Origin of the sequence: Streptomyces tardus (assembly GCF_018101125.2) — a bacterium.
GTDB lineage: Bacteria > Actinomycetota > Actinomycetes > Streptomycetales > Streptomycetaceae > Streptomyces > Streptomyces tardus.
The window spans coordinates 574527-632197 of record NZ_JAELVF020000004.1; the positions used below are offsets into that span (position 1 = coordinate 574527).

At 71.7% G+C, this 57671-nt stretch carries 41 protein-coding genes and 4 pseudogenes (1 of these 45 only partly in view); 23 read left to right on the forward strand and 22 right to left on the reverse strand.

Annotated features, from left to right (window positions below):
• Positions 1-171: 171 nt before the first annotated feature.
• Both JGS22_RS27225 and JGS22_RS25050 read right to left on the reverse strand, forming a co-directional pair.
• A pseudogene (locus JGS22_RS27225) lies at positions 172-276 on the reverse strand ((R)-mandelonitrile lyase); the annotation flags it as partial.
• Positions 277-447: 171 nt separating this feature from the next.
• A complete protein-coding gene (locus tag JGS22_RS25050) occupies positions 448-1464 on the reverse strand; it encodes a zinc-dependent alcohol dehydrogenase family protein (protein WP_211042159.1) in 1017 nt (338 codons plus the stop codon).
• Positions 1465-1687: 223 nt separating this feature from the next.
• Here JGS22_RS25050 and JGS22_RS25055 point away from each other — a divergent pair, with 223 nt between their 5' ends.
• Complete coding sequence (locus tag JGS22_RS25055; RefSeq protein ID WP_211042160.1) at positions 1688-2569, forward strand: helix-turn-helix transcriptional regulator; 882 nt, start codon at positions 1688-1690, stop codon at positions 2567-2569.
• A gap of 119 nt (positions 2570-2688) precedes the next feature.
• Here JGS22_RS25055 and JGS22_RS25060 read toward each other — a convergent pair whose 3' ends face one another.
• Positions 2689-3657 (reverse strand): SDR family NAD(P)-dependent oxidoreductase, encoded by a 969-nt coding sequence (locus JGS22_RS25060; RefSeq protein ID WP_211042161.1) that lies wholly within the window; start codon positions 3655-3657, stop codon positions 2689-2691.
• Positions 3658-4085: 428 nt separating this feature from the next.
• A complete protein-coding gene (locus JGS22_RS25065) occupies positions 4086-5195 on the reverse strand; it encodes an alpha/beta hydrolase (protein ID WP_211042162.1) in 1110 nt (369 codons plus the stop codon).
• A gap of 291 nt (positions 5196-5486) precedes the next feature.
• Between JGS22_RS25065 and JGS22_RS25070 the strand changes: the two genes are divergently transcribed.
• From JGS22_RS25070 to JGS22_RS25080, 3 genes are read left to right on the forward strand one after another with little or no spacing between them, the layout of a single operon-like run.
• Positions 5487-6197 (forward strand): DUF6152 family protein, encoded by a 711-nt coding sequence (locus tag JGS22_RS25070; RefSeq protein ID WP_211042163.1) that lies wholly within the window; start codon positions 5487-5489, stop codon positions 6195-6197.
• 11 nt (positions 6198-6208) lie between these two features.
• Complete coding sequence (locus JGS22_RS25075) at positions 6209-6691, forward strand: DUF6644 family protein (protein WP_211042164.1); 483 nt, start codon at positions 6209-6211, stop codon at positions 6689-6691.
• 58 nt (positions 6692-6749) lie between these two features.
• On the forward strand, positions 6750-6905 hold the full coding sequence (locus tag JGS22_RS25080; protein ID WP_211042167.1) for a 6-pyruvoyl trahydropterin synthase family protein: 156 nt from the start codon (positions 6750-6752) through the stop codon (positions 6903-6905).
• Positions 6906-7770: 865 nt separating this feature from the next.
• On the opposite strand, the gene JGS22_RS25085 is transcribed toward JGS22_RS25080, so the two are convergent.
• Complete coding sequence (locus JGS22_RS25085; protein WP_211042165.1) at positions 7771-8688, reverse strand: cupin domain-containing protein; 918 nt, start codon at positions 8686-8688, stop codon at positions 7771-7773.
• A 970-nt stretch (positions 8689-9658) separates the two neighbouring features.
• Here JGS22_RS25085 and JGS22_RS25090 point away from each other — a divergent pair.
• Together JGS22_RS25090 and JGS22_RS25095 are read left to right on the forward strand one after the other, a co-directional pair.
• Entirely contained in the window at positions 9659-10837 is a 1179-nt protein-coding gene (locus tag JGS22_RS25090) for a LacI family DNA-binding transcriptional regulator (RefSeq protein WP_216815160.1), read from the forward strand.
• Complete coding sequence (locus JGS22_RS25095; RefSeq protein WP_216815161.1) at positions 10834-12444, forward strand: FAD-dependent oxidoreductase; 1611 nt, start codon at positions 10834-10836, stop codon at positions 12442-12444. The genes JGS22_RS25090 and JGS22_RS25095 overlap by 4 nt, the downstream gene beginning before the upstream one ends.
• 64 nt (positions 12445-12508) lie before the next feature.
• Here the strand turns inward: JGS22_RS25095 and JGS22_RS25100 are convergent.
• Positions 12509-12682: pseudogene (locus JGS22_RS25100) on the reverse strand (FAD-dependent oxidoreductase); the annotation flags it as partial.
• 270 nt (positions 12683-12952) lie between these two features.
• Here JGS22_RS25100 and JGS22_RS25105 point away from each other — a divergent pair.
• The 4 genes from JGS22_RS25105 (at position 12953) to JGS22_RS25120 (ending at position 18058) form a co-directional block, all read left to right on the forward strand.
• The gene (locus JGS22_RS25105) at positions 12953-15091 is read left to right on the forward strand and encodes a hydantoinase/oxoprolinase family protein (protein ID WP_216815174.1); all 2139 of its coding nucleotides are present in this window, start codon (positions 12953-12955) and stop codon (positions 15089-15091) included.
• Positions 15088-15684: a hypothetical protein gene (locus JGS22_RS25110; RefSeq protein WP_308405887.1), complete on the forward strand. Its 597-nt coding sequence runs from the start codon at positions 15088-15090 to the stop codon at positions 15682-15684. The genes JGS22_RS25105 and JGS22_RS25110 overlap by 4 nt, the downstream gene beginning before the upstream one ends.
• A 4-nt stretch (positions 15685-15688) precedes the next feature.
• On the forward strand, positions 15689-16969 hold the full coding sequence (locus JGS22_RS25115; RefSeq protein ID WP_211042418.1) for a TRAP transporter large permease subunit: 1281 nt from the start codon (positions 15689-15691) through the stop codon (positions 16967-16969).
• A gap of 81 nt (positions 16970-17050) precedes the next feature.
• Positions 17051-18058, forward strand: a complete 1008-nt coding sequence (locus JGS22_RS25120; RefSeq protein WP_211042423.1) for a twin-arginine translocation signal domain-containing protein — start codon at positions 17051-17053, stop codon at positions 18056-18058.
• Between the two features lie 117 nt (positions 18059-18175).
• On the opposite strand, the gene JGS22_RS25125 is transcribed toward JGS22_RS25120, so the two are convergent.
• Complete coding sequence (locus tag JGS22_RS25125; protein ID WP_211042419.1) at positions 18176-20206, reverse strand: hypothetical protein; 2031 nt, start codon at positions 20204-20206, stop codon at positions 18176-18178.
• A gap of 42 nt (positions 20207-20248) precedes the next feature.
• Positions 20249-21490 carry an ATP-grasp domain-containing protein gene (locus JGS22_RS25130; RefSeq protein WP_211042420.1) on the reverse strand — a complete coding sequence of 414 codons (1242 nt, stop codon included), beginning with the start codon at positions 21488-21490 and terminating at the stop codon, positions 20249-20251.
• 210 nt (positions 21491-21700) lie between these two features.
• Here JGS22_RS25130 and JGS22_RS26660 point away from each other — a divergent pair.
• Positions 21701-21832, forward strand: a pseudogene (locus JGS22_RS26660) (carbohydrate ABC transporter permease); the annotation flags it as partial.
• A gap of 75 nt (positions 21833-21907) precedes the next feature.
• On the opposite strand, the gene JGS22_RS25135 reads toward JGS22_RS26660, so the two are convergent.
• Positions 21908-23065 carry a metallophosphoesterase gene (locus JGS22_RS25135; protein WP_216815162.1) on the reverse strand — a complete coding sequence of 386 codons (1158 nt, stop codon included), beginning with the start codon at positions 23063-23065 and terminating at the stop codon, positions 21908-21910.
• A gap of 420 nt (positions 23066-23485) precedes the next feature.
• Between JGS22_RS25135 and JGS22_RS25140 the strand changes: the two genes are divergently transcribed.
• Complete coding sequence (locus tag JGS22_RS25140) at positions 23486-23698, forward strand: DUF6243 family protein (protein ID WP_216815163.1); 213 nt, start codon at positions 23486-23488, stop codon at positions 23696-23698.
• 228 nt (positions 23699-23926) lie between these two features.
• The gene (locus tag JGS22_RS25145) at positions 23927-24982 is read left to right on the forward strand and encodes a LacI family DNA-binding transcriptional regulator (protein WP_211040423.1); all 1056 of its coding nucleotides are present in this window, start codon (positions 23927-23929) and stop codon (positions 24980-24982) included.
• 88 nt (positions 24983-25070) lie between these two features.
• Here JGS22_RS25145 and JGS22_RS25150 read toward each other — a convergent pair whose 3' ends face one another.
• Genes JGS22_RS25150 through JGS22_RS25160 form a run of 3 tightly spaced genes read right to left on the reverse strand, consistent with a single transcriptional unit; the run spans position 25071 to position 28548 of the window.
• The gene (locus JGS22_RS25150; RefSeq protein WP_236074337.1) at positions 25071-25772 is read right to left on the reverse strand and encodes a sulfite exporter TauE/SafE family protein; all 702 of its coding nucleotides are present in this window, start codon (positions 25770-25772) and stop codon (positions 25071-25073) included.
• 5 nt (positions 25773-25777) lie between these two features.
• Complete coding sequence (locus JGS22_RS25155) at positions 25778-27169, reverse strand: amidohydrolase family protein (RefSeq protein WP_211040421.1); 1392 nt, start codon at positions 27167-27169, stop codon at positions 25778-25780.
• Positions 27166-28548 (reverse strand): uracil-xanthine permease family protein, encoded by a 1383-nt coding sequence (locus JGS22_RS25160; protein ID WP_236074338.1) that lies wholly within the window; start codon positions 28546-28548, stop codon positions 27166-27168. Before JGS22_RS25160 ends, JGS22_RS25155 begins: the two co-directional genes overlap by 4 nt.
• A 964-nt stretch (positions 28549-29512) precedes the next feature.
• Between JGS22_RS25160 and JGS22_RS25165 the strand changes: the two genes are divergently transcribed.
• The 5 genes from JGS22_RS25165 to JGS22_RS25185 all read left to right on the forward strand — a co-directional run bounded on the left by JGS22_RS25165 (position 29513) and on the right by JGS22_RS25185 (position 34326).
• Positions 29513-30682, forward strand: coding sequence for a FecCD family ABC transporter permease (locus JGS22_RS25165; RefSeq protein WP_236074339.1), 1170 nt, complete (start codon positions 29513-29515; stop codon positions 30680-30682).
• 1 nt (position 30683) lies between these two features.
• Positions 30684-31457 carry an ABC transporter ATP-binding protein gene (locus JGS22_RS25170; RefSeq protein WP_211040420.1) on the forward strand — a complete coding sequence of 258 codons (774 nt, stop codon included), beginning with the start codon at positions 30684-30686 and terminating at the stop codon, positions 31455-31457.
• Positions 31458-31470: 13 nt separating this feature from the next.
• Positions 31471-32466, forward strand: coding sequence for an ABC transporter substrate-binding protein (locus JGS22_RS25175; protein ID WP_211040419.1), 996 nt, complete (start codon positions 31471-31473; stop codon positions 32464-32466).
• A gap of 94 nt (positions 32467-32560) precedes the next feature.
• Positions 32561-33598 carry a permease gene (locus JGS22_RS25180; RefSeq protein ID WP_211040418.1) on the forward strand — a complete coding sequence of 346 codons (1038 nt, stop codon included), beginning with the start codon at positions 32561-32563 and terminating at the stop codon, positions 33596-33598.
• Positions 33586-34326: a TIGR03943 family putative permease subunit gene (locus tag JGS22_RS25185; protein ID WP_211040417.1), complete on the forward strand. Its 741-nt coding sequence runs from the start codon at positions 33586-33588 to the stop codon at positions 34324-34326. Before JGS22_RS25180 ends, JGS22_RS25185 begins: the two co-directional genes overlap by 13 nt.
• A gap of 382 nt (positions 34327-34708) precedes the next feature.
• Here JGS22_RS25185 and JGS22_RS25190 read toward each other — a convergent pair whose 3' ends face one another.
• Both JGS22_RS25190 and JGS22_RS25195 read right to left on the reverse strand, forming a co-directional pair.
• Positions 34709-36202 (reverse strand): alpha/beta hydrolase, encoded by a 1494-nt coding sequence (locus JGS22_RS25190; protein ID WP_211040416.1) that lies wholly within the window; start codon positions 36200-36202, stop codon positions 34709-34711.
• A 62-nt stretch (positions 36203-36264) separates the two neighbouring features.
• Positions 36265-36981, reverse strand: coding sequence for a helix-turn-helix domain-containing protein (locus JGS22_RS25195; protein ID WP_211040415.1), 717 nt, complete (start codon positions 36979-36981; stop codon positions 36265-36267).
• A 364-nt stretch (positions 36982-37345) separates the two neighbouring features.
• On the opposite strand from JGS22_RS25195, the gene JGS22_RS25200 reads away from it, so the two are divergent.
• Entirely contained in the window at positions 37346-38362 is a 1017-nt protein-coding gene (locus tag JGS22_RS25200) for a fibronectin type III domain-containing protein (RefSeq protein ID WP_211040414.1), read from the forward strand.
• A 161-nt stretch (positions 38363-38523) separates the two neighbouring features.
• Here JGS22_RS25200 and JGS22_RS25205 read toward each other — a convergent pair whose 3' ends face one another.
• The 4 genes from JGS22_RS25205 to JGS22_RS25220 form a co-directional block, all read right to left on the reverse strand.
• Positions 38524-39411, reverse strand: a complete 888-nt coding sequence (locus JGS22_RS25205; protein WP_211040413.1) for a GntR family transcriptional regulator — start codon at positions 39409-39411, stop codon at positions 38524-38526.
• Between the two features lie 65 nt (positions 39412-39476).
• Positions 39477-40517, reverse strand: coding sequence for a 4-hydroxythreonine-4-phosphate dehydrogenase PdxA (pdxA, locus tag JGS22_RS25210; RefSeq protein WP_211040412.1), 1041 nt, complete (start codon positions 40515-40517; stop codon positions 39477-39479).
• Entirely contained in the window at positions 40514-41887 is a 1374-nt protein-coding gene (locus tag JGS22_RS25215) for a four-carbon acid sugar kinase family protein (protein ID WP_211040411.1), read from the reverse strand. The genes pdxA and JGS22_RS25215 overlap by 4 nt, the downstream gene beginning before the upstream one ends.
• Entirely contained in the window at positions 41884-43113 is a 1230-nt protein-coding gene (locus JGS22_RS25220) for a 2-keto-3-deoxygluconate permease (RefSeq protein WP_236074340.1), read from the reverse strand. The genes JGS22_RS25215 and JGS22_RS25220 overlap by 4 nt, the downstream gene beginning before the upstream one ends.
• 581 nt (positions 43114-43694) lie before the next feature.
• On the opposite strand from JGS22_RS25220, the gene lanKC reads away from it, so the two are divergent.
• Entirely contained in the window at positions 43695-46394 is a 2700-nt protein-coding gene (gene lanKC, locus JGS22_RS25225) for a class III lanthionine synthetase LanKC (protein WP_211040410.1), read from the forward strand.
• Between the two features lie 42 nt (positions 46395-46436).
• On the opposite strand, the gene JGS22_RS25230 is transcribed toward lanKC, so the two are convergent.
• Positions 46437-46997 (reverse strand): hypothetical protein, encoded by a 561-nt coding sequence (locus tag JGS22_RS25230; protein ID WP_216815164.1) that lies wholly within the window; start codon positions 46995-46997, stop codon positions 46437-46439.
• Positions 46998-47189: 192 nt separating this feature from the next.
• Between JGS22_RS25230 and JGS22_RS27520 the strand changes: the two are divergent.
• Positions 47190-47489: pseudogene (locus JGS22_RS27520) on the forward strand (hypothetical protein); the annotation flags it as partial.
• 115 nt (positions 47490-47604) lie between these two features.
• Positions 47605-47880 carry a hypothetical protein gene (locus JGS22_RS25240; RefSeq protein ID WP_211040409.1) on the forward strand — a complete coding sequence of 92 codons (276 nt, stop codon included), beginning with the start codon at positions 47605-47607 and terminating at the stop codon, positions 47878-47880.
• Positions 47881-48125: 245 nt separating this feature from the next.
• Here the strand turns inward: JGS22_RS25240 and JGS22_RS25245 are convergent, their stop codons facing one another.
• The 3 genes from JGS22_RS25245 to JGS22_RS25255 all read right to left on the reverse strand — a co-directional run bounded on the left by JGS22_RS25245 (position 48126) and on the right by JGS22_RS25255 (position 53269).
• Complete coding sequence (locus JGS22_RS25245) at positions 48126-51230, reverse strand: ATP-binding protein (RefSeq protein ID WP_211040408.1); 3105 nt, start codon at positions 51228-51230, stop codon at positions 48126-48128.
• Between the two features lie 306 nt (positions 51231-51536).
• Complete coding sequence (locus JGS22_RS25250; protein WP_211040407.1) at positions 51537-52190, reverse strand: response regulator; 654 nt, start codon at positions 52188-52190, stop codon at positions 51537-51539.
• A complete protein-coding gene (locus JGS22_RS25255) occupies positions 52178-53269 on the reverse strand; it encodes a sensor histidine kinase (RefSeq protein WP_211040406.1) in 1092 nt (363 codons plus the stop codon). Before JGS22_RS25255 ends, JGS22_RS25250 begins: the two co-directional genes overlap by 13 nt.
• Before the next feature lie 1733 nt (positions 53270-55002).
• On the opposite strand from JGS22_RS25255, the gene JGS22_RS25260 reads away from it, so the two are divergent.
• Positions 55003-57671 carry the 5' portion of a helix-turn-helix transcriptional regulator gene (locus tag JGS22_RS25260; protein ID WP_211040405.1) on the forward strand. It continues 313 nt past the right edge of the window, so 2669 of the gene's 2982 nt are visible here — the first part of the coding sequence; it begins with the start codon at positions 55003-55005; the stop codon falls past the right edge of the window.

The following is a 57671-nucleotide window of genomic DNA, read 5'->3' on the forward strand; positions in this document are numbered from 1 at the left end:
GGTGGCCGGGGCGATGGCGTACTCCTCGTCGGTGACGGGATTCAGCCAGTGCACGACGTCGTGGTCGTCGTCGCCCTCGTTGATGGCCAGGTGGACCATCAGCCGGTTCGGCGCGGCACCGTGCCAGTGCTCCTCGTCGACCTCGAACAGGACGCGGTCGCCGGGCCGGATGACCTCCACCGGCCCGCCCCGCCGCTGGCACAGGCCGATCCCTTCGGTGACGAAGACGGTCTGACCGAGCGGGTGGCGGTGCCAGTGGGTCCGGGCGCCCGGCATGAATGCACCAGGTTCGCGGTGACCCTCGACGGGGCAGGGGCTGCGGCGACGGCGTCGATGTAGACGTCGCCGGTGAACCAGTCGGCCGGCCCCTTGGCGGTGTCGATCGAGCTGCGGGTGATCTGCACGGAGAATCTCCTCGTACGAGAAGGGGATGGGGCGGGGCTGGGCTCAGGGGGTGAGGAGCGTCTTGATGGCGCGGCGTTCGTCCATGGCCTTGTAGCCCTCGGCGACCTGGTCCAGGGGGAGGGTGAGGTCGAAGACCTTGCCCGGGTCGATCGCACCCGCAAGGACGCGGTCGATGAGGTCGGGCAGGTAGCGGCGAACGGGGGCGGGGCCGCCGCGCAGGCCGATGTGGGAGAAGAACAGTTCCTGCCCGTCGACGGCGACCTCGTGCGGGACGCCGACGAAGCCGACGTTGCCGCCGGGGCGGGTGGAGTGCAGGGCCTGGCTCATCGACTCCTGGGTGCCGACGCACTCCAGGACGCTGTCCGCGCCGATCCCGCCGGTCAGCTCCTTGATCCGCGCCGCACCTTCCTCGCCGCGTTCGGTGACGATGTCGGTCGCGCCGAACTCGCGGGCGAGGTTCTGCCGGCTCTCGTGGCGGGACATGGCGATGATCCGCTCCGCCCCAAGTTCCTTCGCGGCGATGACCGCGCACAGGCCGACCGCGCCGTCACCGACGACCACGGCGGTGGAGCCGGGCTTGACCTCGGCGGCCTCGGCGGCCCACCAGCCGGTGCCCATCACATCGGAGACGGCCAGCAGCCCCGGCCAGAACTTCTCGTCCGGCACGCCGTCCGTGGCGACCAGGGTGCCCTGGGCGTTGGGGATGCGGACGTAGTCGGCCTGGCAGGTGGTCATGAACTCGACGTTCAGGCAGCTCGACTGGAACCCGTTGCGGCAGTTCGCACAGGTGTTGTCGGAGGTCGCGAACGAGCCGACGACCAGCTGGCCGGGCTTGACCGCCGTCACGTCGGAGCCGACTTCCTCGACGAAGCCGACGTACTCGTGGCCCATCGGGTGCGCGTGATCGGTGGGCTCCACGCCGCGGTAGGGCCACAGGTCCGACCCGCACACGCAGGTCACGGCCGTGCGGATGATCGCGTCGGTCGGCTTGAGGATCTTCGGATCCTGAAGGGTCTCGAAGCGGATGTCGCCGGGGGCGTGAATCACTGCGCCGCGCATGAGAGAGGTTCCTTTGCGTTACCGGGTACAGGGTGCGAACCCCGGAACACGGACGGCGGATCGCCCGGGGCCGGGTGCGGGCCCCTCCTCCGCCTGTCAGGGGCCGGAAGAGAAGCACCACGTATCCCAGGCAACCGCCCCTTCACGCGCGTAGCGAGTCACTGACGAAGGGTGTACCAGCAGTACATCCCTATGGCGGCGTGCGGGACGTACCGTCGATGGCATGGACAACCGTGAGGAGGTCCGCGAGTTCCTGACCTCGCGGCGCGCCAAGATCACCCCCGACCAGGTCGGACTGCCAGGAGGTTCCCGTCGCCGTGTGCCGGGCCTGCGCCGCAGCGAGGTCGCCGCCCTGGCGGACATGAGCGTGGAGTACTACTCGAAACTGGAGCGCGGCGACCTCGCCGGAGTCTCCCCGGGGGTTCTCGAAGCCCTCGCCCGCGCGCTGCGGCTCGATGACGCCGAGCGCTCCCACCTGGTGAACCTCGCCCAGGCCGCCGACGGCTCCGACGCCCTCAGCCGCCCCCGCCGGCGCACCGCGACCCAGCAGTGGACACCGCACCGCAGTTTGCAGTGGACGCTGGACGCGGTCACCGCCGGACCGGCGTTCGTCCGCAACGGCCGGATGGACGTCCTCGCCGCCAACCAGCTCTTCCGCGCGTTCTACACCGACCTCTACGCCACCCCGGGCAACCAGGAGAACCTGGCCCGCTTCACCTTCCTGGACTCCGCCGCCCGCCGCTTCTACCCCGACTGGGACTCCTTCGCCGACATCACCGTCGCCATCGTGCGGACGGAAGCCGGACGCAACCCCCACGACAAGGACCTCCACGACCTCGTCGGAGAACTGTCCACCCGCAGCGACGAATTCCGCACCCGGTGGGGTGCGCACAACGTCCGCCACCACAGCACCGGCACCAAGCACTTCCACCATCACGCCGTCGGCGACCTCTCCCTCGCCTTCGAGGGCCTGGACATGGCCTCCGCCCCCGGCCTGAACCTCACCATCTATACCGCCGAACCCGGCTCACCCTCGGAAGAGGGACTGCGGCTCCTTGCCACCTGGGCCGCCACCCAGGACACCGAGCGGTCGGCAGCCAGCTGAACTGCGGCTACCCAAAAGGGGGCGCCGAACCGCGATCGGTTCGGCGCCCCTCTGGCTGGACATCTCGTTCCCAGCGTCACCGAACCTGGCGGCCGGCTCCCGGGCACCGTGCACCGGGCCTATCGCAGGGTGACTCCGGTGCGCTGTGCGTAGGCGTCGAGCAGGTCGCCCTGCGCGCGGGTGTCGCCCGCCGAGGCGTGGACGTCGTTCTCCGGCTCTTGGTGGAAGAAGAACCCGGCGGTTCCCCGGCTCGCCCGCTCGGTGGCCTCGGCCAGCCAGACCTGGGTCTGGTAGCCGGCACGGAGGTCGTCGGGGGCGTAGGGGCCGTTGGCGAACCCCATCATGGTCGGCACCCAGCCCGGTGCGACGGCGTTGACACGGGTACCGGGCCGGTGCCGGGCGACGGCCATGGCGAGGGTGAGGAACTGGAGCTTGCTGTCCTCGTAGGTGACGTCCGTGCCGCCCTCACGCAGCTCGTCGAGCTTGAGGTCGCCGCCCAGGTGCAGGTCGGAGGTCAGGTAGACCGACTGCCGGGGAGGATCGACCAGGCTCGTCAACAGGTACGGGGAGAGTGAGTTGACGTTCAGGATCTCCTCGTTGCTCACGCCGTACTCGCCGGCGTTGTGGACGATGACGTCGAACGACCCCAGCTCGTTGATCCGGGCGGCGAGCCTGCGCGTCTCGTCCAGGTTCTTCAAGTCCCCGGTGACCACGGCCTCCAGCCCTGGCAGGTCCCGCCGTACGTCCGCCGCGCGCTGGTCGTTGCGGGCGTGCGCGACGACGCGGTGCCCGCGGGCCAGAAGGTGGGCGGCAGTGAGCTGGCCCAGGCCGCCGGTGGAACCGGTCACCAGGATGCGCTGGGTGTCCTTCCCGGGGAGCGGGCGGACTTTCTCCTGGATGTGGCCCAGCTCGTCGGCGACTTCCTGCGTGTTGTAGTCCCCTATCCCGAACCTGCCCCCGTGGCCCGATGCCAGGTCGCTGGCGACCGGTCTGCCATCGGGCTTCTGAGCCGTGGAGCAGGCGGCCAGGGCTCCCACGCCAAGCGCGGCAGCGGAGAACAGGAGGGTACGGCGGGTCATATCGGCCATGACGGAGTGCTGCTTTCTCTTCCAGGGGCGGCGCTGATGCGCCGGGGCCAGTGCGGAAATGCGGCGTACGGGAGCCGCGGCACCAGAGCAGCCGTCCCGGCCGCCCGCGCTTGCGCGTGGGAAAGCCAACCGGCCGGGGGCAGGGTGAGGAAGACCCGGTCGATGGGTGTACTGGCAGGCTCTCCCTCCCGTGCTGACTGGCCGCGGAGCGCGGCATCACGCCGCTGACCGCCGTTATCAGCACCGGTGCGAGACCCGGTCAGGCAGTCGTGCGGAACCCGGCTCCCCGGCTTGTGGCCGTGGTCCCGCAGAAGCAGAGCGCCCTTGACCGACTCGGAGGCGGCGACCTGCAGCGTGCTGCGCTGTGTCGCCGCCTCCGAGTCACATCCCGCTGTCCGTGCAGGGACGGACTGGTCTGTCCTGCCGGGTCAGAGGTGCTTGTCGAAGAAGCCGGTGAGCTTCTTCCACGGGATCAGGTCGACCTTGTCGTAGAGGTCGACGTGCCCGGCACCGGGGACTATATGGAGCTCCCTCGGCTCGGGGGCCTGGGCGTAGGCGTCCTCGCTGTAGTACCTGGAGTGCGCCCTCTCGCCCGCGATGAACAGCAGCGGGCGCGGGGCGGTCAGCTCGATCTGGGCGAGCGGCATGAAGTTCGCGATCGCGCCGAGGCTGGTCAAGGTCAGCGGGTGGGAGCGAGGGTGCTGGCCACGCGGTGTCGCGTAGTACTCGGCGAACTCGTCGGCCGCTGCCTGCTGGGACGGCTTCAACGGCACCGCGCTCCCGCCGCCGTAGCGCACCTCGCCGCCGTCGAACTCGGCCCACCGCTGCTCGGCCGCCTCGGCCAGAGCCCGCTTGCGCTCCCCGACCGTGTTCTTCTCGCTGGGGGCCGGGGCGTAGCCCTGGCCGTCTCGGTAGGCGCGGCCCATGTCGTACATGCTCACCGTCGCCACCGCCTTCAGGCGCGGGTCGATCTGCGCGGCGCTGAGGGAGAAGCCGCCGCTGGCGCACACCCCGATCACGCCGATCCTCTCCCGCGCCACGAAGCGGCGGGTGCCGAGGTAGTCCACGGCGGCGCTGAAGTCCTCGACGAACGTCTCCAGGGAGGCGATGTGCCGGGGCCGTCCGCCGCTCTCGCCGTTGTAGGAGGCGTCGAACGCCAGCGTCACGAAGCCGCGCTCGGCCATGGTCTGCGCGTACAGCCCCGAGGTCTGTTCCTTCACACCACCGAACGGATGGCCCACGATCAACGCGCGGGCACGGCCGCGCAGCCGCTTGGGGCTGTACAGGTCGGCCACCAGCTCGATCCCGAGCCGGTTACGGAAGGACACCTTCGTGTGGTCGACCTTGCGGCTGCGGGGAAAGGTCTTGTCCCACGTCGATCCTCGCCGAGCCGTCTGCGCGTAAGCCGTCGTGCTGCCGCCAACAGCCAGCGACCCGGCCGCGACGGCAGCACCGCCCATCATCAGGAGCTGACGCCGCTGCGGACCGCGCCCGCTCCCCGGCGCGGTCATCGATTCACGTGACTCGTCGGAAGTCATCTACTGGCCTTTCCGGATTTCATGCATCTGGACGGATTGGGTGCCACTGATACTTCCGACCCTGACCAGGGCAACTCGCAACGAAAGAGCAGGGGTTGCCGGATTCCTGGCTCAGGCGGCAGCGGCGGGATGGCTCATGAACGGACAGCAAACCGCGATCCCCGGCCGTGAGGGAGACCCTCCTGAAAGGTGTACTGCCAGGGCATCCCTCAGCAGGGGCTCCCTCCCGCCCGCGGGAAAGGGTTCGCTGGATGCCCGACACCCCAGGCCGCCCGGAAGGACCGACTCGGCATGCGCTCCAACCCGACCGCGATACCGCTCGCCCGCACCCGAACCACGAGGCTGGCCACGGCCTCCCTGCTCTCAGCGACGATGCTCCTCGCCTACTCGGCGGGCACCGCACGAGCGCACCACGGATTCGACGACTTCGACACCGACCGCCTCTACTACATCGCCGGCACCGTCTCACAGGTCCGCTGGGGCGAGCCGCACTCCTACTTCACGGTGACCGTCGAAGACGGCCTACCCGCCGACACTCCCGAGCATGAACTGCCCGAAGGACTGCGGGACGCATCCGACCGTGACCCGATCAACGCCGCACCGTCCTACGACGGTTCGCACGACGAGCTGGCCGTCACGATCGCCCCGCCGAGCTTCACCTCGACGTGGGGACTGGACCGCGAACTCGACGACGGCGAGCGGGTCGAAGCCGTCGGCTACATCGGCAAGAGCCACGACGACGAGTTCCGCCCAGTGGTGTTCTGGGTCGACGGGCAGCCCGTCAACCAGGTACTCAACGAAGAACTCCCCGCACAACCGCTCCCGGTCCCCTACCCCCAGGGCGACCAGTCCTCCTCCGGCGCCGACCAGGACGCGCCGTCAGCCTCAGCAGAATCCGAGGGCACATCACCGGTGGCGGTGTGGGCCGGGCTCGGCGCCATCCTGATCGCCGTCGTGACCGGCGGAGCCTTCTACCTGCGCGCCCGCTCGCGCCGGACATGACGGAGCCCGCCATGGACACCGTCTTCTCCTGGCTGGAGAACACCTGGCTCGCCGAAACCATCCGCAGCACGGCCTACCTGTACCCGATGCTCGAAAGCATCCACATCATCGGCATCGCCCTCCTCATCGGCCCGGCCGCCGCCTTCGACCTCCGCCTCCTCGGCGTCGGCCGGCGAACGCTGAGGGTGACCACCGCAGCCAACTATCTCCTGCGCCTGTCCCACCTCGGCTTCGTCATCGCCGCCGCCACCGGCATAGCCATGTTCCTGCCCGGCGCGAACCTCCTCGCCGACCGGGGCAGCGCCCCATGGAAACTCGGCCTCATCCTCCTCGCCGGAATTAACATCCTGATCTTCCACCGACGCACCTACCGCAGCGTGGCCGACTGGGACGCGGACCAGCCAACACCCGTCGCCGCCCGCTGCGCCGCGGTCGTCTCCCTCACCTCATGGACGGGAGTCACGATCGCCGGGCGACTCCTGGCCTACACCTGACAGTGAGGCCCGCTGGAGCCCTCCACGACGGCGAAGGCGGGGATTCCAGCACGGCGGCATCGTCCGGCGCCGAGCGCGCGAGGCAAAATCGCCGACGTCTGCCGAGCACCTGGCACGTTGGATCTTCGACCGCTGGGCCGGCGAGTTCCCGGAACTGACCGTTGTACGGGTCTCCGAGACGCCAAAGACCTGGGCCGTGTACCAACCCGAGTAGCAGGAACCGGCCTACCCTCTCTTGGCTGAGCACGATGTTCGTTAGGGCGTCTCCGATGCTCACAGGCATCCTGTTGAAGCAGCTGGGGGTGGTGCCGCCCGGTTTCAGATCGGTACCGTGGGGTTGCCTTTGCGAAGGTTGGCGGATACGAACGTCGACAACCCCAACCGCCAGGTGCGGCTCAGTTTCCTGGGCTGAACCCGTCCTCGCCCGGCCGGATCTCCGTACCGTGCCTGTTCGACCGCAGATGTCTGCGCGGTACGGACCTGAACGGACTCGAGCGCCCCTGTGACGTCCGCGGCAGATGCCTGCCCGGCGTCCGGCGACTCTCCCGGGTTGAGCGGGACCTCGTCGCCGCTGTGGCCACCGACTCGATGGCTCGGCCCAAGCCGGGGCCGTAGCCGCGCCGCGAGAACGGGCCCGTACGACGATTCTGTGCCATGCCGGCTTCGCCTGCGTCAGGCGCGTCAGGGTGCTGATCTGCTTCTGCCCGGCGTCGCTGGTTGTGCGCTGGTCGCCCGGGCGAGGGGCGTTCCAGGCGGTAGGCCAGGTTTCGGGTGTCGCGTCACGAGCCTGGGCGGAGCGGTGGAAGCCACGAGCCGTTTCTTCTGCGTGAGTTGGGTCGGAACGAGCTTTACCGGTTCGGTCAAGAGGATCTCGTCGTGGAGGAAGCCGGGGCTCGGCTTTTGCTGCCGGGTGGTGGCGGTGTCGGGTCTGTTGGGGTGGGGCTTTCTGCTCGTCCGTCAGGATCGGGCCGGCCGTTGGGGGCCTTCCGCTGCGCCCGACCCTGGTCGTGGTGACCCGGGTCGGGCGTCGGCCGGACGAGGCCGCAGGACCTGCGCGTGCGACGAAGGGCTGCTCGAACTCAGCTCTGCGGGGTGTTGGCCAGAACCCGGCGGAGTACCTCCCACGAGAGGTCGGACTCGGTGGCGAAGGCGCGCTTCTCCTTGGTCTCCTCGTCGATGTAGTCGAAGGAGTCGCGGTTGTAGCTGTCGCCGTCGTGGTCGTGGGCGGCGGTCTGGTCCGGGTTGAGGTAGACGTGGAAGCTCGCGCCGAAGTCGGCGGTGGAGTTCATGTAGCCGGGGCCGGTGGTACCGCCGCCGCCGTCCATGGGGCAGTACACGCGGTGTACGGCGTAGTTGTCGCGGGAGAGCCAGGCGCACTGGCCGGGGGTGAGGGTGAGGAGGCCGAGCTTGCGGGCGTCCCGGTCGAGGTGTTCGTAGACCATGACGTCGAGCTGGCCGGCGAGGCAGAAGACGATGCCGGTGGTGTGGCCGTGGGAGTGGATGGGCGAGTAGTGCTGTGCCGGCCAGATCTCCAGGACGACGGGTGAGCCGATGTCGCCCTTCGGGTGGTCGTCGGGATCGAGGTGGCCGTGCTCCGTGGCCAGGTGGTCGTAGTCGCCCCGGCCGGAGCAGGCGACTCGGATGTACGGCGGGTGGGACTGGTCGTGCCTGTACTTTTCCGCGAGGATCTGGCGCAGCAGACCCACCTTGTCGCCGGGTGCGGCGGCGGGGGCGAGGTGGGCGCGGAGCGCTTCGACCTCCCACGCGGACAGGCGCAGGTCCTCGGCCTTGCGCGCGAGGTCCATGACGGCCGGCGGGATCATCAGCTGGCGGGCGTACTCGTCGAAGGTGGTGGCCTGTCCGATCACCAGGGACGGTACGGCCTTGGCGCCCGCGAGGCGCAACTGCCGTTCCTCTTCCCCGGTGACGTGGAAGGGGTGCCTCGCCTTGCCGTACTCCTGGCCATCGGCGGGAGGCTGGGTGGTGGTCAGGCTCATGAGCCGGCTCCTTTGTCTCTCTCCCCAGGAGCGCACGTGGGAATGCGTACCCCTGGCGACGGTCGGTCCTGTGTGGAGATGGTCAATTGCTGGGCAGACGCATGGCTTTGAGGCCTGCGCGGGGCAACTCACGTGGTGGGCGAGCGGGTTCGCCCCGGACGGTGATCTGCGCGGCGATGGGACGGAACGTGCCTGCGGCCGGGAAGCGGTTGGCTTCGGAGCCCAAGCAGTCCTGTCGTCCTGGTTGAGGGGCCGTACGCCCGATGGCTCGGCTCTCGCGCCCGGCGCTGTCAGCGGGTTGAGGAGGATCTGCCGAGTCCGCCCCGACCCGCTGTGCGTGGTCGGGGGTCGGTGGATCCGGGTGTGGGTCCTGCCGACGCGAGATACACCTTGCGATGAGCCATGCTCGGACGTCCTTCCACGGAACTGCGGAAGCCCCCATGGTCGACTCACGGAAGCCCACACGCAAACCCTGCGTGGTCGTTCGAATGCAATGAGCCACCATGGTTCGGGTCGTCCTCGGCGCACATCGAACGAGGGGGGCGATCTGCGCACGCGTGCCGGTGGTTGGAAGTCCGCTTGTGGTTCCGTGCGGCGAGAGGTGCGGTCATGGGTGCGCGATGCGAATGCGTCTGGTCGTGCGCCGAGCGGTGTGACGTTGGCGGCGACAAGGCCGGTCCCCTCCAAGAGGGCCCGAGGCCTGACGACCTGTCAAGTGACTGACTGAGCAGCGTACTTGAGGGGCGCAGCGGCATTCGACTGCCAGGCTCGGGACGCCGGCGTCGCCCGGTGGTTTCCATCGGTGGTGGCACCGGGTCCTGCGCTCGTTCCGGGCCGCCGGTCGGGGGAGCGGGGTGGCGTCGTGGTGGTGATTCCTCCGTGCACACCCCTTGACCGGCGTTCGAGAGGTCCCCCAGAGTGCGGGCTAATGCGCATCACTAATGCGCATTAGCCGAGAGATGGGGTCGTTGTGAGGGAAGCCGGTAAGCGGACGCGTGGCCGTGGGACGACGGCGCGTCCGGGGCGGCCGCGGCAGGCGGAGGTCGCACGGCTGGCCGGTGTCTCGCAGACCACGGTCTCGCTGGTGCTCGGCAAAAAGACGGGCGGCGCGGCGATCTCCGAGGAGACCCGGCAGAAGGTGGTCGGGGCGGCCGAGAGTCTTGGCTACGTACCGGACCCGGCGGCTCGTCGACTGGCGGCGGCGCGCAACAACCTGCTGGGCGTGTTCAGCTTCACGGCGACCTTTCCCACGGATGTGCAGCACTCGTACTACCCGTTCCTGGTGGGTGTGGAGCAGGAGGCGGCGGCACAGGGGTACGACCTGGTGCTGTTCACCGGTTCCAGTCCGGGTGGCACCGGTGGGGGGACGCACGCGCTGCACCGGGCCCGGCTGGCCGACGGCTGTCTGATTCTGGGTCGCCACGCACCGACTGCCGAGTTGTGCAGGCTGGTGGCGGAGGGGTTTCCCGTTGTCCACCTCGGACGGCGGGACGAACCGGAGGGTCCTGCCTGGGTCGGCGCCGACTACGTCAGCGCGAGCCGGGGTGTCGTGGAACGGCTGGTGGCACTCGGGCATCGCCGGATCGTCCTGGTTCGCGAGGACGACGAGGCGCCGGCGTCCACCGACCGTGAACAGGGGGTCCGGGAGGGGCTCGAGGAGGCCGGGTTGCCGGTGGGGCCCGAGGCGGTGTTCCGCAGTGCCGATCCGGCGCGGGAGCTGACGTCGGATCGGGTACGCGAGTGGGTGGCGGACGGGGTCACCGCGTTCGTCGCGGAGGAGACCGACACCTCGGCGGCCTGGCGGGCGCTGAACGCGGCGCTCGCCGAAGCGGGGCTCAACTGCCCCGGCGATGTGTCGCTCGCGCTCCTCGGCAGCCCGCCGCCGGACGCGGCGGACGGTCCGACACCGGCCGGCTTCGACATTCCCCGGGCCCAACTCGGCGCGGCCGCCGTCCGGTTGCTCGCGGCCCTGGTCGCCGGGGAGCAGGCGAGCGAACCGCTTGTGGCGTGCACCTTCCGGCCGGGCGACACCCTGGCGCCACCACGGCGGACGTCACCGCAACCACCCGATCCGTTGCCGGGGCCTCGTGTCCCGGGGCGCGGTCGGAACCGCAACACCCGTACCGAACAAGGAGAACCAACGCAGTGACACCCGAACCTGACATCCTCATCGTCGGCGGCGGCCTGGGCGGCGTGGCAGCCGCGCTCGCGGCCTGCCGGGCCGGACGGACCGTCGTCCTCACCGAGGAGACGGACTGGATCGGTGGCCAGCTCACCTCGCAGGCGGTGCCGCCGGACGAGCACCCGTGGGTCGAGCAGTTCGGTACGACCGCGTCGTACCGGGGGATGCGCGAGTCGATCCGCGACTACTACCGGCAGTGGTATCCACTGCGTTCCGAGGCGCGCGACCTTCCCCGGCTGAACCCGGGCGCTGGGCGGGTCAGCAAGCTCTGCCACGAGCCGCGCGTCGCGCTCGCGGTGCTGGAGGGGCTGCTCGCGCCGCACCGGTCGGCGGGTCGGCTGACCGTCCTGACCGAACACGTTCCGGTCGCCGCCGCGACGGACAACGATGTCATCACCTCGGTCACCGTCGAGGACCGGCGTGCGGGCGTTCGCCGTACGCTCCACGCCCCCTACGTCATCGACGCCACCGAGACCGGCGAACTGCTCGAACTCGCCGATGTGGAACACGGGTTGGGCGCCGAGGCGCGCGCCGAGTTCGACGAGCCGAACGCGCCCGAGCAGGCACAGCCGCTCAACCAGCAGGGCATCACCGTCTGTTTCGCGCTCTCCCACCACGAGGGCGAGAACCACGTCATCGACCGCCCCGCCGACTACGACTTCTGGCGCACCTACCAGCCGGACTTCTGGCCCGGCCCGCTGCTCGGTTTCCTCGCCCCCGACCCGCGTTCGCTGGAGGCGGTGCCCCGGACGTTCCTGCCGAACCCCTCGACCGACCCGCTCGCCGTCAGCGCCGACCAGAGCGCGGACGCCGGCGACAAGGAGCTGTGGGGGTTCCGCCGTATCCTCGCCCGCAAGCTGCACCGCCCGGGGGCCTTCGACTCCGACATCACCCTGGTGAACTGGCCGCTCAACGACTACTGGCTCAAACCGCTGATCGGCGCGGGCGAGCAGACGTCGGCCGAAGCGGTTGCCGAGGCACGGCAGTTGTCTCTCTCGGTCCTGTACTGGTTGCAGACCGAGGCGCCCCGTGAGGACGGCGGTACCGGCTTCCCGGGGCTGCGCATCCGCCCCGACATCACCGGCACCGAGGACGGTCTGGCCAAGGCGCCCTACATCCGTGAGTCGCGCCGGATCAAGGCCGTCACCACCGTGACCGAGCAGGACGTCGCGATCGACGTGGTCGGGCCGTACGGGCGGACCCGCTACCGGGACTCGGTCGGCGTCGGCAACTACCGCATCGATCTGCACCCCTCCACCGGCGGCGACAACTACATCGACGTCGGCTCGGTGCCGTTCGAGATCCCGCTGGGGGCGCTGATACCCCGCCGCGTCCGCAACCTGCTGCCGGCCGGCAAGAACATCGGCACCACCCACATCACCAACGGCTGCTACCGACTCCACCCGGTCGAGTGGAACATCGGCGAGGTCGCCGGCGCGCTGGCCGCGCACTGCCTCGACCAGGGCGCCGAACCGCACCAGGTGCAGGCCGAGGACCAGCGGTTCGCCGAGTTCGCCCGGCAGTTGGACCGGGAGGGAGTACAGCGTCACTGGCCCGACGTACGGGGCTACTGACATCTCCCGGCAGCGCACCCGCTTCCCGAACGCGTTCGGGAAGCGGGTGCGCTGCCGGGAGATGTCAGTAGCCCCGTACGTCGGGCCAGTGACGCTGTACTCCCTCCCGGTCCAACTGCCGGGCGAACTCGGCGAACCGCTGGTCCTCGGCCTGCACCTGGTGCGGTTCGGCGCCCTGGTCGAGGCAGTGCGCGGCCAGCGCGCCGGCGACCTCGCCGATGTTCCACTCGACCGGGTGGAACATCGGCGAGGTCGCCGGCGCGCTGGCCGCGCACTGCCTCGACCAGGGCGCCGAACCGCACCGGCCACGCCCGGAAAAGTTATCCACAGGACGACAGGCGCGCTGTGCACAAGTCGACTTGTGCACAGCGCGCCTGTCGTCCTGTGGATAACTTTTCCGGGCGTGGCCGGTGCGGTCCTCACCCGCCGACTCGCCGCCCTCGGCCGACGGTCCTGGATGTGGCCCTCGCAGTCGATCTCCTCCAGCAACCTGCCGAGTGCTTCCACGATGCCGTGTGCGACACCGTCTTCGTGGTGGTGGCTGGTGGGGACCTTCACCGACGCCGTGGCCGTCGACGCCGCAACGCTCGAACTGCTGGGCCAGGTGAAGGTCCCCACCAGCCACCACCACGAAGACGGTGTCGCACACGGCATCGTGGAAGCACTCGGCAGGTTGCTGGAGGAGATCGACTGCGACCCGCAGGATGTCGCCTTCCTCGCCCACGGAACGACCCAGGCGACCAACGCCCTGCTGGAGGGGGACGTCGCCACCACCGGTCTGATCGGCATCGGCACCGGACCCGGTGCGGTCCTCACCCGCCGACTCGCCGCCCTCGGCAAGCTCGAACTCACCCCGGGCAAACGGCTGCCGCTGGTCTACGCCCACGTTCCCGACCACCGCGACCGGGACGCGGTGGGGCAGGCGGCGGACTCGCTGGTGCGGCAGGGCGCCGAAGTCCTGGTCGCCAGCGAACCGTTCAGCGTGGACCGGCCCGAGGGCGAGGAGGCCGTACTGGAGGCCGCACGCGGGCACGGGCTGCCGATGACCGCCGGGCACGAGATCACCTCGCTCTACGGGCTGCACAAGCGCACCCGCACCGCCGTCGTCAACGCGGCGATCCTGCCCCGGATGCTCGCGACCGCCGATCTGGTGGACGCCTCCATCACCAGGGCCGGGGTGACCGCCCCGCTGATGGTGATGCGCTGCGACGGTGGCGTGATGTCGCTGGACGAGATGCGTCGCCGTCCGCTGCTGACGATCCTGTCCGGCCCGGCGGCCGGGGTGGCGGGCGCGCTCATGCAGGAACGCATCAGCGAGGGGGTGTTCCTGGAGACGGGCGGGACGTCCACCGACATCAGCGTGGTACGCCGCGGCAAGGTCGCCGTCCAGCACGCCACGGTGCTGGGCAAGAAGTCCTACCTCAACGCGCTGGACGTCCGTACGGTCGGCGTCGGCGGTGGCTCCATGGTCCGCATCGGTGACGGCGCCAACCGCACTGTCACCGGCGTCGGACCGCGGAGCGCCCACATCGCCGGACTGCCGTACGCCTGCTTCGCCTCCGTCGAGGAGCTGCGGGACGCCACGGTCGGCACCATCAGGCCGATGGCCGACGACCCGGCCGACTACGCCGTGCTCGACGCCGCCGGCGGCAGGTTCGCCATCACCATGACCTGCGCCGCCAACGCGCTCGGACTGGTCCCCGAGGGGGACTTCGCCCGCTGCGACCCGCAGGTGGCCAGGGCCGCGCTCGCACCGCTCGCCGCTCTGCTCGGTACGGACGTCGACGGGGCCGCGACGCAGCTGCTCGACGCGGGCGTCGAGCAGGTGAAGACGGTCGTCGACGCGATGGTCGGCGACTACCGGCTGGACGAGGACACCGCCGTACTCGTCGGCGGGGGCGGCGGTGCCGCCTCGGTCACCCCTCATCTGGCCCGGCTCACCGGCTTCGAGGGCCGTATCGCCCGGCACAGCGAGGTGATCAGCCCGATCGGTGTCGCCCTGGCGCTGGTCCGTGAGCAGATCGAGCGGATCATCCCGGGCGCCGGCCAGGAACAGATCCTCGCGGTACGGGCCGAGGCGGAGGCCGCGGTCGTCGCCCAGGGAGCGGCGGCCGAGGGCGTCGAGGTCGAGGTCACCGTGGACCCGCAGACCAGCAAGGTCCGCGCGGTCGCCACCGGCGCCACGGAGTTGCGCACCCAGGACCGGGCACACCGGACGGACGACGGCGAGCGGTTGCGCAACGCCGCCGCCAGCCTCAAGACCGACGCCTCCGCCGTCGAGGTCCTCGCCGCCGCCGGGGCCCACACCGTGTACGGGACCGAGGTGCGCCGCCGACTGCGCGCCACCCGCCGCCCGGTACGGGTCGTGGACGCCGACGGAGTGGTGCGGCTGCATGTGGCGGACGCCCATGTGGAGTCCACCACGGTCGCCGACGCCCCGGGCGTACTGGCCCGGCTGGTGAAGGAGAAGACCTCCTACGGCGACGGCGGGGTACGGGCGCCGGCAGTACGGCTGTTGCTCGGCTCCCGGATAGCGGACCTCTCCGGCGTACTGGAGCCCGAGCCGCTACTGGCCCTGGCGCGTGGGGAGTTGCGCTCGCGCGGCGGCGCCGAACCGGTGGTGGCGGTCGTGGAGGTGCGGTCGTGAGCCCCGCGGGTCGGCCCGCCGGGCCGGCGCTGGAGGCCACCGCCGATCTGGACTTCGCGGTACGGCTGCTGGCCGCCACCCCGACGCACGAGAGCCGTGACCCGCAGCTGCTCCGTCAATGGGCCCGGTGTGCCGACGGGTTCGGGGCCTCGCTGCCGAGGGTGGAGTTCACCTCCACGGTGGTGGAACGCGCCGACGGTCTCCAGCAGGGCCTGCTCGCGAGGTACCGCTCCCGCCCCACGCCCACCGTCGAACTGTTCACCGACACCCTGGCCGCCGCCGAGGAGCTGGTCGACCGGCGCGGCTGGCGGCACTGGTACCCACCGGGCTCGCTCCGCGCAGCCGCGCTCGCCCACGAGACCGTCCACGAGCGACTCCACCACGGGCCCGAACGGCTCGCGCTCAAGCGGGAGTTGGGACATGTGCTGCTGCGCTGCGGCCGACTCCGGTGGTACGGCCATGTCGCGGGCGCCGAGGAGGTCGCCGCGCACGCGTACGCCCGCACCGTCTGCGGCCTGGGACGCAGCCCGCTGCTGCTGACCGCCGCGCTCGCCGAAGTCTTCACCCAGAAGGACACCCACAGAGAGAAGTAACGTCATGGGCGTTGTCATCCTGCTCATCATGGCGGTCGGAGTGGCCGCGATGCTGAGCCGCAAACTCCCCACCGCCTTCGCTCTGGTGGGTATGGCCGTCGCCATCGCGGTGGCCGCCGGAGCCGCGTTCTCCGGCGAGGAGAGCGTGCTGGACACGGTGCTCCAGGAGGGCGCGCCGATGCTCGCCTCGACGATGATCGCGGTACTGCTCGGCTCCTGGCTCGGCAAACTGCTGGACGAGACGGGCGTCGCCTCGACCATCGTCCGCAAGATCGTCGAGTTCGGCGGTGACCGGCCGACCGTGGTGGCCCTCGGTGTACTCGGCGTCTCCGCGCTCATCGGTACGGTGACGGGCTCGGCGCCGGCGGCGATGATGGCGGGCATCATCGGTATCCCCGCGATGATCGCGGTGGGCATCCCCAAGGTCACCGCGGCCGGCACCATCCTGATGGGCATCGCCGTCGGTGTGCCGTTCGAGCTGCCGATCTGGCAGTTCTTCTCCTCCGCACTGGATCTGTCGGTGCCGCAGGTCCGGTCGTTCATGGTGAAGCTGTTCCCGTTCGCGCTGGTCGCGGCGGTCGGTTACGTGCTGATCGAGACCCGGCGGCGCGGCGTCGAGCACGCCTGGGCCTTCAAGTCGGCCTCCGCCAAGCCGAGTTCGCGCCGCGAGCGGCTCGGTGACGCGCCCTGGTACGCGCTGCTCACCCCGGTCGTACCGCTGGTGCTGGCGCTCGGCTTCGAACTCGCGATCATCCCCTCGCTGCTCGCCGGCGTGCTGTACGGACTGGTCACCACCACCAGGCCCCGGGACATGAACAAGCGGCTGCTGCGCACCCTCTACGGGGGCTTCAACGTGGCCGCGCCGCCGATCGCCCTGTTCATCGCGATCGGGATGCTGCTCGCGGCGGTCCAACTGCCCGGCGCCGTGGCGGCGTTGGAACCGCTGGTGAAGGCGGTCAGCCCGCAGAACCCGATCGTGTTCGTGCTGGTCTTCACCCTGCTGGTGCCGCTCTGCCTCTATCGCGGCCCGCTCAACATCTACGGCCTCGGGGCGGGTATAGCGGGCGTGCTGATCGCCGCCCAGATCTATCCCGCGATGGCGGTGCTCGGCATCGCCGCCTCGTACAACCAGGTCTTCGGTGTGTCGGACCCGACCAGTACCCAGACGGTGTGGAGCGCCCAGTACGCGGGGGTGAGTCCGCAGCAGGTGATGGTGCGCACCCTGCCGTACGTCTGGACCGTCGCCCTGGGCGGCTTCGTCGTCACCGCCGCCACCTATCTGTGAGCCACGTAGATCAACCAACTCCCGGAACGGAGAGATCAGTTGAACGAGCCGCGGCACCACCACACCGAGCAGTCCCCGCCCATGGCCGGCGTCAACCGCAGGAGCTTCCTGCGGGGGGCCGCCGCCACCGGCACCGTCCTCGCGGTCGGTACGGCGGTCGGCACCGCCATGACGTCCACAGCCGCCGCCGCGCCGGGCGGCTTCCCCGACTACAGGTACGCGAAGACGCTGCTGATCCCGTCGGAGCTGAAGTACCGGCCCACCGGCGAGATCATCTTCCCGTGTATCCGGGGCGTGTACGACCGGCTGTCCAACCCGCTGGGTCGCTACTACCTCTACTACGCGCCGCACGATCCGCCCGGCGGCATCTGCCTCGCCTACGGAGACTCCCTGGAAGGGCCGTTCACCGAGTACCCGCACAACCCGATCGTCTCGAAGGACTGGCAGCCGCACTACAACGTCTCCCATGTCTCCTCGCCGCACGTGTTGTGGAACGAGGACGCGGGGGAGATGTGGCTCTACTTCCACGGCGAGAACCACACCACCCGTCTCGCCCGCTCCAAGGACGGCATCGACTTCACCTATGACCGGGTGGTGCTGGACAAGTCGATGCTCCCGAGCGGAACGCAGGAGACCTCCTACGCCCGGGTCTTCCGGTACGACCTGCCGGATCGCGGGGCGCGCTACGTCATGCTCTTCATGCGCAGACCCCAAGCCGACAACCGTGACATCGGCTGGGGTTGGTCCGCCGACGGACGGTCCTGGTCCTTCGCCCAGGAACCCCTCGTCCGGCACTCGGACGTCGGGATGCGGGACCTGAGCGGCCCGCATCTGCTGACCCGCAACGGCAGCGCGTATGTCGTCTACCACACCGACAAGGGCAGCGGCGGCAACCTGTTGATCACCGAGGTCGGCCGTGACTTCTCCCGTCGCGAGCATCTCGGTGTCTTCCACGCCTCGATGGACGGCGGGCCCGACAACGGTCGCGTTGCCGCGCCGAGTTTCGGCACCGACAAGGGCGTGCCGTACATGGTGTACGAGGCGGGCGACCGGCTGAACGGGTCGATCGCGGTGGCCCGGGGGAGCTGAGCAACGCCGTCGGAGGCGGCCGTCCACCTGCCGGGGAGGCGAGGGGACGGCCGCCCCCGTGCGCTGAGCGGCTCCGGGGCTCGCGGCCCTCTCAGGACCGCGAGCCCCGCGGTCGCCTCAGGACCGCGGGCCTTCGAGGGCTTGCAGCGATCCGGCCGGCAGCCGGTCGTTGCCCCAGCTGCGCTCGATGTAGCCGATGATCCGGGTGATGTCCTCGGCGGGCACCCGTTCCGGCTCACCGCGCTCCAGCGGGTCGGCGTGGAATATGTAGAGGCGGGAGGCGAACTGGTCGAACGGCAGCGACGCCTCGCCGAACCGTTCGCCGTTGCCCGCCGTGGAGACGACGACACCGTCGCCCCAGTCCTGGCCGCTGTCGTTGTTCGGATTGAAGAAGTAGACCCGCATCACGTCCTGCGGGTCGGGTGCCGCCCGCAGGATCGTGATCGCGTGCCAGCCGACGTACCGGGCCGCACTGTCGGTGACGGCGACGCCGGCCGGCTGCGGATGGATCAGCGGCTGCTCGCCGTTGTACGACGGGTGGTAGCTGGCGTGGAACTGCCGCAGGAAGTCGTCGAGTTCGACCAGGTTCCCGGTCTCGACATCGACGTTGATGTGGAAACCGCGGCCCGTCCACCAGCCGTGGAACTCGGGGTTGACCCACCGGTGCGGGTCCCCGGGCCGCCCCGCGCAGCGGCGCCCCATTTCGGCGTATATCCGGTCCAGATGCGGTACCACCAGGAGCGACACCGGATCCAGGTCCGTCGGCAGCGTGCTCGCGACTCCGGAGGCGCTCTCCTTCGACGAGATCGGCTGGCCCTCGAAGTGCATGATGACCTCGTCGTCGCGGGCCGCCCAGACCACCATCTGGAGCAGATAGTCCGGGTCGTTGTACGACCACATCGACAGCGCCCGGGCCGACTGGCAGGTCGGGTTGTCGCCCTGGCCGACGCCGAGCGGCTGACCCAGCATCGAGAGCACCCCCGCGACCAGCCTCGCCCGCGGGTCCGGAACGTCGCCGAAGGCCGCTGTCAGCCGGTCCCGAGCGACGGGGGAGAGATCGAGCGCCAGCTGGCGCCAGAGCGCGGGCACGATCGGCGGCTCGTGCAGGATGCCGCGGTCGAGGAGCAGCGCGAGCCCGTAGACGCTCTGCGCGGTCTGCGGGTGTACGGAGACCTCGATGAGCCGGTGCACCAGCTCGCTGTAGCGCAGCAGACAGTTCCGGCCGGTGTCGGACAGGCCGAGGGCTTCAGCGAGGAGGTAGTCGCTCTCGCGCAGGAGGAACCGGAGCAGCTGCGCGTGGTACGGCGACACCAGGCCGGTGTCGTGCATCGCCCGGGCGAACCCCGACGCCTCGTACTGCAGACCGCCGGCGTCCATGGCCTCGAGCCGGGAGTGGAAGACGTCGAAGCCGGGGTCCTCCCGGCACGCCTCGGTGGTCCCGAAGAGGCTGGTGATCAGCCGGTCGATGCCCTGCCCCGACGAGACGCCGAGCGCGACGTCCGGGTCGTTGCGGTAGACCGCGATACGGGTGATCAGGGACTGCACGTCCTCGACCTGGATCGGGCGCTGCCGCAGGATCCGCCAGATCTCGTCGACCAGGTTGTCCAGGATGCTGTCGTAGCCGATCTCGTCGGCGAGGTGGCGGAACAGGTCACGGACGAGCTCCGCGGTCCGGCCGTCCCGGGCCCGCTCCGCCTCGCTGATCGGAGCGAAGAGCAGCTCCAGGTTGGTCGCCAGCACCTGGGACAGGAAGAGGCGGGCGTCCTCGGCGGAGAGTGTCGGGTGCGCGAAGTCGCCACGGGCGACGGCCAGCATGCGAAGCTCGCTGGCCGCCTCCATGACGACGGTGTCCGCGTCCCCGCTGTGCAGACTCGGCCCCACCAGCGAAGGTATGAGGATCTCCGGAGAGGCCCAGTCGGTCTCGAGGAAGACTCCGGCTTCCTCGAGGGCCTGCGCCCTGCTCTGGACTGCGGCGGCGCCGCCCTGCTGCAGGAGTACCCGCCGCAGGGCTTCCAGGACCCGTCGCAGCTTCGTGTGCTTGCCGAAGTCGCGGGTTTCGGCCATGGCCCGGATGGCGTCGTCGAGTGAGGCCACGCGCTTGCCGAGTCGCGCAGCCTCACTGTTGACGTTGTCGACGGTCGGTTCCAAAAGGGGCTTCCCTCGATCAGGTCTTCTGCGTCCGCGAGGTCGTCAGACGTAGAAGTCGAGCTCTTCCTGCTGCTTCAACAGGTCGCGCATGCGGTAGGGGTCCTCACCGAAGAAGTACACCAGACCCCAGTGGGTGCCGAACGCAGTCCTCTTGGTGACAGTCTCCTCCACCGGCTTCGAGAGGTCGTGCGACTCGTAGTAGTCGTCGTCCTCCGTCTGCTCCGGGATCCGCAGGTCGCTGACGACGCGGCGGCGCGGGTAGACACCGAAGCAGCCGGCGACTCCGGACGCGTCGACGACCTCGCGGGGGAAGAAGGCGTCGATCTCCTCCTCCGTCGTCTTCGGGTCGAAGGCCAGCACGAGGCCATGGTAGGCGTTGAATCCGTACGCCCGCTCCAGGAGCTCGAACACCTTGAAGCCCGGTGGCCGGTAGGCGACTTCGCCGAAGTACATCTCTCCGTCACTGGTGACGAAATACTCCGGGTGCACGAATCCGAACTCGATGTCGAACGCCTTGATGAGCTTTTCGATCTGAGCGGTGATCTGCGGGCGGTACCGCTCCAGCTCCGGGGTCGCGGGTACGAAGACCGAGTACCCCAGCGTGACGTACTCGGAGATGTTGAGGAACTTGATTTTTCCGTTGTGCACCCACGCCTCGACTGCGAACTCCCAGCCGTCGAGGTGGGACTCCATGAGGACCGGGAACTCTTCTTCCGGGATCGTGTCGACCTCGTCCGGTGTGCGGATGACGCGGTGCCCGAGGCATCCTGCTTTGTCGAACGCCTTGAGATGGATGGGGTCGTTCGGGTCACCGTCGAGCTTGAGCAGCGTCTGATTGACGCGCTTGAGGAAGCGGATGACGTCGTCCCGGTCGTGCGCCTCCTCGAAGATCCCGACACGGATGCCGCCGAGCTGTGCGCGGCGTTTCATCAGCGCCTTGTCCCGCAGCAGCATGGCCTGTCCGTACAGGCGGGGATCTTCCAACAGCACCGAGTTGATCGCCCCGGCCCATTCCACGGTTTCCTCGAACAACGGGATCGCGACGTCGACGCCCTCCTTCTGGAGGGTTTCGGCAATCTCCATGGAGCGGTCATTGAGCCGTTCGAAATTCCACGGGACGTAGGGGATGTCGTGCTCAACGCAGTACTCCTCGGCCCATTCCGGCGCCACGACGATGTATCTGCGGTCGAACCGGTCGAGCGCTTCCACTGCGGCGAGGCTCCAGCCGAGAAGCGCCACGTATCCTTTGTCGGGATTTCTGGTGCCCAGTTCGCGCTCCGGCATAGATTCTTCTCCTTCGGCGCTTGCGCGCATCGATGACGTGACTGACTCGCGTACCCGGCGGTCCCGCGCACAAACGATGAGACTTTCGGGGCCGTGGCTGTGGAAGGCGGGCCGACGTGTCCCGCGTTCTGCGGCGTTCGGAATGCCCGAAGGGCGGCGGGCGGCGCCGTGTTGGCCTTGCCCGCCTGCCGAAGGAGCGCGGACGCGGGCGTGGGGTTGAAGATGCCGGCACCCGGCCACGTCACCGTCTTCCTCTTCCAACTCACCATGATCTGGAACAAGTTCTTCCTCCCGCCGGTGATGCTCTCCGACGAGGTTCTGTTTTCGCTGAGCCTGGCGCTCGGGGCTGGCCGCCGGCAGCGTCAAGTAGCTGCTCCACCGCGTGACGCGACCCCGGTACGGCCGCCGCGCGGCGGCTCAGGCACCCGCCGGACGGCCGGGGGAGCACAGCACGAGAAGAGTGATCTCGCTGGGGGCCAGCACACGGAACGGCGGCCCCCAGAAGCCGGTGCCGCGGCTGGTGTAGAGCTGGGTGCGGTCGCCGTGGCGGCTGAGCCCGGCCACGGCCGGCTGGTCGAGACGGACCAGATAGTGGAAGGGCCAGATCTGGCCGCCGTGGGTGTGGCCGGAGAGCTGCAGGTCGACACCGTGGGCCGCGGCGCGGTCGACGAACGTCGGCTGATGGGCGAGGAGCAGCACGGGAAGGTCCGGGTCGGCGCCCTCCAGAGCGCCGTCGAGGTGGGCGCGGTGGCCCGGCAGCCCGGAGGACTCGGCGGTGACGTCGTCGACACCGGCGACGACGAGGGTGTCGCCGCCGCGCTCCAGCAGCAGATGGCGGTTGCGCAGCGGCTCCCAGCCCAGCTCGTTCATCAGGTCCACCCAGCCCTGGGCCTCGCTGTAGTACTCGTGGTTGCCGGTGACGTAGACACGGCCGCGGGTCGCCTGCACGGTGCCGAGCGGTGCCGCCTGGGCCTGTCGGCGCTCGGCGGTGCCGTCCGCGATGTCGCCGGTGTGGCAGACGAGGTCGGCGTCCAGGCTGTTGACCGTCTCGCAGACCCGCGCCGACCAGCTTGCGCGGTCGAGCGGACCGTAGTGGGTGTCGGTGATCAGGACGACCCTGGTGTTGTCCAACCCCGAGCCCAGGCGCGGGAGTTCGACCTCCAGGCGGCGCACCCGGGGCACGCGTCGTGCCTCGGCGTACCCCCAGGCGAGCAGCACGGCGGTCGTGCCGAGGACGGCCCAGGTCACGATGCGCGCCCGGTCCTGCCCGTCGCCGACGTCGGCCGCGACCAGCGCGAGCCGCAGCAGCGTGCCGAGCAGCACCGACCAGGTGAACAGGACCCAGACGGCGCCCAGCAGTGTGTCGCCCACGATCGCCGCACCGTCCTGCTGACGCCGCCCGTGTCCGCGCACCATCGCCAGCGGCATACCGGCCAGACCCAGTACGAAGAGCGCGGTGCCGATCAGCGTGACGGGCAGCGGCCAGCCCTGCCCCGTGTACAGCAGCACCCAGCACGGCACCGCCCACAGCAGGACCGGGGCGACCAGCGGGACGTAGCGCATGAGGAGCTGCATCCGGCGGCGCGGTGCCGATCAGCGTGACGGGCAGCGGTACGGGGCGCGCCCGCGGACCCGGGCCGGTCGGACGTCCGACCGGCCCGGCCGCCCGCGCCCCGAACCCGCTCGGGCCTTTCGGCCGACGGTCCCGGCACTGCTGCCGTTCCCATTGTCCGCCGTCGCACCGACAACCGGCTCCGAGGGGGCGAGAGGCCGGCCACCGGCCCGGGTCCGCGGGCGCGCCCCGTACCGCTGCCCGGTGCCGGGAAACCGTGGTGCGCGCTGCCGTCGGGAACGGGTAACGTCCCGCCCATGTTCTCCCAGACGCCTGTTGACGAGTGAGAGCGTGACGGGCAGCCGCTGACGTGCTCGAACGTCGCCGCTCCGCCCGCCGGCGAAGAACCCGCAGAATCACTTCACATCACTCCGGGAGGACCCGTGAGCAAGAACATCAACAACCCCGTGGGCATGGGCGGTGGCCAGCGCAAGAGGCTGTCGCGCACCGAACGCCAGAACAACGGCCCGCACCGCAACCTCGACCGACAGAGCGCCGCCGACCGCAAGGCCGAACTGCTGCGCAAGATGCGGGAGAAGACCGGCGCGGCCGAGAGCGCCGAGCAGCCGTCGGGCGAGGACGCGGCACAGAGCTGACGCGCCGCAGCACCGCAGTGGGCCGGGCCCGTACCGCATCGCGCGGTGCGGGCCCGGCTGCCGTACGGCTGCGACTCGCGCCCGGGTGTCCGATCCGGTACGGGCGCGGTGTCCGATCCGGTACGGGCCGGACGCCGGATCCGGTAGGGGCCCGGGTGTTCGCGCCCCGGCCGCCAGGGGTGAGGATGGGTCTGCCACGTCCTGCCGAGCGAGGAGCGGTCCGCGCAGATGCCCACTTCCGGTTCAGGTCCCAAGCCGCCGACGATCGCCGATGTCGCACGCGCCGCCGGGGTGTCGCGTACGACGGTCTCGCACGCTCTGAACGGGCTCGGCAAGGTCGACCCGCGGACCAGGGCGCGGATCAAGGACGTGGCCGCCGAGCTCGGTTATCGGCCCAATCTGCGTGCGCAGCGGCTGCGGCGCGGAGAGGCCAGGGCCATCGCGCTGGCCTCCTCGATGCCGTTCGCGGTCGCCGGCGGGCCGTCGCGGCTCGGGTTCTACATGGAGGTGGCCGCAGCCGCCGCCGAGAGCGCCCTGCTGCACGACTACGCGCTGGTGCTGGTCCCGCCGGTGGAGTCCGGTTCCGCCCTGTACTCGGTGGACATCGACGGCGCGATCGTCGTCGAGCCGGACGTGGCGGACGCCGCGGTGGCGCAGCTGCGCGAGCGCGGACTGCCCTACGTGGCGCTGGGTCGGCCGGTCGCCGCCGAGGAGGAGTGCCCGTACATCGATCTGCGCGGTGGCGCGGTGACCGAGGCGCTGCTCGCGCATCTGCGGGAGCAGGGCGCGCGGCACCCGGCGCTGATCGTCGGCGCCAACTCCCGCCACTCCGCGGTGGATGCGCGCGCCGCGTACGAGCGGGCGGCCGAGGAGCACGGCTGGGAGCCGATCGTGGCGGCGGAACCGGAGTCCGGGGGCGAACAGGCCGGCTACGACCGGTGTGCGGCGCTGCTCGCCGAGCATCCCGAGATCGACGCGGTCTGCGCGATGGTGGACGCCTTCGCGGTGGGCGCAGTGCGGGCGATCCACGACAGCGGTCGCAGGATCCCGGCCGACGTCATGGTCGTCACCCGGTACGACGGGCTGCGCGCGCGCACCAGCCGGCCGCCGCTGACCGCCGTCGACCTGCAACTGGACCGGGCCGCCTTCGCCGCGGTGGAGCTGCTGCTCGGACGGCTGCGCGGGAACCCGGTTCCGGCGCCGGAACCGTCCGCCTCCAGTCGGCCGCGGGTCATCGCGCGCGAGTCCTCCTCGCGCACCCCTGCCGGCGACCGCGCGCACTGACGCCCCCCACCGCCCGCGCCCGTGCGCCCGGCCGTTTTGGCCACGTCGCACAGGCGCGACCACCTGGCCACGTCCTCTTCCGGAGGAGTCACATGCCCAGGATGAGGGCGGCCCCCGAGACCAGCGCGAAGACGAGCACGAACAGGCGCATCCGGCGCGCGTCCAGCCGGTGGTGCACCAGACGGCTCAGCCACGCTCCCAACGCGATCGCCGGGAGCACCGCCACGACCGTCCCGAGGTCCGCGGTGCTGCCCATCCCGGTGCCGAACAGCAGCGCCAGCGAGGCGACTTCGCCCACCAGGAAGCAGGCCGCGACGGTGGCGCGAAGCTCCGACGGCGGCCGGTGCTGGTACACCAGCGCGAGCGGCGGCCCGCCGACACCGGTGGCAGTCTCCGTCAGCCCCGTCACCACGCCCGCCCCCAGGTAGGCCGCGCGGCCCGGAGTGAAGGCGGGGGCCGCCAGGCTCACCACCGCCGCCAGCACGGTGGCGACACCCACGAAAAGGCCCAGCCCCCGTTCGGGGATCAGCCACAGCAGGGCGAGCCCGCCGGGTGTGGCGGCCAGCCGCGCCGCGGAGATCCAGGACGCGCCGCGCAGGTCCAGGGCTGAGCGTTCCCGCCAGGCGACGTAGGCGTTGAGCGGGATCATCGCGGCCAGCACGAACACCGGAAGCAGCTCCGGCGCGAGCATTCCCGTCACCGGCGCGACGATCAGTGCGAAGCCGAGACCGCTGCTTCCCTGGACGAAGGCGGCGAGCGCGACGGCGCAGGCCAGCAGCGAAAGCGTCATGACCGTCACTGTGCTCCGCTCCGCTCCCGGGCCGCCGTGGAGGTGGGGTGTGCCCGGGTGATCCGGGCGCGGCGGACCGTCTCCCGGGAGCGTGCAACGGCCTCCCGCACCAGCGCGTCGGCGTCCCAACCGGTGGGCCTGCCGCGCCACATGCGCAGCAGGCCGTCGACGTGGACGGAGGTGATCTGGTCGCGGTTGCCGCGTCGCAGCAGCTCCCACGGCACGTCCCAGGAGAGCGCGAGCTCGGGGGTGGAGATGTCGACCAGGAGGAAGTCGGCCGCCATCCCCGGTGCGACCGCGCCGGTGCGGGCGCCGAGGCCGAGGGCGTCGGCGCCACCGCGTGCGGCGTGGTCCAGCCAGGTCCAGCCGGCGCCGCAGGAGGAGTCACCGGTGGCCAGGCCGTGGGTCAGCCGCTGGGCGAACTCCGCCGCCTCGACGAGCCGGAAGCCGTCCGCCCGGGTGCCGTCGGTGCCCAGCCCGAAGCGGATGCCGCGTTCGGCCATGGCGGCGGCGGGGGCGACGGCGTTGCCCTTCCAGGCGCTGGCGACCGGGTTGTAGCTGACGGCGGCCCCGGTCTCCGCGAGCAGGGACAGCTCGCGCGGGGTGAGCAGGGTGGCGTGCGCGGCGAGCAGCTGCGGACCGAGCGCGCCGACGTGGTGCAGGTACTCCAGAGGGCGCAACCCGTGCTGGACGAGGGAGCGTTCGACCCCGGCCAGATGCTCGTTCACATGGATCTGGACGACCGCTCCGGCGTCGGCGGCGAGTGCGGCGGTGGCGCGCAGCACCCCGGCCGAGGCGGCCTCGGGCACCGGAACGGCCAACGAGGGGTGGACCAGCGGGTCCGAGGCGTACCGTGCCAGATGGGCCTCCGCGCGGGACAGCGCCCCGTCGGCGTCCCCGCTCTCCGCGTCGCCGCAGACGAGCCCGAGGATGCAGCGTATGCCCGCCTCACGGGTGGCGGCTGCCAGTACGCCGTGGTCCACCGAGGCACGGGTACCGGCGTCGGCGACGGTGGTGAAACCGCCGCGCAGCGCCTCCAGCGCCGCCAACTTGGCCGCCACGTACGCCGATTCCTCGTCCAGCGCGCCTTCCAGCGGCACCCACACCCGGCGGAAGATCTCCGAGGGCTCGCCGAAGGCGAGGGCCGAGCCGAAGCTCTGGGTGAGGTGGTGGTGCGCGTCGACGAAGCCGGGCATCAGCAGATGGCCGGGCAGGTGTACGGGGGTGAGGTGCGGGTGGGCGGTGGCGAGCGCGTCGGCCGGACCGACGTCGCCGAAGACGCCGTCGCGCACCAGGACCGCGTGCCCCTCGACGAGGCCCTCGGGGAGGAACACGGCGTCGGGGACCAGGAGATGGGGGCCTGGGCCCTGGAGGCGTTCGGGGGAGAGAGGGTTCATCGGTCGCTTTCGGTGCGGGAGGTGAAACGGGCCACCACGGCCGGCCGCACATGGTGGAAGAGGATGTTCAGGACCGCGGCGACGAACGCGCCGACGGCGACGCCGCTTTCGAGCAGGATCCGCACGTTCGGCGGGAAGCCCTGGTAGACGCCGGGAATCAGGATCGGCAGCAGGCCGAGCGCGAGCGCGACGGCGCAGATGAACGTGTTGGTGTGCTGGCTCAGATCGCAGCGGGCCAGCATCTGCACCCCGAGCACGGTGATCACCGCGAAGACGACCATGGCGGTGCCTCCGACCACGGCCGAGGGGATCACGCTGATGGCCTCGGTCACCGGCGCCAGGAATCCGATCACGATCAGCACCACGCCGGCCGCCGCGGTGACGAAACGGCTGCGCACGCCGGTCACCCGGACGATGCCGATGTTCTCGCCGCTGGTCACCATCAGCGGCAGTCCGAAGAAGCCGCCGAAGAGCGAGGTGACCGCGTCGCCGCGCACCGTTTTGGGCACGTCGGCGCGCTGGTCGATCTCCTTGCCGACTGCCTCGGCGTTGATGACGGTCTGGCCTGTGGCCTCCGCCATCGAGGCCAGGCTGTAGAGCATCAGCGGCAGAGCGGCGATCAGGTTGAACTCCGGCGAGCCGAACGGCATCGGCTGCGGAACGCTGAACAGCGCGTCTCCGGTGGCCCCGCCGAAGTCGGCCTTTCCGATCAGGACGGCCAGCACCGTGCCCGCCAACAGCCCGAGCATCACGGCGAGTTGGCGCACGATACCGCTGGACAGGAGGTAGAAGGCGACGGTGAAACCGATCGTCGCCGCGCCGAGCGCGAGATTAGTGGTGTCGGCGAACCCGGGCTCACCGGGCCGCCCGGTGACCAGCACGGCGCCCACCTTCACCAGGTTGACGCCGACGATCACGATCATCGTGCCGATGACCAGCGCGGGGAAGAAGCGCAGCAGCCGGGAGAAGACCGGCAGCACGACGAAGTAGAAGACGGCCGTGATGATGACCGCGCCGGTGGCGGTGCGCACCCCGTGCTGTTCGGCGATGGCGAGGAAGAGGATGAGCGGCGCGCCGCCCGGCAGCATCACGAAGGGCAGCCGCGGCCCGAACTTCCACGGGCCGAGCGACTGGATCAGCGAGCCGACGCCGGACAGCACGAAGGCGGCGGACAGAAGGTCCACGGTGAGGCCGGGGTCCAGCTTCAGGGTCGCGCTCATCAGGAAGATGGCCGAGATGGGGGTGGCGGCCATGACGAGGACGTGCTGGATGCCGAAGAGGATGATCCGCCCCAGCGGGCGGGACTCGTCGACGGGGTGCACCGGCTTGGGCTCCGGTGGTTGCTCCGTGTGACGCATGGGTTGGCGGGGATCGGGCATGGCGAGCTCCGTTCGGTTCGGTGCGCTCGAGATTCCGGCCGATCCAGCCCCGAACGGGGAGCCAAATCGATTTGGCCGCCAATATAGGAACGCCCGCAGGCCCCGTCAACACTTTCGGCAGTTACGGAGCGTCAGATCCACGGCGCTCGAAGCGGCGTCGACCGCGGCTCCTGGACGGGACGGGTTCCGGCCGAAAGCTGCCCGGCCTCCCGAGGTGCGCCCGTCCTGGGTCGGTAGCGACGAGTCAGGCGCCGGCGCGAGCGTCGAGGCGGGCTGGTCGCGAGCGCCGCGGCCCGCCTCGACGGCAGGGGGTGCGAGAGGAGCGGGGCCAGTTCCAGTCGCCCGCGAAGCGGGCTCCGCTGGTTCCCCGGCGGGCGGGTGCGCGCCGAGAACCTCCGGCCGGCCGCCGGTGACCCGGTCGAAGGCGCCCCTGGTGACACGTCCGGTTGAGCCGCCCGCGGAGTGGGTGGGTGGCTCCTCGAAGAGTGTCGGCTGCGCGGGTTTCCGCGGAAGGCTCGCAGGGGGCAGGCCCGACGGAGCCGCGGAGTCGGCCCGGAGCATGTGCCTTTCCGGCGTCTCGGCAGGTGGGGCACCGGGGCGGTGTCGGCCGTCTGGTGTGCCGGGTGGGCGGCGCCGGGAACGAAGGGGTTCGCGCGACCTCGTCCACCTTCCCGCCGTGCACCAGTAGTTCCACCGCGCGCTGGGCGCGCACCGTCGCCACCCACCGCGCGATGCCCGCCCCGGTGGTGAAGGTGCGGGTGATCGTGCGCGGGCCGGTGTCGAGTTCGTCCGCCCAGTCGGAGAGGGTGCGCGGATCGGCGGGGTGGGGCGCGCACGGGTGGCTGCGCCTGTCGACCACCGGTACACGGCCCGGGGTGTGTGCAGCGGTGTGCAGGGGCGCACCGGATTTGGCCCGAAGGGGCGAACGTGATATCTACATGGTAATCGTTTTCATGTTCGTGCGATGTCGGGGGTTCGAATGGCGGGGTGGAGCGTGGGCCGGGCGGGCGCCGCCACGGCAGAGAAGGCCGGCGGACACGCGCCCGCCTCCGCTGCCGAGGACACCGGGCCGCCCGGCGCCGGGAGTTCGGTCCGGCAGAATGCGGCCCCGCTTCTGCTCTGCGCCGCGCTGCTCCTGGCCCTGGCCCTCTCGGTCCTGCTGGCCATCGGGCTCGGCCCGGCGGCAGTGCCGCCCGGCGAAACCGCGCGGCTGCTCTGGGCAGCGGTGACCGGAGGGAGCGTGTCGGCCGACACCGGCCCGACGTACCAGATCGTCTGGGAGATCCGCACCCCGCGCGTCCTGCTCGCCGCCTTCGTCGGGGCCGGACTGAGTGCGGTCGGCGTGGCGATGCAGTCGATGGTGCGCAACGCCCTTGCCGATCCGTACGTGTTGGGCGTCTCCTCGGGCGCCGGCGTGGGCGCGGTGAGCGTGTCCCTGGTCGGCGGTCTGGCGGGGCTCGGCATCTACGCGATGTCGGCCGGCGCGTTCGTCGGCGCGCTCGCGGCGGCGCTGCTGGTGTACGCCGCCTCCGTCGCACGAGGAGGCGGACTGGCGCCGTTGCGGCTGGTGTTGACCGGCGTGAGCCTGTCGTTCGCGCTCCAGGCGGTGATGGGCGTGCTCATCTACTTCGCGCCCAACAGCGAGGCGACGGCCACCCTTCTGTACTGGACGATGGGCGGCTTCGGTGCGGCGAGCTGGGGAACGCTGCCGCTGGTCGCCGCAGTGGTGGTGCTGGGTTGTGCGCTGCTGCACCGCTGGAGCCGGTCGATGGACGTGATGGCGCTGGGCGACGAGACCGCCGCCAGCCTGGGAGTCCACCCCGACCGGCAGCGGCAGCGTCTGCTGCTGCTCGCCGGCCTGGTCACCGGGGTGATGGTCGCCGCCAGCGGCGCGATCAGCTTCGTCGGACTGGTGATGCCGCACGTGGTGCGGCTGGTTGTGGGGGCGAGCCACCGGCGCGTGCTGCTGGTGGCGCCCCTGGCCGGTGCCGTCCTGATGGTCTGGGTCGATCTGCTCGCCCGGACGGTCGTCGCGCCCCGCGAGCTGCCGCTCGGGGTGATCACCGCACTTGTCGGGGTCCCGGTGTTCATGGTGCTGATGAGGCGTCGCGCCTACGTCTTCGGGGGGCGCTGAGATGGAACTCGAACTCACGGAACTCACCGTTCGGATCAAGGGCCGGGCCCTGGTCGACCGCTTGTCGCTGCGGGCAGGCGCGGGCGAGGTCGTCGGTCTGGTCGGGCCCAACGGCAGCGGCAAGTCCACGGCGCTGCGCTGCGTCTACGGCGCGTTGCGGCCGATCTCGGGAACGGTGCTGGCCGGTGGCGAGGATCTGCGGGCGCTCCCGCTGCGGGAGCGCGCCCGCAGGGTGGCCGCCCTCACCCAGGACGGTTCGGTGGACCTCGACTTCACCGTCGAGGAGGTGGTCGCCCTGGGACGGGCACCGCACCAGCGCGGCACCCAGGCGCTGAGCGTGCGCGAGCAGGGCCTGGTGCGCGCGGCGATGCGGCGGCTGGACCTGCTCGCGCTGGCGGACCGGGGAGTGCTCACCCTCTCCGGCGGCGAACGTCAACGGGTGCTGGTCGCAAGGGCGTTGGTCCAGGAGCCGGAGATCATCGTGCTCGACGAGCCGACCAACCACCTCGACATCCGCCACCAGATCGAGTTGCTGTCGCTGCTGCGCGGAACGCGGGCGACCGTGCTGGTCGTCCTGCACGACCTCAACCTCGCCGCTGCCGCCTGCGACCGCATCGGAGTCCTGCGCGGCGGCGCGCTGGTGGCCGCCGGCACTCCGCGCGAGGTGCTCACGGCCGAGCTGGTCGCCGACGTCTTCAAAGTCGCGGCGCGGATCGTGCCGCACCCGGAGACGGGCGGACCGCAGTTGCTCTACACCCTCAACCCCTCTGTGTGAACTGGAGACAACCATGCGCACACCCCTTTCCCGCGGGCGGGCCGCAACCGCCGCCTCCCTGGCGGGAGCCCTGCTGTTGACCGGCTGCGGAGCCGACGTGGAGGAACGCGACGACGACAAGAGCAGCGCCACGGTAGAGCGCTGCGGCGAGAAGGTCGCCTACACGGTGCCCGAGCGCGTGGTGGCGTACGAGGGCGGGAGCGCGGACAAGCTCTTCAGCCTCGGCCTCACCGAGCACGTGCTCGGCTACGTCATGCCGCCGGCCAACCCGCCGGTCTCGCAGTCGCCCTGGGCCAAGGAGTACGCCGAGGTCGAGAAGCTGGGCGAGGACCTGCTCAACAAGGAGCTGGTCGTCTCGCAGAAGGCGGATCTGGTCGTCGCCGGCTGGAACTCCGGTTTCAGCGACCAGCGCGGCATCACTCCGAAGATCCTCGACAAGCTCGGCATCCAGAGCTTCATGCACACCGAGAGCTGCTACAACTACCCGGGCCACCCGGTGCGTTCGGCCCCCTTGGAGGCGCTCTACGAGGATCTGGAACGGCTGGGGGCGATCTTCCGCGTGGAGGACCGCGCCGAGAAGGTGGTCGCCGACCTCAGGAAGCGGGTCGATGCGGTCTCGGACGACGCGGTGGAGAACGGACCGCCGGTCTTCCTCTACGACTCCGGCACCGACCAGCCGTTCACCGCCGGCAACCAGGTCCCGCCCAACGACATCATCCGCCTCGCCGGCGGGCGCAACATCTTCGCCGGCCTCGATGAACGCTGGACGCAGGTCAGCTGGGAGGCGGTGGCCAAGGGGGCGCCGGAGGTCGTCATCATCCTCGACTACGGCGACAAGCCCGCCGCCGAGAAGATCGACTTCCTGAAGAAGTCGCCCCGCACCCGGGACCTGCCCGCGGTCAAGAACGACCGCTTCTTCGTCCTCGACTACAACGAGGGCATCTCCGGCCCGCGCAACGTCGACGGGCTGGAGAAGTTCGGCGCGTACCTGAAGAAGACCTACGGCTGACACCCGCGGACGGGCCGTGCGCTCCGGTTGTTGTCCGGGGCGCACCGGCCGTCGCGGCCGCCGACGAGGCACGGGGTGGAGGGGAGTTGTCCCGATGAGTGACGGCACGGCCCGCGGAGGCACGGCCCGCGGAGGCGCGGCCCGCGGGGGCACGGCCCGCGGCGGCGCGGCGCCCGTCCGGGCGATGTCCCGGCCGGTGCTGGTCGGGGGCGCGGTGGCAGGCTGTGCAGCCGGGGCCGCGCTGCTGACTCCGCAGGCGTTCGGGACCTGGCAGACGGTCGCGGTGTCCCTGTGCCTCCAGGCGGTTCCGTTCCTGCTGCTGGGCACCCTGCTGTCGGCCGCGGTCGCGGTGTTCCTGCCGCCTTCGTTCTTCCGCAGGGCGCTGCCGCGCAGACCCGCCCTGGCGGTTCCCGCGGCGGGGGCCTCGGGCCTGCTCCTGCCGGGGTGCGAGTGCGCCTCCGTTCCGGTCGCGAGCGCGCTCATCCGCCAAGGAGTGCCGCAGAGCGCGGCGTTCACCTTCCTGCTCGCGGCGCCTGCGGTCAATCCGGTGGTGCTCGTCTCCACCGCGGTGGCGTTCCCGGACACGCCCGAGATGGTGGCGGCCAGGCTCCTCGCCTCGCTCGGGGCAGCGATCCTGATGGGCTGGCTCTGGCTCTTCCGGGGCCGTGAGAGGTGGCTGACGGCCCGCCCGGCACCTTCCTGCGCGGCGGCAGCGGGCGGCGGTGCCGCGGTGCGGCTGGAAGCCTTCCGGCAGGCGTTCCTGCACGACTTCCTGCACGCCGGCGGGTACCTCGTGGCGGGGGCGATGGCCGCCGCGACGTTCCAGGTGGCAGTGGACCGGGCCGTGTTGGACACCGTCTCGGCGAGCGTGTGGGCCGCGGTGCTGCTCCTCGCCGGCCTGGCGATCCTCCTCTCGGTCTGCTCGGAGGCCGACGCCTTCGTCGCCGCCTCGATGACCGCCTTCCCCGCGACGGCGCAGCTCGCCTTCATGGTCGTCGGCCCGATGGTGGACGTGAAGCTGATCGCCCTCCAGTCGGGCACCTTCGGACGTTCCTTCGCCGTACGGTTCGGCGCCGCCACCGCGGTCGTCGCGGTCGGCTGGGCCTCCGCGGTGGGGTGGTGGCTGCTGTGAGGGCGACGACCCGTACGCTCCTGCTCCTGCTGGCCGGCTCCGCGCTGCTGCACACGACGGTCCTGACCGATCTGTACCTGCGCTACGTCAAGCCCGGTCTGCAACCGCTGCTGGTCGCCTCCGCGGTGCTGCTGCTCGCCGCGGGAACGCTCTCGGCGGTCCGCGACGGCTTCCCGTTCCTCTCTCGCGGGGCGGGCCGGCCGGGCCCTGCGGACGGCCGGGCCCCGGCGGTAGCACTGCTGCTCTTCGTGCCGGTGCTGCTCCTGCTCTTCGCCCCGCCTGCGCCGTTGGGCGTCTACAGCGCGACCCGGGCGGCGCCGCAGGAGGTTCCGGACCAATCGCCGTCGGCCTTCCTGCCGCTGCCCGAAGCCGACCCGCTGCCGCTCTCGCTCACCCAGTTCACCGCGCGCGTCACACGGGACAGCACCGGCGCGGTGGCGGGACGGAACGTGCGACTGCACGGCTTCACCGTTCCGGGCGACGACGGAGCGGACTACCTCGCCCGCCATGTGGTCACCTGCTGCGCGGCCGACGCGCGTACGCTGCGGGTCGTCCTGCACGGGGCCCGGGGCCTGGTGCCGGGGCGTTGGGTCGAGGTCGAGGGGCGCTGGCGTCCCGAGGGCGTGCCCGGGACCTCCTCGGCCGGGGTCGGTCTGGACGTGAGTCGCGTACGCACGGTGCCCGCGCCCGCGCAGCCATACCTCGACGTGCCGCCGGCCGGTCGCTGAGAGCGCGACCGGTCCCGGCACCGCCGCGCCGGTGAACCGCGCCGCCTTCGGTCGCGATCCGCCCGGCGCCGAGCGCACACCTCTGCCCTTGGGCGGAGGCCCGACCGTGCCTGGGTGCGCAGCAGCAACTCCGGGGTGCGCCACACCTGTTCGCTGCGGGCGGCGTCCGCCGGGATGCGCGGTGTCCGTCCCGGCCGTCCTCGGGGTTCCGTCGCGCTGTCGCGTCGACGCTGTGGGGACTTCGGGCTGTCGTCCCGCGGGTCCGGCGGTCCGGTCGGGCGGCCGAACCCGGCGCGTCCGACTCCGGCGCGCCCGGCGGGTGTTCGGGGCCGGGCTCCGCGACCGTGGTGGGTCGCGGAGCCCGGCCGGGACTACCGGACCGTCACTTGTCGGCCGGGGCGTCGGCCTCGCAGGCGACGTCGTCCGACGGGAACTCGCCGTCGACCAGGTAGGAGGTCACCCGGTCGTCGGCGCAGGCGTTGCCGGCCAGCACGTACGTGCCGTGGCCGCCCACGTCGGCGGTGACGAGCGCCGCCCGGTCACCGAGCGCGCGCCGCATCTTCTGCGCACCGGCCAGCGGGGTGGCGGGGTCGCGGTCGTTCTGCGCGATGAGGATGTTGCGCTTGCCCTCGTCGGTTATCTCCACCGGCTTCTCGACCGGGTCCTGCCAGAAGGCGCAGGGCTGGATGTTGGCGGCTGCCGCACCGTAGAGCGGGTAGCGCTCGCGGTCGGTGGCGACGTTGCGCTTGTAGTAGTCCACCGAGGTGGGCCAGCGCGAGTCGGCGCACACCACGTGGAGCCGGCCGGCGATGGCGTTCTCCAGGTTCATCGCGGGGGGCGCGGGGGGCGGGGGCAGCTCGGTGTCGGTGTCCAGTGCCTGCCAGTTCTTGGCCAGCAGGGTGAGGGACGCCTCGTTGTCGGCGTAGAGCTGGGCGAAGGTCGTGTGGCGGAAGCCGACGCCGTCGACGTCCTGCACAGGAGCCTCGTCGAGTCGCTCCGCGAGGTCGAAGTACTTGGCGCGCACCTGCTTCGAGGTGGTGCCGAGTCCGAACTCGGGTCGTTCAGCCACCCACTTGGCGAAGTCCGGGAACCTGTCCTCCATCCCGAGCCCGAAGTCGCGGCCGGCCTCGGAGTCCCAGCCGTTGGGGCCCAGGCTGCTGTCGAGCACGACGCGGTCGGTGGTCTCCGGGAAGAGCGAGGAGTACACCGCGCCCAGGTGGGTGCCGTAGGAGTACCCGAGGAAGGACGCGGTGCGCTCACCGAGTGCGGCGCGGATCCGGTCCAGATCGCGTGCGGTGTTGGCGGTGGTGGTGTGCGGAAGCATGTGTGCGGTCTCGGAGTTGGCGCACTGCTCGGCGATCTTCTCGGTCTCCGCGGCCCACTCGTCCACGTCGGCCTCGGTGGCCGCGTACGGCGGGATATTGCCCTTGGCCTGCTGCTCGTCGGTGAGGTCGCAGGTCACCGGGGTGCTGCGGCCCACACCCCGCGGGTCGACGCCGATGACGTCGTAGGAGTCGAGAACGTCCTGGGGCAGACCCAGCGCCTTGAGCTGCGCGGGGAAGGAGATCCCCGCCCCGCCGGGACCGCCCGGGTTGGTGAGCAGCACGCCGCGGCGCTTGTCCGGGTTCTTGCTCGCCAGCCGACTGATCATCACCTCGATGGTGCGGCCCTCGGGCTTCTTGTAGTCCAGGGGCACCTCGAGGGTGCCGCACTCCACGCCGTCGGCGGCGACGTCCTCCGGGCAGTCGGCCCACTTGATCGAGCCCGCGGCTCCGGGGGAGCCCGGAGCGGACGTTGCGGCCGATGAGGCGGGGACCGCGGTGAGTGTCGCCGTGGAGGCGGCCATCACCACGGCGAGGGACAACAGCTTTCGCATGTGCACATGCCTTCCTGGTGGCGCGGGTGAGCGCCACCCCATGGGGTCGGACGAGGGTCGGTTCAGACGGTCATGCGGCGCAGCACGTCAAGCTGGGCGTTGCTGTAGAGCTCGGTGATGACCTCGACCAGGGCTCGCTGGGTGAACTTCTCGCCGCGCGGTGCGTCGGCGCACACCCCGGCGGGTGCCGGGAAGGTCTCCCTCAGCTCCTTGGCCACGGGCAGTGCGTGCAGACGGGCGGCCAGATCCCGGCGGGTCGGTTCGTCCGCGTCCGGCGGGAGCTCGTCGAACTCCAGCAGCACCGGGTCCTCTGCGTGGTCCCGCACCGACTCGGCGTACCGGGAGAGCACTTCGGGTGCGAGGAGGTGGGCGAGCACCACGTTCAGCGAACGGTCCGCCTCCGAGACCCGGACCCCGTCGAAGGCCGCCGCCAGTTCGGGCGGCAGCTCCACCGGAGTCTTCTGGTGGAGGATCACCGACAGCTCCGCGCGGGTGCGCTGCATCCGCTCGATGGCCGCGGCGAGTTCCGCGTCCAGCTCGTGCAGTGCCTCGCCGGGATGCTCGGTGTCCTCCTCCAGAGTGCCGATCTGCGGCAGCGACAGGCCGAGGTCGACGAGACGTCTGATGCGCAGTACCCGTACGAGATGCGGTACGCCGTAGCTCTTGTAGCCGTTGGCGCGGCGGTCGGGCTCCTTGAGCAGCCCGACGTCGTGGTAGTGCCGGACCGTCCGCAGCGTGGTCCCGGCCAGGTCGGCCAGTTGGTTGGTGCTCCACCCCACGACGATTCCCCGCCCCTCGATCCACCGGAGACGCGGATGCGCCGCCGGAGCACTCAGTGGAAACCGTGCCGTTGCGGCACGGTCAAGCGGAACGACCTCAAGTGGCCTGCGCAGAACGGGAGTTGAGCTCTGCGCGGCCCGTCCGCGGCTGTTCCGGTGCCGGTTCGGCGCGGCGCACGACGGGGTGCCGGGCGCTTGCTTCGACGATGTGGAGGACGCGAATCCGCTCGCCGGTAGTTGAGCCCGGCACCGAATTGGTGTGCACCGGCGGCGAGTCGGGCCGGAAGCGAACGAGATCTTGTGCGTACGCGGTCACTGTGGCATGAATGTCTAGACCATTACTCGTACGACGAGAGGTGTCCTCGTGAGGCCCACCCCAAGGCTCTCCGCGCTGAGCACCGCCGCCTGCCTCCTGGCCCTCACCGCCTGCGGCGGTTCCGAGGACAGCGGTGCCGACAAGCCGAAACTGCCTCCGGTGCCGACCGGCGTGACCGCCCACACCAGCAGCTCCACCACGGTGCACGTGATGTGGAACCGGTCGGACGCCGACAAGGTCCGGCGCTACGAGGTCTACCGCGACGGCGAGAAGGTCGAGACCGTGCCGGGCAAGCGCCACATGGTGGACATCGAGGGGCTCAAGCCCTCCTCCGCCTACACCTTCTCGGTGCGCGCCCGCGACGCCGAGGGCAAACTCTCCAAGCCGGGAGAGGCCGAGCGCGTCACCACCCCCTCCGCGGCCGAGGACGACAGCGAAGCACCCACCGCGCCCACCGGGTTGAAGGCCCGGGCGGACGGCCCGCACTCCGCCACTCTGACCTGGGGAAAGTCGACCGACAACAAGAAGGTGACCAGCTACGACATCTACCAGGCCGGCACCCGTATCCACAGTGTCGACGGCGCGAGCACCACGGCGTCGGTGACCACACTGCGCCCCGAGACCCGCTACACCTTCACGGTCAGGGCCCGCGACGCCGCCGACAACGCCTCCGAGGACAGTCCGTCGGCCCGCGTCACCACCGAGGCCGGCGCCGACGACTCCGGCTCCGAGGTGCCCACCGACCTCCAGGCCACCGTCCGCCACGCCAAGGACGGCCACCACCTCGAACTGACCTGGAACGCGCCGAGCGTCGACGGTGAGGTCACCGAGTACGAGATCCATGTGGACGGAAAGTTCCGCTCCAAGCTCACGCTCGGGGAGTCGGCGCCCAAGTCGACCGCCAACTTCGGCCTCCCGGTGGGCAAGTCGGCGAAGACCTACGCCGTGAAGGTGCGCGGAAAGCTGCTGGACGGAAACTGGGGCGGCTTCAGCAAGGAGGTCGAGATCTCCACCGGCAAGGCGGGCGACGGGGACGGCGGAGGCTCCTCCGACCACGAGCACTGAGGTCCGTCCGGCCGGGACGCGGCCGGGGTACCGCCCTCGTTCCGACGCCGCGTGCCTCGGGCGAGGCGCGCGGCGCCGTGCCTTTCGTGACAGCCGCGCGGACCGTCAACCGGCCGCAGAAGCGTGGTGGTTGGGCTGCGGACCGGCAGCGCCTCGGCGGCTCACAGTCGGGTGCGGATGGTCCGCAGCTCACTCAGTGCCTCCTCGGCCAGGGCCGTGGCGCGCTCCACCCGCTCGGCGAGCGAACCGCCCGCCGGCGCCCGCGCGGCGCCCGCGACGTCCCTGCGCACGGCCGGAGCCGCAGAGCCGGGTGAACGCACTGCGGGCCCGGCCGGGATCGCCGGCCCGGTGGGCTGGAGCGTCAGGTCGAAGGCGATGAGGTCGGAGCGGTGCCAGGTCGAGAACACCTCGACCGGCCGGCCCTCCTGATCCGTGCTCGTGCCCTCCAGCAGCAGCAGCGGCGTCCCGGGGGCCACCGCGAGTGCGGAGTCCAGCGGCGGCGCTGCCGCGACCGCGCGGATGGTCCGCCGGCCGTCGGCGATCCTGCGGCCGGTGGCCTCGGTGACCAGTTGGTGCAGCGAGCCGTGGGTCAGCGCCTCGCGGTCCAGAACGGCCGCCACCTCTGCGGGCAGATGGGTACGGATGAACGCCGCCGGCTGGTCGTCGACGCTGCGCAGCCGCTCCAACACCCAGACCTCGCTGCCGAGTTCGCTCACGTGGCCCGGCGCCGGGGCCGGCTCCAGCCGCAGCACCCGGGTGGTGGTGCGGGCGCCGCGCTGCTGCAACTGCGCCATCAGCCCGGAGGAGAGGTCGACGTCGCGGTGCATCTCGGCGCGCGGTGCCACGACGGTTCCGCGCCCGCGCGCCCGGCGCACCAGCCCCTCGGACTCCAGCGTCGCCAGCGCCTGCCGCACCACCGAGCGCGAGACGGAGAACCGCTCCTGGAGCTCGCTCTCGCTGGGCAGCAGATCACCCGGAGTCAGCTCGCGGTCGTGGATGCGCCCGCGCAGATCCGCGGCGATCCGGGTGTGCAACGGCGTCCTGGCCACGTAGCCCTCTTCTGTCCCGTGCGTCCGCTGCGTCGAACACGCGGCCCGCTCTCGTACCGGCAGGCTCAGGTTAGGGCACGCTCGGCCTCCTGGGCCGCGTCCCACACATGGCCCCAGCCCGGTGCCAACTCCGCGGCCCGCTCCGCCGCCAGGACGAGGCTGGCCTCGCGCGCCTGTCCGCTGCCGGCGATGTCGAAGGCGGTGCCGTGGTCGACGGAGACCCGCACCACCGGAAGACCGACGGTGATGTTGACGCCGTCGTCGCCGTACACGGCCTTGAAGGGGGCATGGCCCTGGTCGTGGTAGCAGACCACCACGAGGTTCCAACGTCCGCGCACCGCCTGGGGGATGAGGGCGTCGGCGGGCAGCGGCCCGTGTGCGTCCAGCCCCGCGGCCCGGGCGCGTTCGACGGCGGGGGCCAGTACGTCGGCGTCCTCGTTCCCGAAGATCCGGTTCTCCCCGGCGTGCGGGTTGAGCCCGGCCACGCCGATGCGTTCGTCGGGGCGGCCCAGCGCCCTGGTGAACGCCCCGACCAGCGCGAGCACCGAATCGGTCCGCTGGGGCGTCACTCCGGAGATCGCCTCGCGCAGGGAGACGTGCGTCGTCAGATGGAAGACGTAGAGGTCGCCCGCGGACAGGACGAGCGAGAAGTTCCGTACGCCGAACTCGTGCGCCAGCAGCTCGGTGTGGCCGGGGAACTGGTGGCCCGCCGCGTGCATGGCGGCCTTGTTGAGCGGCGCGGTCACGATGCCCTGCACCGCGCCCTGCTTGGCGAGGTCGACGGCTGCCACGACGTAGCGGTGCGCGGCGTCGCCCGCGTCGGGATGGAGCCGGCCGAAGGGTACGTGGTGCAGTTCCGGCCCCGTCTGCACGACCTCGACCAGCCCCGGGTCGTTGGTCGCCTCGCGGGGGTGACTGAGGACCCGCACCACCGAGGGATCGGCACCGACCGCTTCGCAGCCGCGCCGCAGGGCGTCCGCGGTGCCGATCACCACGGGCACGCAACGCTCGCGCAGCTGCGGGTGGTTGAGCAGCGTGCGCACGGTGATCTCGGGGCCGATCCCGGCGACATCGCCGAGGGTGAGTGCGAGCACGGGCCTGGTCATCGAGGATTCTCCGAATCGGTCGGGGTGCGCAGTGCGCGCAGGAGCAGCGAGAGTGTCGTGCGGTCGCCGAAGCCGCCGGCCTTGGTGACCACGGGCAGCCCGTGCAGCGGGCCGCCGGCGATGTGTCCGTGGGGCACGCCTTCGGCGACGAGCCCGTGGACGGCGACGCCGCGGGCGCCCACCGCGGCGAGGAACGCCGCGGCGCCGTCCCCGCCGACCAGTACGACGGCGTCGAAGCCGTGGTCGGGCAGGGTCAGTGCGTGCGCGGCCCGGCGGGCGAGGGCGGTCGCCAGCCGGGAGCCGGGCAGCGAGTCGGTGCGCTCCTCCGGCGAGAGCAGGACCACCGCGCCGCCGTCGGCCGGCAGTGGGCGGGCGATGTCCTCGGGCAGCTCGTCGGCGTCGGTGTGCACGACCGTGACCGCGCCGTCCGGCGGGGCGTCCGCGCCGTGCGGGGCGTCTGCGGGACCGCCGTACGGCGTCTCGGCGTACGGGCTTCCGTTGGGCGCGACCTCGCCGGAGGTGAGCGCCGCCACCTGCTCCCTGGCCACCGCGTGGTGCGAGGAGACCAGGACCAGCGGACGGCGTGCGTACGGAGGTGAGTCGGCCGCGCGCCGGGGCGCAGCCGTCCCGTCCGCCGACCGTGCCCACCGTTCGGCCAGCGGGGCGGCGAGTCCGGCCGATCCCGCGGGAACGGCGCGCGGGCCCAGGAGGTCGACGGCTTCGGCGAGGCGGGCCAACTCCTCGTCGGTACAGGCGTCCACGGCGACGACCGGAGCGCGGCGGCCGGCCTCGTCGAGGGCTGCGGCCCACTGCGCCGCGGTCGGGAAGGTGCCCAACCCGACCGCGCCGGGCACCAGTTCGGTCAGCGCGTCGCGGGTCACCGGGGTGACCGGATCGCGTCCGGCCGGGGACTCGGAAACGGGAGAGCCCCGTACCAGCAGCCGGCCACGGACCACCGTGCGGTGCATCGCGGGGTAGGCCGGGCAGAGCACGACCAGGGCGTCGGGGAAGGCGGCGCGGCGTGCGTCCAGGGCCCCGGCCAGCTGGCCGGCGACCGAGCCGCGCAGTGTGGAGTCGACCTTGAGGTAGAGCCGGTCGTCCGCGGCGAGGCCCTCGTGCTCGGCCGCCGCCGAGGTCGCCCGCCGCGCCTCCTCGTGGCCCAGGGCGCGGGCGTCGGTGGAGACCGCCGTCGCTCCCCGGGCGGTGTCCTCGCGCGTGGGGTCGTGACGCGTCGGGTCGGGACCGGAGCCGGGGTGGCCGGAGGCGCCCGGGAGTCGGAGAACGGTCTGCCAACCGGCCCGGGCGAACTGGACACCGGTGTCGTTGGCGCCGGTCAGATCGTCGGCGACCACCAGTACCCGCCCGCTCATGCGCGCGCCTCCCCGTCCGGTTCGCCGGAGTCCCGCGACGACGGCGCCGCGCTCGAGCCGCCGGAGCCGCCGCCCTGCGCGGTGTCCGTGGCGGTGTCCGTGGTGGCGTTCGGCGCAGTGTCCGGCGCGGCCCTGTTGGGCGCAGCTGCGGCGCCGTCCCGCGAGGCGCCGGCTCCGCCCTCCGGCACGCCGCCGGCAGCCGGATCCGCGCCGGACTCCTCGTCGAGGAGGTTGCCGTCCTCGTCGACGACGGTGAGTCCGCCCTCGCGCTTGAGTACCCAGGAGGCGAGCAGCGGGGCCAGCACGGCGGTGATCAGGGCGGAGGCCGCCACCTGGGCGGTGGCCGTCTCCACGTAGGGCGCGAACTTGGGGTCGGCAGCCCCGACGATCGCCGGGGTGGCGATGGCGTTGCCGGCCGTGGTGGCGGCGGCGAAACCGAGGCCGCTCTTGTCGCCGCGGCGCAGTACGCAGCGGTAGCCGAAGTAGACCAGCGCGCCGGTGAACGGGGTGACGACGGCGCCGACGACCAGCCCAGAGGCGCCGCCCTTGACGACCGCGCCCAGGTCGATGCCGGTGCCGAGGCCGAAGGCGAAGAAGGGGATGACGATGTTCGGGGTGGACCGCATGATGTCGCGCCACTTGGGGTCGAGGTTGCCGACCAGCATGCCGAGCAGGAACGGAACGACCGCCGCGAGCAGCAGGGTCCCGGGGATGGCGGCGAGACCGGACATGCCCAGGAAGAGCATGGAGAAGAACGGGCCGTCGTTGATCGCGGAGGCCAGGTAGGCGCCCCTGTCCCGCTTGTCGCCGTAGCGCCCGGTGAAGGCGAGCCACAGGCCGCCGTTGGAGTTGTCGACGGCCACCAGCAGCGCCAGGATCGAGACCCCGGCGATGCCGTCGATCCCCACGGCGAGGCCGAGCAGCACCACCGCGCCCGCCGGGATCAGCGACTTCGCGGTGAGGATCACCGCGGCGTGGGCGAGTACGGGTCCGCTGGTGCGGGCGGTGACGTGGGTGCCGGTGGCGAAGATCAGCAGCGCGATCAGCGCCATGGCGCCGTCCTTGAACAGCGCCGTGGTGAAGCTGCCGATCTCCAGGGCCGGCATGGCGAAGGTGCCCATGATCGAGCCGAGGATGAGGGGCACCAGCATCAGGCCGCCCGGAAGCCGGTTCATGGCGTCGAAGAGCGGGACGATCGTGCGGTCCTCGTGGGGTGAATGTTTCATGGGCTCTCCGTGATCACGCCAGGAAGTCGGACAACCTGTCCGTACGTTATGTATGTACGTTCGCGGTGTCCCGTCACCTTGTCAACCCCTCGGCCGCGCGTCCCCGCGACCGGCCGGAACCCCGCCGACATCGGTCTTCGGCAGCGCGAACGTACGCACGGCTCCGTCGCCGGATGCGCGATCCGGCGTCCGCGGACCGTTCGGTGCCACCCGCATTTCCGGCAGCCGGCCGGCCCCGGGAGGTGGGGGAGCGGCGTGCGGAAGACGGGTGGTGAGCACTCATGTGCCCAGCGCCCGGGGCGCGTTGACTCACTCCTGTCGGCCCGACCACACCACCCGGTGTGCCGAGGCACCCGACCACACGAGAGGAACCGCCATGAGCGGTCCAGCACCTCGAGCCCGAGATCAACGCCTTCACGCCGCCTCCTGGAGCGTCACCAGCAGCTCCAGCGACTGCTGCAAGAACGAGCCGGAGCTCGAGCAGCAGTGATCCACCGGCTCGTGCGGAGGTGCGTCTCGCCTCCGCGCGAGCCGTCCCCGCGCCGGCCACCAGACCGCTCCCGGACTCACAGAGGCTTCAGATGCGCAACGAACGCTGGGTCAACCGCTTCCACTACGCCTGGAACAACACCCTGTTCTTCGACCCGCTCGATGTGTACTACGAGCCTCGGGCGGACCACTTCCTGGCCTCCCTGGACCAGCGGACGCGCGCACTGTTCGAGCGCAGCGGCATCTGGTGGAGCCACCGGCACAACGGCGAACTCCCCGCGCAGGGCTGGAAGATCCATGTGTCCGCGGAGCCCGGCCGGGTGCGCGAGGTGGCCGCGAAGGTGATCGAGTACCTCACGGCGCGACGGGTGGACTTCAAGATCGCGCTCGACGTCAACATCTACGAGATCCTCAACTCCAAGGCCGTGGCGCGCGGCGGTGGCGGCAAGCTCGTCACGATCTACCCGCGCGACGACGACGAGTTCCGCACCTGCCTGGCGGACCTCGCCGAGCGGCTGGAGGGCATCGAGGGCCCCTACGTCCTCTCGGACCTGCGGTACAAGGACCACCGGACGCTGTACTTCCGCTACGGGCAGTTCCTGAACACCCACGAGATCGACGTGCTCGGGCGCAGGGTGCCGCACATCCAGGGCCCCGACGGGCCCGTCCAGGACGTCCGACGCCCCGGCAGCGCGCATCCGGACTGGGTCGCCTGGCCGTTCGACGACTGGAAGCCCGAGGAGGAGCCCGAGGGCGACGGACTGCTCGGCGGGCGGTTCTGGGTGACCGGGGCGATCCGGTTCTCCAACAGCGGCGGCGTCTACACGGCGCAGGACACCCTCGACGGCGACCGCAAGGTGGTGCTGAAGGAGGCTCGTCCGCACACCAACCCCAACCTCCGCCAGGCGCACGACGCGGTGGAGATCCAGGCCCGCGAGTGGCAGTTCCTGAACCGGCTGGCGGACGAGGGCTCCTTCCCGGTGCCCATCGCCCGGTTCCAGCAGTGGGAACACCACTTCATCGCGATGGAGTTCCTGCCCGGCGCCGACATCCGGGCGGTGCTGCTGGACAAGAACCCGCTCACCCGGCCCGGTTCGGACCCCGAGCGCTCGGTGGAGTTCCTGGGGCTCTATCTGGACGTCTTTCGCGAGCTGGCCGCCACGATCCACGCGGCCCACCAACGCGGCGTCGTCCTCGGTGACTTCACTCCCGCCAACGTACTCATCGACACCGAGACCCACCGGGTGAGCATCGTCGACCTCGAGGCGTGCCGGCTCCTGGAGCCCGAACACGCCGCCGCCGAGCAGGCGCTGAGCCGGCCGGTGGAGCTCTTCACGCCGGGCTTCAGACTCTCCCGGAACAAGTACCGGCTCACCGGCCCCGAGAGCGACCTCTTCGGCCTGGCCACCTCGATGGCGCACTTCGTCTTCCCGATCGCCGCCATGTCCTCTCTGCGCGAGAACGTCCTGGAGAACTTCGGGGTCTTCTTCGAGGCGCTGGGCTGGCCGGACACCGTCCACCGGCTCATCACCGACCTCGCCTCGGCCCGCGTCAGCCTGCCCGAGGTGCTGGAGGCGCTGGCCGACGAGGAAGCGCTGCTCGGCGCAGTGCGCACCCCCGGTGCTCCCGCGGTCGACGAGGCGCGGATGGGAATGGCGCGGACCGAGACCGAGGTGGCGGCGTTCGTCGCGGCCGTCGCCGACGCCGAGCGCGCCACCCTCTTCCCCGTCGACCCCTTCACCCACATCAGCAACCCCCTCAGTCTCGGATTCGGGGCGAGCGGTGTGCTCTGGGCGCTGAACGCGAGCGGCGTGCCGGTCGAGCCGCAGTGGCGCGACTGGCTGGAGCGGGGCATCGACGGGATGCGCACCGAGGCATACCCGGACGGGCTGATGACCGGACTGGCCGGGATCGCCTGGGCGGCCGACTCGCTCGGACTGAAGGAGCAGGCCCGCGGGCTGCTGGCCCGGGCCAACGAGCGCGCCCCAGAGGTGGGCGACCACTCCTTCTACTACGGACTTGCCGGCGTCGGCATGACCAATCTTCGCTTCCATCTGAGCGACGGCGAGCCGCGCCATCTGGAGGCCGCCCGCGAATGCGCCCGCGCGCTGCGGGAGTCGGCGGTGTGCGAGGACGGAACGGCCCACTGGCGCAACGCCTTCACCCGCGAGGAGCCGCTCGGCGGGCTGGGCTACGGCCAGGCCGGCGTGGCGCTCTTCCTCCTGCGGATGCACCAGGTCACCGGTGAGGACGGCTTTCTGCGGCTCGGCCGCGAGGCGCTCGCCTTCGAGATGTCCCGGGCCGGCGCGGGCGGCGACGCCTCCGACGACCGGGAGATGGTGACCTTCGCCCAGGGCGGCACCGTCGAGCCCTACGTCGAGGTGGGCGCCGCCGGCGTGCTCCAGGTCCTGCTGCGCTACGGCGACCTGGACCGGGCGCGGGCGGTGGCACGCGGACTGGACTTCCGGTTCTCGGTTCTCCCGGCGTACGGCTTCGGCATCAGCGGCGTCGCCGACGCCCTGCTGGACGCCGCCGACTTCACCGGGGACCCCTCCTACCGCACGATCGCGCTGCGCCAACTCGACTACGTGCGCACGACGTTCCTCTTCGAACCCGACCCGCGCTTCGGGATGCCGCGCGAGGACGGCCGGCGGCTGCTGGGCGTGCCGGGCGAGGGGATGACGCGCTGCGCCACCGACTACCTCACCGGCTCCGCGGGGGTGCTGCGCGTACTGCACCGGGTGAACCACGGAGGAGGGGCGGACTTCCTGCTGGACGAGGCGGCGCCGTGAAGGAGCTGTGGCAGACGCTGCGGGGCCACCGCCCCAGGTTCCTCACGCTGATGATCGCCGAGGCGGGCACCGTCGGCATCGCTGCTGCACCCGCTGCAGCTGAAGGCGATCTTCGACCAGGCCGTCCTGGCCGGCGACTTCCACCGGTTCGCGCTGCTCGGCGGCTGCAACCTGGTGCTCGGACTGACCCTGAACATCGCCGCGTTCTGGATCTCCACCTGGCGCAAGCGCTTCGAGAACACGGTCGTGCTCGGCCTGGAGGCCGAACTCCTCGACCGCACCCTGGCCCTGGACGGCCGCAGACTCTCCGGTCCCGGACACGCCTCCTGCGTCAGCCGCATCCACAACGACGTCAAGGAAGGCGTGCTGCCCTCCATCGACGTGTGCGTACGCGTCGGCAAACTGCTGGTGACCTCCCTGGTCTTCCTCGGTGTGCTGCTCTGGCTCTCCTGGCAGGCCAGCCTCGTCCTGCTGCTGGTCGTCCCGCCGCTGGTCCTGGTCAGCAACCGGCTCGCCAAGCAGATCGAGAAGAACACCGGGCCCGAACGCGAGGCGGAGGCCGGCTGCGTCAACCGCCAGAGCGCCACCCTCGGCGCCTTCCACGCGCTGCGCGGAATGCCCGCCCTGATGCCCGGCACCCGGGAGACCAACCGCCGCGGACTCGGCGGCTTCCTCGACCTCACCTGCGTCAACTACCGGCTGACGGTCAAACAACGCACCCCGAGCAGCGTGACGATGAACCTCTCGGACACCGCTTCCATGGTCGTCGGCGCGTTCTTCGTCTTCAGCGGCAGGATGACGTTCGGCAGCTTGCCGGCCTTCGTCAACTCGCTCTGGCGGGCGGTGACCGGCATCTTCGACCTGACCAACCTGATCCCGCAGGTCCGCCGCAACACCGCCGTGCTCCAACGCGTCCACACCCTCCGCGAAAGCAGCCAGCAGCCGTACCACCAGGAGGGCGCGCAGGTGCGGCTGCGCGGGGTGACCGTGTGCCACGACCCGCGCTCCGCCGCCGAGGTGCGGGTGCCGGACTTCGAACCGGCTGCCGGCGAGAGGGTGTTGCTCCGCGGCCCGAACGGCTGCGGCAAGACCACGCTGCTGCACGTACTCGGTGGCACGCTCGCCCCGGACACCGGTACGGTCACCCTCCCGCCGCGGGTCGCAGCCCTCACCGCGCCGGTGAACCTCCCCCGCTGCCGGTGGGGGGCTGGTGCCCGGCGCCGGACTGCGCGGCGCCCTGATGCTCGACGGACTCCTCGACCAGCTGCCCGCCAACCTCTCCTCCGGCCAGCGCCAACGCGCGGGCGTCGCGGCCCTGCTCGGCGAGGAGGCGGACGTCCACCCGCCGACGAGCCGTTCGCCAACCTCGACGAGCACGGCCGGGACACCGTCCTGCGCGAACTGGTCGAACGCACCGCCGGGCGGGCGCTGCCGGTCGTCCACCACGGCGACGAAGGCCTGGACGTCCGCTTCGACCGCGTGGTGACCCTGCGCCGGCCGACCGGCCCCGCACCTGCCGAGGAGACAGAGGCCACGAACTCGGCGACGGAACCCTCCCCGGCGCCCGGCGAGGCGGCAGGGCGCGCGAACTCGCTCCGTCCCGGCGGGGCGACCATGCCGGCTGAGGACTGCCCCCGCTCGTACGGCCGAAGCGCGGAAACCGTACGGGCGGGCGTGGGCCGGTGGCTCAACGGACGCGCGTACCGCCGCGCGTGCCGCGCACGACCTGCCTCAACGGAAGGCGAGCGGGCCGGGTGCGTGGCCGGGCCCCGGACCGCCCTGCGGGCGCAGTGCACGGGCGAAGGCGGTGCGGTTGGGATGCCCGGTCTTCTGAAGCAGGCTCGCCACGTGCTTCTCGACGGTGCGGGGCGAGATGTGCAGCGCCGCCGCGATCTCCTTGTTGGCGGTCCGCTCGACCAGCAGCCCCGCCACCTCGTACTCCCGGGCCGTGACTCCCTGTCGGCGAAGCGTCTGCGGCACGTGCTCGATCCCCTTGCGCCGCTGCCGCACCGGGGCGCCCATACCGCGCATCAACGCTCGGCAGGCGCCGGCCGCGGCGGAGAGCTGCGAGCCGTGGAAGTGCTCCTCGGCCTCGCGCAGCCAACGCACCGGCTCCCCCCACCCGTTGAGGTGCGCCTCCTCGGCGACCAGGCGCAGACCGAGCGCGCGGGCGTTCGGGTAGCGGGCAGCGAGCTCCAGCGCCTCGCGGGCCTGAGCGGACGCCTCGTCGCGACACTGCTCCCTGCCCAGCAGCACTGCCTTCGCCAACCGGGCGAAGACCTGGTTCCAGTGGGCGCTCGCGTGGTGCATGCCCTGCCGGTCGCTGTGATGGCTGCTGCCGAGCCGCCCTTCGAGCACTCCCAGCAACAGGACCGGCCCGTACCGGCCGAAATCCTCCACGCTGGGGTTCTCCGCCTCGTGCGCCTGCGCCCGGGCGAACTCCCGGTCGGCGTCCGCCCGGCGCTCCTCCAGCAGGGAGCAGAACGCCCGCGCCGACCCGTCCGCCAACGGGTGCAGTCCCGGCACGGCCTCGGCCGGCGGACACAGGCCCGCCAGCACCTCCTCCATCTCCGCGCGCTGCCCGCGGTGTGCCAGCAGCGTCGCCCGGGCGAGCCCGAGCCGGGCCGACGCCCCGACCAGACCCAGCCGTTCGGCCTCGACCTCCAGAGCGTGCAGCCGCACGTCCGCGGACGCGAACTCGCACCGGCGTATCTCCTCGCGCACCAGCGACAGCCCGATCTCCTGCGTCAGCGCGGGCATGCCCAGACGCTGCGCCTCGCGCAGGGCCTGTTCGACGTCGGCCTGCTCGCCGCCCCGTTCGGCCTCGACGAGCGCCAGCCGCGCCTCGGCGAGCACGGCCTCGGCGGGCAGGCGGTGGGCGAGGGCCAACGCACGGGCGGCGGCGAGCTGGATCCGTACTGCGGAGTCCTCGCGGTCGGCGGCCAGTCGGGAGAGCAGCAGAGCCGCCCGACAGGCGACCTCCGGCAACTGCGCGCGACGGGCGCCGGCCAGGGCGCGGTGGGCGAGTTCCCGAGCGGTGCGCAGCCGGGTGGGGCCCAGCCGGTGGGGTTCGACCTGCGCGGCGGCCAGGTCCACGACGGCCGCCGCGGCGCCCTGCGAACCGCTCGGCAGCGACCAGCCGGCGAGTTCGAGGTGGGCCAGCGCCCGGTCGGGCCGTCCCGCGAGCAGCGCGAGTTCGGTCAGCCGGGCGTACAGCCGGGCGCGGAGCGCGGGGTGCAGGTCGTCGGGCAGCGCCTGTGCGCTGTTGACCAGGGCGGAGACAGGGGCGAGCCGCGCGGTGTGGGCGACGGCCTCCAGCACCGACTCCAGCGCCCTGCCCCGGGCGGCCGAACCCGCCGTCGAGGCAAGGCGGTTGGCGCGTCCCAGCAGCGCCGGCGCCCGGTCACTCTCGCCCGACAGCAGGGCGCACTCCACCTCGCGGCAGTAGAGGTCCACGGCGGTGGCGGGCTCCTGGCCCAGCTCGTAGAGCTCGGCCGCGCGTACGCGCCAGACGCCGGGGACCGGCTCTCCCGACTCGCCCAGCTCCACCAGCGCGTTGGCGACCTGCCGGGCCCGCGCGGCCCGGTCCGGCGGGCCCAGCCGGGCCAGCTGCACCTCGGCCACCAGCCGGTGCCGGAAGGCGTACCAGTTCGGGTCCGCCCGGTCCTCGACGATCAACGAGGCGGCGGCCAGCGCCCGTACGACGCCGGAGAGCCGGCCGTCGTCCCAACCCAGTGCGCGGCGCGGGACGGAGAGCGGAAAGCGCGTCCCGAACAGGGCGGCGGTGCTCAGGAGGTCCGCACAGGCCGGCTCCAGTCCGGCCACCCGGCAGCGCAGATCAGCGGCGACCGCTGCCGGGATCGCACGGGGAACGCGACCTTCAGCGACCGTCAGGTGGAGCAGCTCGGCGACCACGAAGGGGATGCCGCCGCTGCGTTCCATCACCGTCCGCACCTGGGAGTCCGCGATCTCCGAGGGAGCCGTCGCCCGGGTGAGGGCGAGGAGTTGGTGCACCTGCGCGGCGGTCAGCGGACCGAGATCCAGTACGGTCGCCACTCCGCGCTGGCGAGCCCGCGGCGCCAGCTCGTCCGCCACCGCGCTCTCCCGCTGCGCCGTCAGCAGCAGCGCCACCGGCAGCTGTGCGAGATGGTCCAGAAGGTGCTCGACCACCGCCAGCGTGCCGGGATCGGCGTCGTGGAGGTCGTCCAGCACCAGCAGCACTCCGCGCTGCCGCCCCAGGACGGCGAGCAGCCGCAGTACGGACTCGGCGACCACCACGGGAGAGCCGGCCCGATGCGGAGCGCCGGAGAGCAGCCGCGCGAGTACGCGTCCGTACGGACCCCACCCGGCCGGCTCCGAGGGGAGCCCGGGCCTGGTCAGCGCGTGCAGCGCCGCCACCAGGCACCGGTAGGGCAGCTGCGGCCCCACGGTGCCCGCCCGTCCCGTCCCGGTGGCCATCCGGGGGCCGGCCAGTGCGACCGCCTCCGCGGCGAGCCGGGTGCGCCCGGCGCCCGGCTCGCCGGTCAGGAAGACGGCACCTCCCCGGCCGGCCCTCGCCTCCTCCAGAACGGCTGCGAGATGTGCCGACTCCGGGCCGCGGCCGACCAGCGGGGAACCGGTGCGGGCGGAGAGGTCGTGGCCGTGCGTCGCCCGCCCGCCACTGTCGCCCTCCTCCGGCACGCGCAGCCTCGGGGCTCGGCGGCCCGGCAGGCGGCGGTCCGGGACGTGGTGGTCCGGGACTCGGTGGTCCGGCAGGCAGTGGTCCGGCAGGCGGTGGCCCCGGGGCAGGAGGTGCGCGGCTGCGAGGGCTTCGGAACGGACTGGGGTCTGCGTCATCGGTCTCTCCTGGTCCGGGAAGAGAAAGCTCGACTCGATCGATCGTGCGGCGGGGCGACGGAACGGTTCCGGCGTCGGGTCCGGTCCGGCCGGCGTCGACGCGGTTTCCGGTGCGGCACGCGAGTGCGCGCCTCACGATAGAGAGCGCCAACAGCCTTTCCCAGCCGTCTATTTGGGGGGCTTGCCGCCGCGTCTGTCCCCTTCCGGCCGGCTGCCCCGGGCTCCGTGCTCCGCGCGCCCGCACCTCTGGCGACCGCTCCTCGCCGCCCCGCCCGTACGCCCGTACGCCCGTACGCCCCGAGTGCCTCAGCCGTCGTCGAGGCTGTCCTCCCGCACCACCCTGGCGAGGTCGATCTTGGTGTACGTCGGCCGGCCCGCCTGCCGGTACTTGGCCTTGACGCGGTTCAGATAGTCCTTGGCCGTGTGCACCGTGATGCCCGCACGCCGCGCGGCCGACTTCAGCGTCATCCCGGACGCGTAGTCGAGCAGCACCTGCCGCTCCCTGGGCGAGAGCCGGGGCCGCGAGGGGCTGTCGTCGTGGGCGCAGGCGAAGGCGAGTTCGGGGGAGTGGGCGCCGCGGCCGGCGGCGACGTCCTCGATGGCGGCGACCAGGGTGGGCAGATCGTTGTCCTTGGTGAGATAGCCGTCGGCGCCCGCCCTGATCGAGGCGATGACCTGGGTGCGGTCGGGCACGGTGCTGATCACCAGGACGCGGCTGCCGGAGTGCAGCAGCCGGCGGATGTTCTCGCCGGGTGTCGAGTCGTCCCGCAGCCGCAGATCGAGCAGGACCACGTCCGCCGGCGCGTACGGAGCGGCCGGTGGGGCGGGCTCCAGCAGTCGGCCGACGGTGGCGGCCGTGGAGACCAGTCGCAGCTGCGGCTGGTCTCCCAGCCACGACCGCATGCCGTCGGTCAGCATCCGGTCGTCGTCGACGAGCGCGACGGTGATCACCCCGGCCATCGCAGCTCCACCCGGACTCCCTCTCCCGGTGCCGTGTCGAGCACCGCCCGTCCACCGACCTGCGCCATCCGGTCGTGCACGGAGCGGCGCAGCCCCAGACCGGGCTCGTAGTTCCGCGGGTCGAAGCCCGGCCCCCGATCGACCACCGTGACCCGTACGCTTCTGCGCGAGGCGTCGCCGGTCGCGGTGACGTACGCGTGGTCGGTGCCGGCGTGCCTGCGCACGTTGTTGAGCGCCTCGCGGACCGCGTCGGCGAGGGCCGTCGCGACCTCGGAGGGGACCTCGGGCAGGGCGTGGCACTGAACGGTGACGCGAAGCCGGAGCCTTTCGGCGTCGGCGACCGCGCCCTCGAGAGCCTCGGCGATGCTCTGGTGCGCCTCCTCGTCGGCGGTCTGCTGGATGAGGCGCCGCAGCCGCGCGGCCTCCCGGGCGCAACGTTCGCGCACATGCGGGGAGTTGGCGTCCACGCTGCCGGAGGCGAGAGTGGTGAGGGTCGCCAGCACCGTGTCGTGCAGCATCAGATGGTGCTCCAGGCGCTCGGCGTAGCGCGCCTTCCTCGCCTCGGCGGCCAGGGTGCGTGCGTTCGCGTCGTCGAGCATCCGGCCCTGCCGGCGCAGGTACCACCAGAAGGTCCACGCCATCGCGGCGGAGAAGAGCAGTGAGTTGGTGTGGCCCAGGATCACGGCGGTGCCGGCCGACACCAGCCGATAGCCCAGCAGATGGGTCAGTGCCAGCAGCGCGACGGCGCCGAGCAGCGTCCAGCGTCGCAGCACCACTGCGGCGGCGGCGCTGGAGGAGGTGCCGAGCAGCATCACCCACCCGAGCTCAGCGGACTGGTCCGCTCCGCCCCAGGCGCACAGCGCCAGCGGGAGGGTGGCGCCGTTGACGAGGATGTCGGCCCACAGGAAGCGGCGGTCGAACCAGCCGCGCCGCAGCGCCGTTCCGAAGAGCAGCACGCTGAGGGCCAGTGCGACGAAGAGCGCCGCGTAGTGCGCCGGCTGGTCCCGCTGGTGCTGGAGCACGGCCAGCAGACCCACCGTGAGGTGGCTGACGCGGTAGAGCATGGTGGCCAACAGCATGAAGGACTGGGCGCGTTGGAGTCCAGAGCCGATCGCCGTCGAATCGGGTGGCGTTCTCGGCCCGGCTAATCGCGATATTCGCGACGACACCGTCCCCGCCCTTCCTCGCGCTCGGCGTCCGAAGTCGCCCGTACGGGAGACGAGTTCGGCCGCCACGGCGCCGTCGGGTGCCCATGACCGGGCACATCCTAACTCAGCATGTTCATGAGCAGACAACGCCGGATGGTCCGCCCCTATCCGGAATATGAGGTTCCCTGCTCGAGTGACGGGGGACCGGCATACTTCTCGGTGGGCTTCGGTGGGCTTCGGTGGGCTTCGGTGGGGGCGAGTGCTGGGCGTGCCTCGTTGCTGCCTTCTCGGGGTGCCCCGGTGGGGGCGCGACTGCGTGGTGTCTGCCGGCCCGGTCGGGCGGTGATGGCGGTGAAATCTCGTCAACTTGCTTGCGGCCGACGGCATGTGGCGTGTTGCCGTGCCTCTTGTGAGGTCGCTCCCCGATCTTCTGCGGGAAGGCTCGGGACCGCTTGATGACTGATTCGTCGGTGCCGACGGGTCTGGTTGTGGTGATCGTGTGACCGAATGTGTCCGACCCTGAATGAGCCCCCGAAGCCAATTCCGCTGATCCGGGAGAATGGTGGCAGTTGACGGTGAATTGGCACTCCCGAAACGGCCACTGATGTAGCCGTGAGTGACCGCGAAGAATACGGAACGCAGACCGAGTTGCGCCCGAGCGATCAAATTCGGTCGTACTCGGGCGCCCTTGTTTTGTCCGCCACCTGCACGCGGCGGCCACGTCCAATCACCGTACAACCAGGGACTTGGCCGATTGTGGCCGTGTGCGACGGGGTGTGCCCGACCGTCTCCACCACTCGATGCCCGAACGGGCACGGCGGGGCGAAAGGGCCGTTGCCCCTTTTGCGCGGCGGGTGTTCTCAGGAGACTGTGCTCAAGGCAGCTCTTGGTGTGGACCAATGTCCGTGTATCGGGGGCCAGGGGCCTCCTGAAAAGGAGCAGAACCCGTGAAGACCGCCCGTCGTGGGCCGTACGTCGCCCCCGAGGCTTCTGCGCGACGGCACGGCCCGAGCCGTGAATGGAAGCCGATGCCGCACGTCGACCGCGTGCCCGGCAGCAGGATCACCGTCGCCTCCCTCGTCCCGAACGGAGAGCCGGGCCACAGCCGAACCGCGGCTGCTCTGCCCGAGCGGGCGCACCTTCCAGGACACGCCACCCAGTTGTCCGCAACCGCCAGTGGAAGCAGACCACTTACACCCTGCACGCCGCTTCCACCCTTCACACCGCCTCCTCCGGTTCCAGCGTCCGCACCGCTCTCGGCGCAGCTCCGGACCGCAGGTGCCCGCACCCCCGTCCGTCGTCCGGCGCCCACTACCGACCGTCCGGTGCTGCTCGTTCCCGCCGAGTCGGGGCCACCACCCCCGGAGCCGGAGACCGGGCCCTCGCCACCCGGCTCGCCGCGGCAGCCCCACCGCCGCGGCGCGCACGGCTGACCGTCCCGGTCACCGGCGCCGTTCGCGCAGCCCGTACGCGGTTGCCCGAACACCCGCCGCGTCCGCCCGACCAGCGGGCGAAGAACGTTCCAGTACCACCCCCACGATTCGTTGATACGGAGCGATATGGGCCCCCTCGTACAGCCCTTGAAACGGCTTCACGGCCGCGAACCGCAGCTCGCACAGATCCAGGCCGCCATTCGGGGAGTGACCACCTCCCGGCGGAGCAAAGTGCTTCTGACCGAGGCGCCGGTGGGCGCGGGCAAGACCCGTCTGCTGCGGGAGGCCGTCGCGATGGCCAGAGCCGAGGGGTTCGCCGTCGGCGGCTCCGAAGCGGGCCCGGTTGCGTCCCGGCCGGTCGGGGAGCCGCACGGAACCGGCTGGTTCGCTCCCGAGAGCGGCGCTCCCGGCCAGGACTCCGGCTCGCTCCCGGTACAGGTGTCGTTCGCCATCGAGGCCGCCAGGGCCGGTCTGCGCAACGACTCCGAGCACCCCACCGTGGTCGTCCTGGACGATCTCGACGTCGTCTCGCTCCCCGTCCTGGACAAGCTCTGCGACCTCGTGGTGGCACGCGGCGGCCGACCCATCCTCTGGCTGCTCGCCTTCACCCGGAACCGCGACAGCACCACCGGCCTCGCCGGAGCCGCCGTGGACCCGAGCTCCCCGACCTCCAAATCGGCCAAGGCGGCCCACGACCGGCTGCGCGGCCGGATAGCCGCCGAACAACTGACCGCGCTGGACCCGCTGAACGGCGAGGCACTCGCACAACTGGTCGCCGACGACGCCGGGGGCGCACCCGACGAGGCGCTGCTGGGCCTGGCCGAGAGCGTCAACGCCACCCCGCGCGCGGTGCGCGAACTCGTCCGCGGCCTCGTCGAGGACGGCGACGTACAGGTCTTCGAGGGTGCCGCCCGTTTAGCGGCAGCCACCGCCGACCGCGTCTCCACTGGAGCCGGTCTGCCCGCGCCCGTGCCCGCGCGGTTCAGCGCCGCGATCCACCAGGAGCTGCGCACCCTCAGCGATCCGACCGTCAAGGCGCTGCGGCTGGCGGCGATACTCGGCTCGCCGTTCTCCCCGGGAGATCTGTCCGCGATGCTCTCCGAGGGGCCGGTGGGTCTGCTCGTCGCGGTCGACGAGGCCGTGGCCCACGGCCTCCTGGTGTGCGGGGAGCACGACCTCGCCTTCAGCAGCGAGCCGATCTGGCGGGTGCTGCTGGACTCCGTGCCGCTTCCGGTCTGCGCGCTGCTGCGTCGTCAGGTGGCGGAATCGCTCCTGTCCCGGCCGGACGGCACCGAGCGTGCGGCGCTCCAGCTGATCCACGTCGCCCAGCCCGGTGACACGGAGACCCTGCGGACCATCGCCGAGGGCGCCCGCCGCATGGTCACCGGCGACCCCTCGACCGCCGCGGCGCTCGCCGTGCACTGCATGGAGCTGGTGTCGGTCGAACACCCCGACCGCACGCGGCTGGCCAGGACCGGAGTCGAGGCGTACACCAGGGCGGGCGAGCTGGACCGGGCGATCGCCCTGGCCAGGGCGGCGATCGAGGAGGCCGAACTGCTGCCGGCACGGTGCTCGGAGGCACTGACGGCGGACCTGGTGGCCCTGCGGGCCTCGATGTCGACGGCGCTGCTGCTGCTCGGGGACAGCGGCCCGGCGCGGGCCGCCGCCGCGGGCGCGCTGGACGGCTGTGGCCAGCACGACGCGGTGGTCACCTACCTCGCGGCCGGCTACCTCACGGGCCACAGCGGCGTCGCCCAGCAGACCTGGCGCATCCTCAGCTCACCCGAGGACCACGAAGCCCCGGTACTCGTCGGCGCGATGACGTTCTACGCCTTCGGGCAGTGGCGCCAGGGCCAGGTGCGGGAAGCGGTGCACACCCTGACCGACGCCTGCGCACTGGACTGCGGCGACCAGGGCGCCCCGATACTCGACCCCAACTGGTTCCTCGCGCTGGCACTGACCAGGACCGACGAGTTCGAGCAGGCCGAGGCCGTCATCCAGCGCTGCGAACGCACCACTCCGGCCGGTGACGGGACGCTCGCCGCCGGCGTGCCGGCGGTGCTCAGGGCCTCGCTGAGGCTGGCGCAGGGCCGGTTGGACGAGGCGGCGCAGGCCGCGCAGTCGGTGGTCGCCGACCACGGAGCACAGGTGCCGATGCTCGCGCCGCAGGCGTGGCTGGTGCTCGCCGCGGTCGCCCTGCGCACCGGTGAACTCGCCCAGGCCGAGGAGCACTTGAGGACCCTGGCGGACTTCTATCCGCAGGACGCCTCCAGCCCCTGGTGGTCCACCCGCCTGATGCTGGCCGCCCAGCTCGCCGAGGCCCGGGAGGACAGCCGCTCCGCAGCCGACATGCTCGCCGAGATCGCCAAGCACCCCGAGCCCCTGCGCGAGTTGGTGCTGGAGGACTCGACCGCCGCCGCCTTCTGCGTACGGATCGCCCGCGCTGCCGACCGGCCGGAGCTGGCGCACACCGTACTGGCCGCCACACAGCGGCTCAGCTCCGTCAACGTCGATGTGCCGGCGATCGTCGCCGCCTCGGTCCACGCCGGAGCACTCGCCGCCGAGGACCGGGCCGCCCTCGCCGAGGCCGCCGAGCTGCACCGCAACCCCTGGGCGCGCGCGGCAGCCGCCGAGGACCTCGCCTGCCTGCTGCTGGAGCGCGCCCGCACCGCCGACAACGACCGTGAAGCGGTGGCGTCGGAAGCGGTGGGCGCGGTGGGCGAGTTCGACGAGGCGGGGGTGAGGCAGCTGCCGGCTGCCCGCGACGGGGAGCAGCACCACAGCGCCGAGGAGAAGCGCACCGAGGAGGCGGCGATCGGCGAACTGGACCGCGCCATGGCCGCGTACGCCGCGCTCGGCGGTGAGCGCGACGCCGCCCGGGTACGCGCCAGGCTGCGCAG

Bases quoted from the DNA above. Each gene is read 5' to 3' on its own strand.
- JGS22_RS25050 (WP_211042159.1), bottom strand. From the start codon at position 1,464: ATGCGCGGCGCAGTGATTCACGCCCCCGGCGACATCCGCTTCGAGACC.
- JGS22_RS25055 (WP_211042160.1), top strand. From the start codon at position 1,688: ATGGACAACCGTGAGGAGGTCCGCGAGTTCCTGACCTCGCGGCGCGCC.
- JGS22_RS25060 (WP_211042161.1), bottom strand. From the start codon at position 3,657: ATGGCCGATATGACCCGCCGTACCCTCCTGTTCTCCGCTGCCGCGCTT.
- JGS22_RS25065 (WP_211042162.1), bottom strand. From the start codon at position 5,195: ATGACTTCCGACGAGTCACGTGAATCGATGACCGCGCCGGGGAGCGGG.
- JGS22_RS25070 (WP_211042163.1), top strand. From the start codon at position 5,487: ATGCGCTCCAACCCGACCGCGATACCGCTCGCCCGCACCCGAACCACG.
- JGS22_RS25075 (WP_211042164.1), top strand. From the start codon at position 6,209: ATGGACACCGTCTTCTCCTGGCTGGAGAACACCTGGCTCGCCGAAACC.
- JGS22_RS25085 (WP_211042165.1), bottom strand. From the start codon at position 8,688: ATGAGCCTGACCACCACCCAGCCTCCCGCCGATGGCCAGGAGTACGGC.
- JGS22_RS25105 (WP_216815174.1), top strand. From the start codon at position 12,953: ATGCCGTGTGCGACACCGTCTTCGTGGTGGTGGCTGGTGGGGACCTTC.
- JGS22_RS25115 (WP_211042418.1), top strand. From the start codon at position 15,689: ATGGGCGTTGTCATCCTGCTCATCATGGCGGTCGGAGTGGCCGCGATG.
- JGS22_RS25120 (WP_211042423.1), top strand. From the start codon at position 17,051: ATGGCCGGCGTCAACCGCAGGAGCTTCCTGCGGGGGGCCGCCGCCACC.
- JGS22_RS25130 (WP_211042420.1), bottom strand. From the start codon at position 21,490: ATGCCGGAGCGCGAACTGGGCACCAGAAATCCCGACAAAGGATACGTG.
- JGS22_RS25135 (WP_216815162.1), bottom strand. From the start codon at position 23,065: ATGCAGCTCCTCATGCGCTACGTCCCGCTGGTCGCCCCGGTCCTGCTG.
- JGS22_RS25145 (WP_211040423.1), top strand. From the start codon at position 23,927: ATGCCCACTTCCGGTTCAGGTCCCAAGCCGCCGACGATCGCCGATGTC.
- JGS22_RS25150 (WP_236074337.1), bottom strand. From the start codon at position 25,772: ATGACGCTTTCGCTGCTGGCCTGCGCCGTCGCGCTCGCCGCCTTCGTC.
- JGS22_RS25155 (WP_211040421.1), bottom strand. From the start codon at position 27,169: ATGAACCCTCTCTCCCCCGAACGCCTCCAGGGCCCAGGCCCCCATCTC.
- JGS22_RS25160 (WP_236074338.1), bottom strand. From the start codon at position 28,548: ATGCCCGATCCCCGCCAACCCATGCGTCACACGGAGCAACCACCGGAG.
- JGS22_RS25165 (WP_236074339.1), top strand. From the start codon at position 29,513: ATGTCGGGGGTTCGAATGGCGGGGTGGAGCGTGGGCCGGGCGGGCGCC.
- JGS22_RS25170 (WP_211040420.1), top strand. From the start codon at position 30,684: ATGGAACTCGAACTCACGGAACTCACCGTTCGGATCAAGGGCCGGGCC.
- JGS22_RS25175 (WP_211040419.1), top strand. From the start codon at position 31,471: ATGCGCACACCCCTTTCCCGCGGGCGGGCCGCAACCGCCGCCTCCCTG.
- JGS22_RS25180 (WP_211040418.1), top strand. From the start codon at position 32,561: ATGAGTGACGGCACGGCCCGCGGAGGCACGGCCCGCGGAGGCGCGGCC.
- JGS22_RS25190 (WP_211040416.1), bottom strand. From the start codon at position 36,202: ATGCGAAAGCTGTTGTCCCTCGCCGTGGTGATGGCCGCCTCCACGGCG.
- pdxA (WP_211040412.1), bottom strand. From the start codon at position 40,517: ATGACCAGGCCCGTGCTCGCACTCACCCTCGGCGATGTCGCCGGGATC.
- JGS22_RS25215 (WP_211040411.1), bottom strand. From the start codon at position 41,887: ATGAGCGGGCGGGTACTGGTGGTCGCCGACGATCTGACCGGCGCCAAC.
- JGS22_RS25220 (WP_236074340.1), bottom strand. From the start codon at position 43,113: ATGAAACATTCACCCCACGAGGACCGCACGATCGTCCCGCTCTTCGAC.
- lanKC (WP_211040410.1), top strand. From the start codon at position 43,695: ATGCGCAACGAACGCTGGGTCAACCGCTTCCACTACGCCTGGAACAAC.
- JGS22_RS25245 (WP_211040408.1), bottom strand. From the start codon at position 51,230: ATGACGCAGACCCCAGTCCGTTCCGAAGCCCTCGCAGCCGCGCACCTC.
- JGS22_RS25250 (WP_211040407.1), bottom strand. From the start codon at position 52,190: ATGGCCGGGGTGATCACCGTCGCGCTCGTCGACGACGACCGGATGCTG.
- JGS22_RS25255 (WP_211040406.1), bottom strand. From the start codon at position 53,269: ATGCTGTTGGCCACCATGCTCTACCGCGTCAGCCACCTCACGGTGGGT.